The organism is Mesorhizobium temperatum, from assembly GCF_002284575.1.
GTDB classification, from domain to species: Bacteria; Pseudomonadota; Alphaproteobacteria; order Rhizobiales; family Rhizobiaceae; genus Mesorhizobium; species Mesorhizobium temperatum.
The window spans coordinates 168,543-226,213 of the sequence record NZ_NPKJ01000075.1 but is presented as its reverse complement, the minus strand read 5'-3'; the positions used below and the strand labels follow the sequence as shown (position 1 = coordinate 226,213).

Below are 57,671 nucleotides of genomic sequence, written 5' to 3'. Positions count from 1 at the left end.
GGGCCGGCGGCTGCGCGTCGAACTTCGTTGCTCGAACGGCAAGCCGTCACGTGTTCTGGAGGCAGCGCCCGGTGCCATGATTCTGCTTCGCGGCGACACAGCGGAAGCACGCAGCGCCCTGTTTGCCAGTGTCGCCGGAATCGAGGAAAGTAACGGTCTTGCGATTTTCCTTGACGACATTCCTCTCGACAAGGTCTCGCGACGCGACCGGCGCCGTGCAATCACCCTCTTATCTCCGGCGATCCCGCTGATGCGCGCAACCATAGCCGAGAACATCGCGATCGGCGCGCCCTCAGCGACCCTCCAGGAAGAAATAGTCGCCATTGCGTCGCTGTGCGGCCTGGCGGCCGATGGGGCTTCGGAATGTGGTCAGGGGCGACTGGAGCCGCCTCACAGCGTCAATCCCATGCTGGCTGCCCGGATCCGGGCAGCGCGAGCGCTGGTCCGAGCGGCAGCCGTGCTTCTGATCGATGATGTCGATGTTTGCAAGGATCGGGATTTGCTTGCCGCCGTTCTTGCGTGCGCGCGAGCCACGCATACGACGGTGATCGCATCGTGCGATGTGGCTACCGGGACTACCGAGTTCGATGACACCTGGCTTCTTGATGGTGAATGGTCATCGAGAGGCAATCCATGAGACCGGTCCCGACCATGACCGTCCGGTCAATTCGCGTCCCGTGCGAGGCCACTACCACGTACCCGCGTCCTTGATACACCGGATTCATCCCCTAGTTACCTCCCGTGGGCGCCTTAGTCGCGAGTTTGCCTGGGGGCGGCGGCGGTTGCGCCGTCCTGACTGCATGCCGCGGAAAGACGGTTCGACCGACGCACTTTATGGAGGTGGTCGTGCGTCAATCCCCTGGATCCAGCTGGGTATATTTCGCATTCGTGTGCTCGATCGCGGTAGCTTGCGCAGGAGCTGCCGCCGGCGGCGAGCGCGGCGGAGGCAATAGCGCTGGCAGCCATGGTGGCGGAGGCAATAGCGCTGGCAGCCATCACGGTGAAGGCCGCAAAGGCGGCGCGCACAAAGGACCTGACGGCTCCAGCAGTAGGTCACCGGTGGATGACGATGGGACCAGCACCGCTGCAACGGCGGCAGTGGCGGCAATTACGGCCGCCACTGCCGTCAGTGTCGCCCGGTCCGCAGGAGCCGGACGGTCGCTCGACCTCCCGGCCAACCTCCAGCCTCCCAGCGCCAGCAACAGTCCATCGACGGTCAGTCCAATCAAGGCGCTGCCGGGCGTCCCGGATGAAGTCGTTCGCGCCTGCCATGATGCAATCGAGTCGGCCGCCGCCCCGTTTGGCGCGACCAGTGTGCGCGTCAGCAGCGCAGGTTCCATACGTCGGTTGAGCCCGGATACGATCTCGGCTCCCGTTGAGGTCAGCATCGACTATGGACGGCAAGGCAACGTGGAGACGCGGCAGGCGCCGATCAAATGCGAATTGAACGCGACAGGCAGGGTGATCGGGCTGACATAGCGTATCGCGCAGAACTCCTCGCCGACGAGAGCAGGATGAATTCGAATGGGGTGATTCGATTCATCCTGGCCTACTCTCGCAATACACACGTGAGGCAATGATCTCAAAGACCCTGGGCCTTCAACAGGAGGACCGCGCAGTTGTTTGGAAGTCACTCCAACGTCGCTTGTCTTGGCCTGAGGGGATAGGGAAGTGTGAGAGAACGCACCCGGGCAATCCGCGACGGGTTGCGAACCTTGCTGCGTGCAGTCTTCTGGCTGACAGCCTTCAACCCGCCGGCAGCGGCTGCCGCGCGGCCAGCGCGCGGCTTCAACGGCGGCTCAATCTGGGCGCTGCGACGCTCAGCCCTGAGCCCGTCATTGTCCGCGCGCGCGGCGGCCAGGTCGCGGGCAAGAGAAACAGTGACTTCACGTTGCTTGTCCAAAGCCTCCTTCAGCCTGGCGACCCCTACCAAAAGTGCTCGGGCGGCGTCGCGTTCGAGGCGAGCTTTATCGAGGTCCTCATGGGTCGAGACTGCCGCAGCGCGTTCTCGTGCCAGAGCCTGCGCCGTCTCGGTTGCAGTCTGCTCCACTCGTTCTCTCGCTGTGACTGCTCTGTCGCGCTCGAGGCGAGTTTTTTTCAGCTCCTCTCGCGTCGAGACTGCTGCAGCGCGTTCTAACGCCAAAGCCTGCGCTGTCTCGGTTGCAGTCTGCTCGGCACGCTTTCTCGCTGAGACTGCTCTGGCTCGTTCCTGTTCAGCCGCGTCGCGCTCGAGGCGAGCTTTTTTCAGCTCCTCACGAATCGACGCTGCTGCAGCGCGTTCTCGAGCCAGCGCGCCCTCCGTCTCGGCTGCGGTCTGCTCCACTCGTTCTCTCGCTGTGACTGCATCGGTCCGTTCCTGCTCAGCCGCGTCGGCGCGCTCCAGGAGCGCGGCATTGGACAGTTTCACTTCGGCGAGGTCGCCACGAAGGTCCTCTGACTTCCGGCGTTCGTCGTCGAGCATTCCGGTCGCTTGCGCCAGCGAAGCCTTGGCCTTGGCGCGATCCTCGGCGGCCTCGGCCTCAAGCTGTTCAATTTGCGCCTGCGCTCGCGATAGATCGCGCGCCACCCATCCGGCTCGCTGACGCTCCAGATGAGCAGCGGGCACCTCCGTAAAGACATAGTTGGTGGCCTCGCGCAGCTTCGTGCGGGTATCTCCCGCAATGCGCCGCAATGCGTCAACTGTGCGGGCTGCCGCGAGCTCGTTGCGCAATTGCTCCTGGAGTACGCTATCGGCGGCTGCCATGCTTGTCCTCAGCGCGTCGATCTCCTTGCGCGACTCGCGCAGCGCTCGCTGCAGAGCGGCGCTCCTGGCGCGCTCGCCTTCCGCCGCCTGGTGCTCCTGGCCGGCCAATTCCCTCGCTGCGGCTGCCTGAGCAGCAGCTGCTCCGACTTGCGCCCGGGCAGCCGTGAGATCCGGGCTGAGCAATTCGACACTCGTGCGCTCGTCTCCCTGGGCTGGCCCACGCACATCTAATGCAGCACTCGCCGGAAGCTCGATGGGTCGCGAAAGGTCCGGATTGGCGTTGCCCTGGATCCGCGAAATGGCGGGGGCGCTTTCGACCCAGTTTTGTCTCGTCATCGCATAGCTAAGCGGCACGGCCAGACAGATTGCGGCGACGCCAAAGCGGGGCACAAGACCGATCGGCCTGCGAACGCGAGGAGGTGAGGCCGTCGCTGTGGTGGGGTCGGGATCCTCCGCGAGGGCGAGTTGTGTCGGCATACGGCTCAGAGCCCTCAATACTGGACTAGTTAGGGCGGCAACATTAGCCGCCACCTGCCTATGAACATAGCCAGCGATTTCCCTGATCGATGTCGCAAGTCGGCCGAATTGCGCTATGTTCGTCGCGGAAGCGAAAGCGTTGGTCTGGGTCACAGACGAGCTCTCGCAAGCTTCGGAGATTACGTCGAAATACTCGATTCGCACCCCGAACCGAAGGCAATTGGCATCCTGACGCCGAATATCCAGGTCTGCCGGGTCTGAGGGCACGGCAACCTGAGAAGAAGAAGCCGGCTCGGTTGCAAGGTCGACCGGGCTTTCCCAATCCCAAGAAACCTCCTCCTCGGGGAGGCCAGATCCACCTTCGCTCGCATCTGATTTAAGGCGACGCCGTTGCACCGCGATAAGGATACGCCGGAGCACAAGATAGAGGCCCACCGAGGCAAATGTTGCTATTCCGCCCAGGATGGCGAGATCTGCGTCGCTTGCGTAAATTTCGGCAAGAGGATTTGACATTGCCGTGCCTGTGCGGTCTTGGGTGTATTCTCAAGTTCGTGAAGCGGTGTTTGGCCCCTCGTCTTGGTGCTGGCTAAAGCCTTTGATCGCTTTGGAAGCTGTCACTTGCTTCGAGGTCCCTCCAGTGCTCGAATTGTTGTTGCATGGCGGAGCGTCGGTCGCGCGCTGATAGACATGCCGGCGCAGATGACTTTTGTTTGAATCGAAACTTGAAGACGCCGTGGCCGCCGATTATCGCCCGCCAAGGGCACACAGGCTCTGAAAGCCGACTTGCACCTCTGCATCTCAACGTCCCGAGAGTTTCTCCCACCGTGCGTACCATTCCGCCATTTCCGGTTCTGGACGGTCCGCCTGAGCTTTAAGCTAGTCACAAAGCTAGGTCACAGACCTCCACGGTCAACCGTCACCTCATACTAAACGTCAGAAGCACTTCGGCCATGCACAACGGCCATTGCTGCTCGGATCTCTGTCGAACGACCGCTCCTGGCGCACACGCGCCGTCGGAGAGCAGTTTAGGTCTCCTTCCCGCCCTGAGCGGGTTTACGGCCCCGGAACCAAGCGTCAGGCTTTCACCACCAGGTAGCTCAAACGAAAGATCGGAGGCAACACGCCTCCGATCTTTCGAGCAACAGACAATCGCCAGCTCCTATTCGCTTTTCCAGACACCCCATACGCGGGGGTTTGCCGCCGGCCATACCGAATAGCCCTTCACCTTCGGCGACACGGCGTCGACGGATGGCTCGTAATAGAGGCCAAGGATCGGCACATCCTTTGCCATGAGGGCATGGAGCTGCTTGAACAGCGCCTTGCGTTGCCCGGGGTCGGTCGTGGCCATCGACTTCGTGTAGAGGTCGAGGGCCTCCTTGCTGTCCCACTGCGCCGTCGGATCGGTCGCCTTGTCGCCGAGGATGACGCCATACATCAGCGACGGATCGAGACGCGCCGAATAGCCGAAGGACTGGATCTGGAATTTGCCGGCAAGGTAATTGTCGAGTTGTGCCGCCCAATCCAGCACTTCGAGCTGGGCGTTGAAGCCCGCGGCCGTCAGCATCGCCTGCAGCAGCACGGCGTTCTCATACATGCCCTGATAACGCGTGTTGGTCTGGATCTTGATCGGCTCGCCCTTGTAGCCGGCCTCGTCCAGCAGTGCCTTGGCCTTGACCGGGTCGTATTCCGGCCATTTGAGGAATTCGTCGTCGAAGAACGAGCTCGCCTGGGCGACGGCCGAGGGATCTCCCGTGGCGACACCGTTGGTGCGGGCGGCGGCGATCTGGTTGATGTCGGTGGCATGCGCCAGCGCCGCGCGCATCTTGGCGTTCGACAGCAGCGGATCCTTGGTTTGTAGCAGGATCGCCGTCCACGACAGGCCTTGCGTCGACAGCACCGTCATGCCCCGCGACTTGGCTTCCTCGACACGCGATGATTCAAGATCGGCAAGGACATCGAGCTCGCCGGCAAACAGCGCGGTCTCCGCCGCCGCCGTGTCGGGAATGACCATGAAGCGCACCTCGTCGACATAGGCCTCACGGCTGCCGGCAAAGCCACTCGGCGCCTCCTTCACCGGCTTGTAGTCGGCAAAGCGTTCGAGCTCCAAATACTGGCCCTTGACCCATTCCTTCAGCTTGAACGGGCCGCTGCCGATGGCGGAATCGGCGATCCATTTGCCGTCAGCGCCGACATTCTTCGGGCTAGCGACCCAGCCATTGCACTGGACACTGGCGAGCTGCGCCAGAAAGAGCGCATTCGGCGCGTTGAGCGTGAAGACCACGGTGCGTGGATCAGGCGTCGCCACTTGCTCGACCTTGAGGCCCTGGCTGCCGTCGAAGAACGGAAGGCAGAACCACTGGTTGGCCGCGTCCATGCGGCGATCCCAGTTCCATTTGACGTCGGATGAGGTCACGGCGTCGCCATTGTGGAAAGCCGCGCCGTCGCGCAGCGTGAAGGCATAAGTCTTGCCGTCGTCCGACACTTTCCAGGATTCGGCCAGTGCCGGCCCTACCGTGAGATCGGCGCGATAAGCCACTAGCGTCTCAAAGATATGGTGCAGCACCGTGTCGGTGTTCGCGTCTCGGCTGAGACCGTCGGTGGCGCGGATATCGGCGTTGATGCGGACCTTGAGCGTGCCGCCGGTTTTCGGCTGCTCCTGCGCCATCGTCGGCAATGCACACGCCATCACGGCGATTGCCGCCAGCACCTGGATCAATCGTCTTCCCATTATCAATCCTGTTCCCATTTTTATCTCCAGTTTGTTGACTGCAGTTTTTCAGGCGGGCGCGGCATTCAATGTCCGCGCAAAGAACTCCTTGACCTTGGCGATGAGCTCGCGATCGTTGTGAGCGATGCCAGGCACGACATCCAGCTGCACCTCGACGCCGTGTCTCTCCAGGCTGTGCTTCAACGATCTGATCCGGTCGTTGCGGGTCGCGCCGGCGAGATCGGCGCCGGGCATCCACCAATCATCCTCCGGCTTGATGGCGATCTCCCAGGTTTGGAGATCGTCACCACCGATCACCATCTGCACGGCGACCTTGCGCATGACGTCGAGGTCGACGTTCTTGCCAAACACGCTCTCGAAGTCGCGCACTCCGACCCAGAAATCGTGATCGAAGTCGAGCAGGGTCACGACGCCCGGCGCACCGATCGATGCAGCCAGCAGACGTTCGGGATGGAGGAACAGGAAACGATGGGTGAAATGGCCGCCGCCGGAGAAGCCGTACATCAGCACGCGGTCGCCGCGGATGCGGTAGCGCTCGCACATCTCCTCGACCATATCGAGCAGCACGGCATCGTAGTGGAGGTCGCCCTGGCGCAGCATCTTGTAGGAGGAAAGATCGCCCGGAAAACAGATATTCGCCGGGAAGAGCGGGGCGAGCACGATCACGCCGTTCTGTTCCGCGAAGTCGGCGAAGGCATCCCGGTAGGCGAGCATGCCGCGTTCGGTGCCATGCACGATCACCGCCAGCGGATAGGTCTTGTCGCCGTCCTCGTCATAGTCCTCGGGCACATAGGCACAATAGGGGAAGCGCTGGTCGAAGCGGGAGGCGTACACCGTCGTATGGCCGAAATCGTAATAGGACAGGCGCTTGCCATGTCCGCTGACGTTGCGCATCGAATTTTTCCAATTTTCAACTTCATTGTTTCATCATTTTGTGTGACTGAAAAGCATTTGTTTAGCCTTGATGTCAGGAAAGCACGCATTTTACATTGCAGAACGCCGAGGCTCCCGGAGCAGGCATGAGCAGGTGTCCGGCCCGCCGTGCGTCAGGTCCGGGTTTCCGGAAACTTGACGCTGCAAAAGATGCATCGCGCCTCGTTTTACGTCGCGCACGATAGCGGCGCGGGCGCGTGGCCCATCTGGGCTTCGATCGCGGCGACGATCGCATCGGCGCCGTCAGCTCAAGGTCGGCCGGGCGGCACGACAAACGACATCGTGATGCGGTGCAGGTTGACTCGATTGTCTGCTTGCCTAACTAGGATCTCGGGGCTCAGCGCAAATCACCACAGTCGGTATGACATCTTCCCGCATCCGAACGCTTGACCTTGTTGTTGTTCTCTTGGCCGGCAGTTCCATCGTGTCGTCCTGCGTCGCCCCTGACGACACGTCGAACCTCCCAAAGGAAGACGCCACAACGGCGGCAGCCCGCAAAGAGATGGTCGGTCTCAGCGAGGCGGACGTTCGAATGTGCGCCGGCTTTCCGACTGCTACCGCTGATGCGGGCGGAAGCCAGATCTGGACCTATCAGCGTACCGTTCAACGCGGCAACCTCAACGTCGTGATTCCAACTTTGGCCGTGGGTGCGATCCCGACGGTTGGAGGATCGCTCAATGTCGATCCCGGCGGCTATTGCAACACGCAAATCCGAATGGTCGATGGCCGTGTTGCCGAGGTTGCCTACGCCGGCGACAACAACACGCCGAACCACCGCGATGCGCTCTGCGTCAGCACGGTAGACGGCTGCGTGGCATATGCCCGCCAGCGCCATCAAGTCAGAACAGGAGCCATTTCCAGGTAATCGGACTGGCTGGCGCAACCCAGGCCTGCACCGTTCGTTCCCATTTCAGGCAGACGTTCTATATTCCGAACAGTCGCCAGAGACCGACCGCACTCCCCGCCGATCAGCCATGCGAAGGCCGGTCGCCCGGAACCATTCTTGTGATCGGGAGTACAAGGAGTCGGGAGTACAGGGATGGCAGACGATGATCATCACCCGCAGGACATTCGTGAAGGCTGCCGCCGCTTCCGGAGCGGCTCTGGTGTTGCCGGGAACCGCGCCCGGCGCGCCGCCTGCGCCGGTGATGCGGGCCGTGCCCTCCTCGGGAGAGATGCTTCCCGCAGTGGGGCTGGGCACCTGGATCACCTTCAATGTCGGCGACGATCCGGTGCTGCGCGACGAATGCGCCGAGGTGATCGCGGCCTTCTTTGCGGCAGGCGGCCGCATGATCGATTCCTCGCCCATGTACGGCTCTTCGCAGCCCGTGATCGGCTATGGCCTCGAGAAGCTCGGCCGGCCCGAAGCGCTGTTTTCCGCCGAGAAGGTCTGGACCTCCTCCGCCGCCGACGGACCCGCGCAGATCGAGCAGTCGCGCCGCTTCTGGGGTGTGCCGCGCTTCGACCTCGTTCAGGTCCATAACCTCGTCACCTGGGAGACCCATCTCGAAACCTTGTTCGCCATGAAGGCAGACGGGCGGATCCGCTATGTCGGCATCACGACGTCCGAAGGACGACGGCACGACCTGTTCGAACAAATCATGCGCGCGCATCCGCTCGACTTCGTGCAGTTCACCTATAACGTCGTCGACCGCGAGGCGGAGGAACGGCTCCTTCCGCTGGCGGCCGAGCGCGGGATGGCCGTCATCGTCAACCGGCCGTTTCGCCAAGGCGCGCTGACGCGCCAGCTCCAAGGCGAGACGCTGCCGGCTTGGGCGGCCGAGATCGGTGCCGGGACCTGGGCGCAGTTCATTTTGAAGTTCATTCTCTCGCATCCCTCCGTCACCGTCGCCATCCCCGCCACCACCCGCGTCGACCATGTGCGCGAGAACGTGATGGCGGCGACCGGTCCCCTCCCCGACGCATCCATGCGTGATCGGATGGCGGCCTACGTCCGGGACCTCTAAATGTCGGAATGGTGGACCTACCGGCTGGAAGATTTCCTGCTCTTCTCGCCACGCGTCTACTGGCGCCTGTTCGAATTGAATAATGCCGCCTCCTGGCCGCTGCATCTCCTGACGCTCGCCGCCGGCCTCGCCATCGTCCTGCTCGTGCTGGGGCGGCCGCCTGGCCATGGTCTCTGGGTTGCGTTCATTCTCGCCGCGCTCTTTGCCTTCGTCGGCTGGTCCTTCCTGTGGAGCCGCTATGCCGCGATCAACTGGGCGATCGCCTACGTCGCGCCGGCCTTCGGCCTGCAGGCGCTGCTGCTGGCGATCGGCGGTGCCGCGCGCGGCGGCCTCGCCTTCGACCGGCGGGACATCGCAGGGCGGCTCGGGCTGCCGATCGCGGTCGTTGGCCTCGTCGTTTATCCCCTCCTGCCGCTACTCTTCGGGCGGCCATGGTCGAGCGCCGAGGTCTTCGGCATCGCGCCGGACCCGACGGCGATCGTAGCGCTCGGCGTCCTGCTTGCGGCGAGCGGCGGGCTTGTGCCGCTGCTGTTTGCGATCCCGCTGCTGTGGCTGCTACTCAGCGGCCTGACGCTCCATGCCATGGGCGATCCGCAAGCCTGGCTGCCGCTTCTGGCAGCGGGCACCACTGTCGCTGCCCTGGCCCTGCGCCGCATTGCCCGATGACGCGAAGTGGCGTTTGGCATCTGCTCCGGCAAGAAACGCGAGCTCGCGATCACCGTTGGTGATTTCAACCGTGGGTAGATTCAACTTGCTTTGTGGCGGCATCTATGCTAGTGATTTGAGCATGGTGCTGATTTGCGCCGACGACCCGCCGCCGAGGCGGGTTTTGTGTTTCAGGCGCCATCCTTCACTAGGCTCTGTTCTTGGGTAACGGGCCGGGGATTGCCTCCGAGTGACCCGCTTGAGCGACATGCATTGATCAGGAATGATGAACTGGTCCCCTGGCTCGTAGGTGAATTCCTTGAACATCCGACAATTGGAGTACTTTCTGACGGTTGCGGCCCATAAGAGCGTAACCGTTGCCGCCGCAAAACTTGGCGTGTCACAACCGACGCTGACAAAGACGATCCGCTCTTTGGAGCTGGAACTCGGCGTTTCGTTGTTTGAACGAATGCCACGCGGCGTCGACCTTACCCCTTACGGCCAAAGCCTGTTGCGTCATGCCGAAGCGATCCGCGTCCAGTTCGGTGACGCCAAAAGCGAGATCGAGAGCCTGCGCGGCGGGAAATACGGCACCGTGCTGATCGGCGCCGGCCCCGCATGGCTGCGTCGGCACCTGCCGCGCGCCGTGGCCATCGCCACCGGCAAGAACCCTTCGATCAAAGTCAATGTCGAGGGTGGCTATGACGATGCGCTCCTGCGCTCATTGCGTCGCGGCGAACTGGACATGGTGATCGCCGAGCTTCCTCCCAAGGACGAAGTCCGCGACCTCAAGCTACGCCCGCTCACATCCGACCGTCTGTGCGTCTGCTGCCGGGCTGGTCACGAACTGCAAGGCCGGCCCAAGCTCTCGCTGCCGGACCTGCTCCGATTTCCATGGGCCATGCCGCCAGAAGCGACGCGCGCGCACCAAAGATTCCGGTCTGTCTTCATTTCCAAGGATCTCGCGCCGCCAAATGCCGTCGTCGAGACCAAATCGATGGCTTTCCTGCTGCAGATGGTGCGCTTTTCCGATGCGCTGACCTTCACGGTGACGACCACGCTGAAGACCCCCGAAGCGACCGGCGTCGTCATCCTCGATGTTCCCGAGGTGGCGGCCATGCGCAATGCCGGCATCATCACCCGCAAGGACTCATGGCTGTCCCCGGCAGCGCAAGCAATTATCGACGAACTGATCGAGATTTGCGCGCGCGAGCCGACCAACTAGAGCATCGGACCCACACGTGCACCATGCCAAAATGGCATGATTCTGGTCGATCTATTCATTTGTCGGAATGCTTCTTTTGTGGCCATCTTGCTGCCGACGGTGGAGGCCGTCCAAGGGAGGTACCGATGACAAAGTTCGCAATCAACCGGCGCACGGCGCTCGTGGGGATCGGCGCTGCCGCGACCGCAGGCATGATCCGGCCGCTTTGGGCGCAGACCGTCGTGCCGATCACGATTGTAATCAACCAGTCGCCGTGGTTCGAGAGTTTCCGCAAGACAGTCGAGCTCTATGAATCCGAGACCGGCAACACCGTCGAACTCGACGTGAACCCGTTTGCCGGTTCGCTCGAGAAACAACGCAACTCCGTGCGGACGGCACAGGGTCAGTACGACATTCTGATCATGAACTCGGGATGGTTCACCGAGATGTATGCCGGCGGGTTCGTCTCGCCCCTGACCGATATCGATCCAGGTTTTAAGCTCGATCCGGACGTGTATACGCTCGGCGACACCGTTTTCTACAACGCTGAAAAGAGGACGGTTACCCCGGACGGAAAACTGATGTCGGTTCCGGTGTCGCCACTCATTCCGTTGCTCTACTATCGCGGCGATCTCTATCAGGAAGCGGGGTTGTCAGCGCCGAAGACGTTCGCCGAACTCGAGGCCAATGCACGCAAGCTCCACAATCCGCCGGAGCGCTATGGCATCGTGCAGCGTGGCGCACGCGGGCCGCACACGGTTGCCTACGACTTCTATCCGTATCTCTACGGTCACGGCGGCGGCATCTTCAAGGACCAATCCGCCAGCGATTACTCCGTCACGCTGAACAGTGCCGAAGGCCGCGAGGCGCTGGAGTACTATGTTCGCCTTGCCAAGGAAGCCGGCCATCCGAAGACGGCGGCAAGCGACCAGGCGGAAGTCATCCAGGCCATGGTCACCGGCAACACCGCGCACATCATGATGGTCATCGCGGCCTGGTCGCAGATGGACGACCCGAACAAGTCCGCGGTCGTCGACAAGGTCGAGTTCGCGCCGACCCCGTCATTGCCGGGTCTTCCCACCGCGCCCGGACTGGGACACTGGCTAGCTGGCATCGCGCACAATGTGCCCGACGACCGCAAGCGCGCCGCATTGGAATTCCTCCGCTGGTTCCAGACGAAGGAGGCGCAGCTGGCCGCCGCGGAGGCCGGCGGCATTCCGACCCATGCCGCGGTCTATAAGGAGCCGATTGCCGAAGAGCGCCGCTACCGCTGGATGAAGCCGCTGGCAGACTCGCTGCCGCATGCGGTAAACATCTACCAGTTCCCGGAAGCCAGCGAAGTCATCGCGGTCCTGGAGCTTGGGCTCAACCGCGCCGTCGCGGGTGAAATCACCCCGGTGGATGCCCTGAACGGCATGGCCGACGATATCCACGCGGTGATGGAGAAGTACAAATACAAAACCGGCGAACTGGAGCCATTGCGCTAGAGCGTCGGACCCAAAAGCCTGCCCTCGGGCGTGACCCAGGGTACCGGTTTTGGGAAACTCCGATGATTTGAAAGTCCACCGCTCTCTAGGTTTCGCAGGGCCTTTGTCATGAGCACAACGTCGCTTCCCTCCCAAGCAGCCTTCGAGCCAGCATCGCGTGCCAGCGGCGCGGCGCTTGGAGATGACCGGCTCTGGCGATGGCTGACCTTCTCGCCCGCGCTGGGTCTCATGGTGCTCCTGACCGCGCTGCCGCTGGCCAATCTGTTTGTGAGCAGCTTTCAGGACATCCTGTGGTCGGGTGGACAAGCGGTCCGAAGCAATGCGGGCCTCGCGCACTATGCGGCGCTTCCCTCCGACGCCTTGTTCCGCGCCGGCCTGTCCAACACCTTCGTCTTCGCGCTCTCGGCCGTCTCCGGCCAGATGGTGCTCGGCCTGCTGCTGGCGCTCCTGTGCAGCAAGGTCACGCGTGGACGCGTGCTCTATCGCGCGATCTTCATCCTGCCCATCCTGATTCCCGGTATCGTCATCGGTGCCATCTGGAAGCTCATGCTCAACTTCGACTTCGGCCTGGTCAACCAGACGCTGGGGTTGATCGGCATAGCTCCGCACGATTGGCTGGGAGCCAGCGAGACGGCGCTGCTGTCGGTGGTGCTGGTCGACATCTGGCACTGGACGCCGTTCTGCTTCCTGTTGTTTCTGGCGGGCATCGAATCGCTTCCGCAAGACGTGTTCGAGGCGGCACGCATAGACGGAGCGACTGCCTGGCAGGAGTTCCGGTTCGTCACGCTGCCGCTGCTAGTCCCAACGCTCATCGTGACCTTCGCCTTTCGGCTGGTGCTCGCGTTCAAGGTGTTCGACGAAGTCTACCTACTGACCAGCGGTGGCCCGGGCACGTCGACCGAGGTGGTCAGCTTCACGCTCTACCAGCGCTTCTTCACGGAAGACCGCATCGGTTACGGCTCCGCCATGTCGGTCGCGGTGATCTTCATCGTTTCCCTTCTGCTGGTCGTGGCGCTCTCGGCCCGCAAGCGCTCGGATGCCGTCGCATGAGTTCCGTTGCCGTCCAGAGACTGCGTTCCGCCCTGGTGCACGCCGTGCTGATCGGCTTTGCGCTGCTCATCGCGGTTCCCGTGATCTGGACGGTCGCGGCCGGGTTCCGGACGCAGATCTCGCTGCTGATGGGAGACCTGTTCTTCACGCCCGTGTTCTTCAATTTCGGAGAAGTCCTGTTTTCGAAGACCTCGGACTTCCTGGTAAACTATCGCAACTCGCTGATCGTCGGCATCACCAGTACGGTCCTGTGCCTGGTTGTCGCGACACTTGCCGCCTGGTCGCTCCATCGGATGCGCTGGCCGCGCTGGATACCAAACATCTTCCTGGCATGGACGCTGATCTTCCACATGATCCCGCCGGTCGCTCTCGCCAGCGCCTGGTACACGATGGCGCGCACGGTCGGCCTCGATAACACCTTCACCGGGCTGATCCTGGCGCACACGACCCTCAATCTGCCGATGGCGATCTGGCTGATGAGCGTTTTTGTGAGGGACGTTCCCAAAGAGCTGGAAGAGGCGGCATTGCTCGACGGCGCATCGACGCCGGTCCTGTTGCGCCACGTCGTGCTGCCGATCATCGCACCGGGCCTCGCCGCGACGGCGATCCTGACATTCGTCTTTTCCTGGAACGAGTTCGCCGTCGCGTTGACGCTCACCATGAAACAGACGGCAACCGTACCGGTCGCCATCGCCAAGTTCGCGCAGGATTTCGAGATCCTCTACACCCAGATGGCCGCGAGTGCCGCGCTGTCGATCCTGCCTGCCCTCCTCCTTCTGCTCATCGCCCAGCGCTACATCGTGAAAGGGCTGACACAGGGCGCGGTCAAGTGAGCACCAGACAGTCCAGCCTGCATTCCCGGAGTCTACCATGAAAGCCAGTTTGCCATGAAAGCCGTGTTCGTCCTGTTCGACTCGCTCAATCGCCATGTCCTGGCGCCCTACCAGGGAACGCGGGTCCCGACTCCGAACTTCGACCGGCTGGCCGCGCGGACGGTAACCTACGACAATCACTATGTCGGCAGCCTTCCATGCATGCCGGCGCGACGCGACATGCTGACCGGGCGGCTCACCTTCCTGCATCGCAGCTGGGGACCGCTGGAGCCCTTCGACAACGCGTTTCCCGAGCTCCTGCACCGGAAGGGCATCTACAGCCATCTGATCACCGACCACTTCCACTACTGGGAAGATGGCGGCGCGACCTACCACAACCGCTATGATTCCTACGAGTTCGTCCGCGGACAGGAGGGCGATCCGTGGAAGGCGATGGTACAGCCTCATTGGGAACGTCTGCGCGAGATGTATCACGCCAGGCAGTTCACCACCGAACGCCGCAAATACTTCTCGCAGAACATCGTCAACCGCGAGTTCATCCGGGAGGAGAAGGATTTCCCCTCCGCCCAGTGCTTCGCGCATGGTTTCGATTTCCTCGACCGCAACCGCGACGCCGATAACTGGCTGCTGCAGATCGAGACCTTCGATCCGCACGAGCCGTTCCATGCGCCATCCCGTTTCAAGGAGCCCTTCGACACGGGATGGAAAGGGCCGATTCGCGACTGGCCCCGCTATGGGCGCGTCGACGAATTGCCGGATGAGTGCGAGGAATTGCGCGCCAACTACTACGCGGTCGTGGCGATGTGCGACCACCTGCTTGGGCAATTGTTGGACTACTTCGATAAGCACGACCTGTGGAAGGACACGGCGCTCGTCGTGACAACCGATCATGGGTTCCTGCTTGGCGAGCACGATTTCTGGGCGAAGAACCGCATGAACCTCTACGAAGAGGTCGCGCACATCCCGCTCTTCATCCACGATCCGCGAAACGCGTCGAGAGCCGGGCTGCGGACAGCCTCGCTGACGCAATCGATCGACCTTGCGCCGACCTTCCTCGACCTGTTCGGTGCCGAAGCGCCGCCGGAGAGCGAGGGCTATTCGCTGCTGTCAATGAAGAACAACGAACGCCGCCGGGACGGCGCCCTGTTCGGCTATTTCGGCGGCGCGGTGAACATCGCCGACGGACGCTACACGTACCATCGCTTCCCGGCCGATTTGGCCCGTCAGGAGATCTACCAATACACGCTGATGCCGACGCACATCTTCGCGCCGTTCTCGCCGGAGGAACTGTCGGATGCGCGGCTTGCGGAACCATTTCCGTTCACAAAGGGCGCCAAGCTGCTCAAGGTGCCGGTGCTCGAGCGGTCGCCGATGTATCTGAACTACGGACCGGGTGCCTTGCTGGAATCCGACACGCGGCTCTACGATCTCGCGACCGATCCCGGCCAGACCAAGCCGATAACGGACGCGCCACAGGAGGCGCGGCTGATCAACATGATGATCGATCTCATGAAAGCCAATGACGCGCCGCCGGAGGCCTTCGCGCGACTCGACTTGTCGTCAGCGGACGAGCGGGCTGCGGAACCGGTCCGATGAGCGAGTGGAGCGCCGCGACTTTGCGGCCGCTGGTCGGCGACTTGCGGCAGGTGGCCAGCGTCCGGCGCGTCGTCTTCGATGACGGCGCCGAGCGCGGCGTGCGGGCGCTCGCGTTCTCCACCGGTGGCGGCCTCGATTTTTCGGTGCTGGCCGATCGCTCAATGGATATCGGTCTTTTGTCCTGGCAAGGCATTCCGTTGAGCTGGCAAAGCCCGGCCGGCTTCGTGGCTCCCACATTGCTCGATGTCGACAGTGAAGACGGCCGGGGCTTCAACCGCGGTTTCAGCGGATTTCTCGTCACCTGTGGGCTCAGCCACATTCGCCTTCCCCGCAATGGCGAGCCGCAGCACGGACGGCTGCCTTTCTCGCCAGCCGCCATCAAGGCCTATGGCGAGTCATGGCAGGCGGCTACGCCGTTTCTCCATTGCGAAGGCGAGATCACACAGGCGCGCTATGGCGGCGAGGCGTTGCGGCTGCACCGGCGGATCGAAGCGCCGATCGGCGGCGCGGCCATCCTCATTCGCGATACCGTCGAGAATGTCGGCACAACCGACACGAAGCAGCCAATGCTCTACCACTTCAATCTCGGCTACCCCGCGATCATGACGGGAAGCACGGTCGAGTTGGACGGGCGGCGGCTCATCGGTCCGATCGAGCTTCCCGATGCGGAGAACGGCCTGGTCACTGCGCGGACCTGGCCGGCCTCCGGCCCCACGGCCATGTGCGTCCTTCGCTCGCCTGGCGGGCTTGCGGTGCGGTTTGAGTTCGACACCGACGCGCTGGGTCATCTCCAGCTCTGGCATGATCTCAGGCCGGGCGTCGGCGTCCTATCGATCGAACCCTGCACGAGCGGGCGCCCTACCGATGGCTCGTCGCCCGCGGAAGCGGTTCTCAGGCCGGGCGAGCGACGGTCCTACCGCGTCCTTGTTTCCATTGAAGGGAATGCGGCGGCGACGCTGCCGCGCCCGTCCCAAGCGGATACCGATTGAGCAATGTCGCTGCGCATCGGCATACTGAGCTTCGCGCACTATCACGCCAACTTCTGGTCCGAAGCCTTTGCGGCAGACCCGCGCGTTTTGCTGGTCGGCGTCTGGGACGACGACGCGTCGCGCCGACAGACCGCTGCGACCTGCTTTGCGATGCAGCAGTTCGACGATATCGACAGGCTTCTGGCGTCGGTCGATGCCGTCGCCATATGCTCCGAGACGGCCCGGCACCGGCCCCTCATTGAGGCAGCGGCGCGGCGCGGGCACGCGGTTCTATGCGAGAAGCCCCTGGCCGCAAGCATGGACGACGCGGCTGCAATCGAGATTGCCGTTCGCGATCGCGGCATCAAGTTCATGCAAAGCTTCCCAAAACGCCTCGACCCGGCAAGCATCAGGGTCCGAGACCTCATCCAATCGGGCGAGCTCGGCGAAATCCGGCTCGTGCGCGTGAGGCACGGCCACAACCACGGGCGAGACGCTGTTTTCACGAATGGCTGGTGGACCAGGCCGGAAGTCAGTGGCGGCGGCACCCTGATCGACGAGGGCGTACACGCGGTCGATTTTCTGCGCTGGCTGTTCGGCAATCCACAAACGGTCCAGGCGAACATCTCTTTTTTTGACGGTCTTGCCGTCGAGGATGCCGCGATTGCCATGCTGCGATGGGAAAATGGGCTGTTGGCCGAAGTGGCAACGAGTTGGTCGTTCGCCGCGGGGCACGACTCGGTGGAAGTCTACGGATCGGAGGCGACCGTCCTCCTCGCCGGAGTCGACCTCGCGTCTCGCAACCTGTGTGGCCCAAGCTACCTCAGGCTTGCGCGAAACGGCGCGGTTGGCTGGGAAACCCTCGACGTCGTCCCGCGGTTCGTCGCCGGAGGTTTCCATCACGCAGTGGCGTCCGCATTCGTGGACTACATGCTGGGCGTAAGCGACGCCCCAAGTTCGGTACTGGATGGGAAAGCCGCGCTCGCCATCGTCGTCGCAGCGTATGAATCCGCACGAAACGGTGCGTCAGTCACCATCCGCTATTGAGATGGTTGCGGAGGACACGCAACATAGCCAATCGTCGGCGCTCTCAACGCGCCGCCCAGACCAGGCCGCGACGAAATATCGTTCGCATCTGCGGCACCGCGAACTCTTTGGCGACATGGCCGAGCGCCGAATAGAACACCCTTCCCTTGCCGTGCCGGCGCTTCCAGACGACCGGCATGACCACGCCTTCTATCCAGGAGGCGTGCTCGCCGGAGAAGGTGGTGGTCGCCAGCACCTCGTTCGATGGGTCCACGTGCATGTAGTACTGCTCGGAGCGGTACGAGAAATCATCGATGCCGTTCATGATCGGATCGTCGCGCCTGGTGATGTCAACCCGGTAGTCGATAATGTTGCCCGGGTGGGCCACCCACTGACCGCCGCACATGAACTGGTATTCCGTGGCCTCACGAAAGGCGTCGCACATGCCACCGTGATAGCCGCCAAGGCCGACACCGCCCTCGACCGCCTTTGTCAGGTTGAGCTCCTCGTTCTTCGCAAGCTTGGCCATCGTGTAGATCGGGACGATCAGGCTCAAATCGGCGATCGCGGGGTCGGCGAATATCTCGGTCGTGGTTTCGACGCGCACGCCAAGCCCTTCTTCTTCGAGCATCGCCTTGACGACGCGCGCACCTTCTTCCGGTTCGTGTCCATCCCAGCCGCCCCATACGATCAACGCTTGCCGCATATTCTTCTCCGTCAGTTGGTTGTATCGCCAAAACGAGCCTTCGGCGGCAGTGCGGCCGGCCGAACCGGTCAAGCAACCGGGCGCTTTGCCAGCAGCAGGCCACATCCAAGCATGATCATAGCGCCGCCCGAGCCTTCACGAAGACAGCGAATGAGATTCGGACGGGACGCCGCGCCATCGCGAAGTCTTCCGGCTGCAAACGCCACGACAATATCGGCAAGCGTGTTAAGAGCAACCGAGATGGCGCCGAGGATCACGAACTGCAGGGCAACGTGATCCGACGATGTATCGACAAACTGGGGAATGAAGGCGAGGAAGAATGCGGCCGTCTTCGGGTTCATCGCTTCCACAAGAACGCCATCCCTGAAGGCCCGCATTGCGCCGACGGGCGGCTCTGAATGACCCAGCGACTTGTAGTCGAGCCTGGCATGGCGAATGGTTCGGTATCCCATCCAGACCAGATAGAGCGCGCCGACCACCTTGAGTGCCGTGAACAATTCGGCGCTTGCCAGCACGATCGCCGAGACGCCAAGGCTGCCGGCTACGACATGAAACAGCCCGCCGAGACCATTCCCAAGGCTCGAAGCGATTCCTTCCGAGCGGCCGCCGGAAAGGGTTCGGGCGGCGACATAGAAAATCCCCGGACCCGGAGTAATCGCCAGAAGGAATGCCGTGAACAGGTAGACGGTGAAGGCGTTGGAATTCAGCATGGAAATGTCCCGGATGAAGACTGTCTATCGAAGTTGCATACAAACTGTGGAACCAGCGGAGAAAACCGCGTCGAGATGGTCGAGAGCGGCGACGACGCGCTGCCGTGCCTGGTCCTTCAGTGGGAGGACGGGGCGTGGCGGATCGACGTCGCAGAGGTTCAGAAGCTTGGCGATGGCATACATCACCCTGAAGCTGCCGAATTCCTTGAACAGCGCCCAAAGCGGTCCGAAGGCGGCGTCAAATCGCTCGACGGTCGCGACGTCCCCGGCTTGCGCCGCTCGCGTCAGGGCCAGAGCCTGTGACGGCAGAAGTCCTGCGATGACGGAATACCAAGTGTCGCTCCCGGCGAGCAGCGCAGGCGCCCCGCCCCAGTCGCCGCTGTAGCCAATCTTGAATGCCGACCCGGTCGCAGACCGGAGGGAGGCGAGTTCGGAAGCGAAGTCACCACCGGACGGCAAAGGCATCTTCACGGCTTCAATGTTCGCCACCTTCGACAAGCGGGAAATGAGGTCCAGGCTGAAAGTGAACTTGGTTGTGCCGGGATTGTTGTAGATGCAAAGCGGGAGCTGCCCCGCGTCGGCGACTGCGGCGAAGTGTTCGAAGACCTCGTCGTCAAAGAGCGGCGTATAGGAAACCGGAGCGAGAAGCAGGCCGTCGGCGCCCGCAGCCTTCGCGTCACGGGCAAGGTCCACCGCATCGCTGGTCCGGATCGCTCCGACGCCGACCATAACCGGGATTTTGCCGCCGACCGTGTCCATTGCCGTTTCGACCGCGCGTCGACGCTCTTCTCGCGTGAGGAAAGCGTAGGCGCCGGTACTGCCGAGCAGTCCGATGGAGTCCGCTCTCGCCTCCTCGATGTGCTTCAGAAGGCGCGCGAGGGCGGCGGTGTCGAGCCTGCCGGAAGCGTCCGCCGGGGTGATCGGGAATGCCGAAAGGCCTTGGAAGATAGACATGGAGGAACCTTTCAAATGCGGATCAGGAGAAGCTTCAGCCCGGCAAATCCGAAGAATACGGCCAGCGTGCCTTCGATCCAGCGCCGCGCCCGCCGATACAGGCGAATCATGGGAGCGGTCGAAAAGACGATCGCGTAGCCGCAGAAGATGGTGACGCTCAGGACCGCGCAGCCTGCGAGGATCACGAGAGCCGTATGCGGCGACGACCCAGAGCCGAGCCCCAGCGTCATCAGTGCGATCCATGCCAGGATCGATTTCGGATTGGTGAGATGCATTAGCAGTCCGCGCTTGTAGAGAGTGGCCGCCGTCGCCTTCCGTTCGCAAGTCGGGCGAAGCTGATCCTGGTCTGAAGAAAGCGCAGCCTTGCCCGCTTTGAAGGCGAGATAGAGAAGATATAGGCCTCCAAGCACCTGCAGGACCACGAGTGCCTGCGCGTATCGACTGAGGATCGCCGAGACACCTGTCGCCGCCATCAGGCCCCAAAAGATCGAGCCGCTGACTACGCCAGACGCGATTGCCAGCGCGGCCCTGCGGCCGTCGTTCATGGCGACGGCCATGATGCGCATATTGCTCGGGCCGGGACTACCGGCAGCGATGACGTAGGCGGTAAAGACGATGATGAATTGGTGGACGTCGGCCAGCATTTTACTTCTTCGGGAGGTGCAAACTGGCATCTTCAATACCCGTCCAACTGGCCCTGACATAGAACCACTTTTAGATAAAAGGTTCTGGTCCAGTTGACCTCAGGCCTTTGCCTGACTGAGTTTTCCCGGTAATGTCTGGATCAACGAAACGTCTTCATTTGGGTAATCACGATGGTCCAGTTGCCACCCCGCAAGCAGAATTCGTCATCGGGACTGGGCGCGCGCGGGATATATGAGGACCTACGGGAACAGATCGTGGCGGAGGTATACGGCCGCGGAGACGTCCTTCCGTCGGCTCGTGCACTGGCGGTCGAGCTTGGCGTCTCACGAACGACTGTGACGTCCGCTTACGAACAGCTCGCCGCCGAGGGGTTCGTGGTCATTCGACATGGCGCTCGGCCACGGGTGGCCATCAAGATCGTGCACAGCGAGCCGGGAGAAGTCCTTCATACAGCCGGTGAGCCACACAGCCTCTCCGCGTTCGGAGAAAGGCTTCGATCCCGAGCCATTCCGATGCGGGCTCAGTCGGAGAAGCTCGTCGCCGACTTCCGCTACGGCGACATGTCGGCCTTTGACTTCCCGACCCTTGCCTGGCGGAAGGCCATGAACGATGCTGCGCTGGGACGGCCGCCCAAGTTATCCTATGGCGACCCCTGTGGCTTGATCCGCCTGCGTACCGCCCTGCAGGGTTATCTATGGCGAGCGCGGAGCATCAGGTGCGAGGTGGGCGAAATCGTCATCGTCAACGGTTCTCAGCAGGGACTGGATCTCTGCGCCCGCCTCCTTCTCGATGAGGGCGACGGGTTCGCCATCGAAGAGCCGTGCTACCCGATGGCACGGAGCGTCTTCGAGATGACAGGAGCCATCGCCGCCCCTGTGGAGGTTGACGCCGAGGGCATCAGAGCGGACTTGTTGGCGGATGTTGGCGCACGGCTGGCTTACGTCACGCCTTCACATCAGTTTCCTTTGGGAAGCGTAATGTCCATGGGTCGACGCCAGCAATTGCTAAGATGGGCGCAAGAGAAGAGGGCCTACATCGTCGAGGACGACTACGACAGCGAATATCGATTCGACATGAACCCGATACCACCGCTTCGCGCGCTCGGAGGCGCGTCGAACGTCATCTATATCGGTACGGTTTCGAAGACACTGTCGCCGTTGCTCCGGATCGGCTACGTCGTCATTCCGCGAGAGTTGCAGGAGGTTTTTGCCCACGCCAAGCGCCTGACGGACAGGCATGCCCCCATCCTCGAACAGGAGGCGCTTGCGACTCTGGTGGAATCCGGCGTCTACGAAAGCCACGTGCGCAAGGCCCGGCGTCAAAATGCCCGCCGACGTGCAGCGCTCCTCGACGCTCTGCACGCTGAATTTGGGGATGTCGTTCGGGTCGAAGGCGCGCAGGCCGGTCTACACGTCGTCGTCTGGTTCGGCGACATGCCGCCCTCTATGGCGACATCGTTCATCGATAAAGCCGCCTCGCTCGGAGTCGGCATCTACCCCATATCACCTCATTATTTCGATCAGACATTGGATCGGAGGTGCCTCGGCCTGGTGATGGGATACGCAAGTCTTACCGAGAGCCAAATCCACAGAGGACTAAAGCTCCTTCGACGCGCTTACGAGGATGCAATAAGCTGCGGCGACGGAAGGCCAGCGCAAAAGCCATGCTTGATTGCCGATAGGCTCGGCACCCCAAAGGTTGTGACCTCCCTCTAGAACCACCGCCGTTCAGGCTCGGAACTCTTTGCAATCACAATTCCCAAGAGAACACCGAGCACGCCGCCAAGCATCATCGCCGAAGAAATTGTGCCTGGGTTCTGCTGGACAGTTTCAGTCACGGTGTGCGCCTGGCTACGCAATTGCCGGGCTGCGCGCGAGGCCCGTTCGGCGGCGCTGTCGTACCAGCCCTGTGTCTCCTCGGCGCGGTCGGAAAGGGTCCGATTTATTTTGGTGATTTCGCGGCGAAGCTCAGCGATCTGCTTCTTCATCGTCTCCTGGGCTTCGTTTGCCCCCTTTGAGGCGCCTGCCATACTGGTGGTTTCGGCCATTGGATTTCTCCCTTTGATATCAGACAGGGAAACGGTCGCGGACGCGCAGGGTTCCTTGCCTTGGAAAACCGCACGATGATTGCGTTATCAAGCATTCCCTTGCACCCGCGTGTGGCGGGCAATGATGCTCTCCTCGTCGGTCGCGACGACGCGTATTTCGACCTTGCTGTCCGGTCGGCTTATGATCTCGGCATGAGAGGCATTGGATGGCTCGTCAATCGCCACGCCAAGCCAATGAAGCCTTTCGCATATTGCCATGCGGACCGGCGCCGAGCGCTCGCCAATGCCGGCGGTGAACACGAGGCATTCGAGGCCGCCCAACGTGTTGGCGAGCGCGGCAGTCTCCCTTGCTGCCCTGAAAGCAAAAAGGTCTACCGCTTCGCGGGCGTGGGGGTCGTCGCTTGCTTCCAGCGTGCGCATGTCGCCCGAGATGCCGGATATTCCGAGCAGCCCGGATTCCTCATAGAGCATGTGCTGCAGAGCTTCCCCCGTGATCCCTCGTTCCAGGACGAAGTACAAAAGCACGCCCGGATCGATGGCACCGCAACGCGTGCCCATGACCAGGCCGTCGAGGGCGGAAAAGCCCATCGTCGTATCGACGCTTCTCCCGTCGCGCATGGCGCACAGGCTCGCTCCATTGCCGAGATGGGCGACGATCGTGCGCTTCGCTGCAAGAGCGGGCGATATCTCCTTGAGCCGCCCGGCGATATATTCGTAGGAAAGACCGTGAAACCCGTAGCGGCGGATCCCTTCCGCATCGTATTTGCGCGGCAGTGCGAAGCGGCTCACGATCAGATCGATCGTCTGATGGAAGGCTGTGTCGAAGCATCCGACCTGCGGCAGATCCGGCCGCAGCGCGGCAAGTGTCCGGATCGGCGCGAGACTGCGAGGCTGGTGCAGCGGAGCAAGCGGCGTCAGCCTGTCCAAGCCCTCGATCACGGCAGGCGTCAGACGGACGGGTTCGACGAACTCGCACCCGCCATGCACGATGCGATGGCCGGCGGCGATTAGTTTCCTGCCGCCAAGTTCGCTCTCGATCCAATCGAGCAACGCGTCGATGCCCGCGTTGCGCGCGTCTCCGGCAAGCGGCCGATCACACTGCACTGTTCCATCGGCCGCCTTCGCGCTGAGCCTCGGCGCATCGCCCAGATCCAGCTTGCCACGCGAGACAAGTTGCAGTTCCGCGGAGGGTTCAAGGTCGTATAGTCCGAACTTGATGCTGGAGGAGCCGGCGTTCAGTGCAAGAATTGCGTGTCGCATCAATCGCCAGCCTTCGTCGCGCTGTTCTCGGGCCAGTTCCACTCCTGAACCTCGGGCATGTCTTCGCCGTACTCGCGGACATAGGCCCTATGTTCCACAAGCTTCGCTTGAAGTTCGGCAGCAAGGCCTTTCGCACGTTCGGCGAGCCCGGGTACGTGTTTGATCGCGGCGAGCGCCAGGTGAAAACGGTCAAGTTCATTGAGTACGACCATGTCGAACGGCGTCGTGGTGGTGCCTTCCTCGCGAAAACCATGCACATGCATGTTGTCATGGTTGGCGCGTCGGTAGGTCAGGCGGTGGATGAGGTAGGGATAGCCGTGATAGGCGAAGATGACTGGCTTGGTTTTCGTGAACAGTGCGTCGAAATCCTCATCGGCGAGACCATGCGGATGCTTTGAATTCGACTGCAGCGTCATCAGGTCGACCACGTTGACGACGCGAACCTTCAGGTCCGGAAGCGCCGAACGCAAAATGTCGGTGGCAGCGAGCGTCTCCAGTGTCGGCACGTCGCCGGCGCAGCCCATGACCACATCCGGATCCTCGCCCTTCGCAACCGTCCCGGCCCATTCCCAGATCCCCGCCCCCGCCCTGCAGTGCGCTTCTGCGTCTTCGACGGACAGCCATTGCGGCGCTGGCTGCTTGCCGGCGGTGATCACGTTGATGCGGTTGTAGGTTTTCAGGCAATGCTCGGTGATCCAGAGCAGCGTGTTGGCATCCGGCGGGAAATAGAGCCTGACCGTATCGGCCTTCTTGTTGGCGACGAAATCGGCAAAGCCCGGATCCTGGTGGCTGAAGCCGTTGTGATCCTGCCGCCAGACATGGGAGGTCAGCAGGTAATTGAGTGAGGCGATCGGCTTGCGCCAGGCAAGCTCGCGGGATGTCTTCAGCCATTTCGCATGCTGGTTGACCATGGAATCGACGATGTGGATGAACGCCTCGTAGCACGAGAGCAGGCCATGGCGGCCGGTCAGCAGGTAGCCCTCCAGCCAACCCTGGCAAAGATGCTCGCTGAGCACTTCCATGACGCGGCCGTCACGGGAGAGGTGGACGTCATAGGGCTCGATCCGCTGCATCCAGACCCGGTTCGTGACCTCGAAGACGTCGTCAAGGCGGTTGGAGGATGTCTCATCCGGCCCCATCAGCCGGAAATTCCTGGCATCCGCATTCAGGCGCATGACGTCGCGGAGATAGCTTCCGAGAATCCGCGTCGCCTCGGCCTTGGCGCCACCCGGACGCGGCACATCGAGCGCCAGGCTTCTCCAATCGGGAAGCACGAGGTCGCGCTTCAGCAATCCGCCATTGGCATAGGGGGTTGAGCCCATGCGCTTGGGCCCGGTTGGCGCAAGCGCCGCCAGCTCTGGAAGCAGACGCCCGCTGTTGTCGAACAGCTTTTCCGGTTCGTAGCTCCGCATCCAGTCTTCGAGGATCTTGCGGTGCGCCTCATTGCCGCGAGCGTTCGACACCGGCACTTGATGCGAACGCCAGAAATCCTCGACCTTCTTGCCATCGACCTCTTTCGGTCCGGTCCACCCCTTCGGGCTGCGCAGCACGATCATCGGCCACAGCGGACGCTCTCCCTGCCAGCCCGAAGCACGGGCTCGCTTCTGGATGGAGCGGATTCTGTCGAGCGCGGTGTCCAGCTTCGTGGTCATCATCCGATGCATGGGAACTGGCTCGTGACCTTCGACGAAAAATGGTTCGTAGCCATAGCCGGCGAACAGGCTTCGCAATTCCACGTCATCCATGCGGGCAAGGATCGTCGGGTTGGCGATCTTGTAGCCGTTGAGATGCAGGATCGGCAGCACGGCGCCGTCGGATGCCGGGTTGAGGAACTTGTTGGAGTGCCATGCCGCCGCGAGCGGACCGGTTTCCGCTTCGCCGTCGCCGACGACGCAGGCGACCACCAGATCGGGATTGTCGAAAACCGCGCCGAAAGCATGGACCAGCGCATATCCCAGTTCTCCGCCTTCATGGATCGAGCCGGGCGTTTCGGGCGCCACATGGCTGGGGACTCCGCCAGGGAAGGAGAATTGCCGGAACAGTTTTCTCAGGCCGTCTTCGCCCCGGCCGATTTCAGGATAGATCTCGCTGTAGGTGCCCTCGAGCCACGTGTTTGCGACCATCGCCGGGCCGCCATGACCTGGGCCGCAGATAAACAGAACGTCGAGACCGCGTTCACGGATCACACGGTTCAGGTGGACGTAGATGAAGTTGAGGCCAGGTGTCGTGCCCCAATGGCCGAGCAGCCGCGGCTTGACGTGTTCGGCTTTCAGGGGCTCGCGCAGCAGCGGATTGTCGAGCAGATAGATCTGGCCAACCGAAATGTAATTCGCGGCGCGCCAATAGCGGTCCATGAGATTGACCTGATCAAGACTTGTTGTCCGCGCAGTGGTCCGAGCCTCGTCGTTCATCGAAACGTCTCCAGAATGCGTTCGCCCCGTCGATATCTGGAGTGGCATCGTCCTGGAGAAAGGATTTGCACGGAAATATGTTTGGCCGGAGCCGCCGCTGCGCCGCCAATTGCTCTTTTGCAGGAACCTGGAAGCTCGCCAACGGTTAAGGAGACTAGCCGCAGGAAATGAGATCAAGCGCCGCCGAGGCCGAGCGCATACCGATCGAGGGATTGTCGCCGAGAAGCCGTTGGGCACCATTGGGGCGCAATCGGGGCGGAGGAACGTCAGCTGGCAGGAGGAGCAAAAGATGCTCGACCTTTCCGATGCACGCGACCGAATGGTCGAGGTCCATCTCAGCCGCCGTGGCATCCATGACCGCGAGGTGCTGGAAGCGATGCGTGAGGTTCCGCGCGAGGCCTTCGTCGCTCCCGGCTTTGAAGAATTCGCCTACGAGGATGGGCCGCTGCCGATTGCGGAGGGTCAGACGATATCGCAGCCCTATATCGTCGCCTTGATGATCGAGATGGCAGAGATCGGACCGGGCGACCATGTCCTGGAGGTTGGCACCGGCTCAGGGTACGCGGCTGCCGTGATGAGCCGGATCGTCGAACGCGTTTACACGATCGAACGCCACGCCGGGTTGGCGGAAACGGCGAAACAGCGGTTCGAAGAGCTTGGCTATGACAATATCGAAGTCCGCACCGGCGATGGCACCAAAGGCTGGCCCGACGCAGCGCCCTTCGACGCCATTCTGGTCGCAGCCGGCGGACCCGGTGCGCCGCTTGCCCTTCAGGAACAGCTCGACGTCGGCGGCAGGCTCGTCATCCCGGTCGGCGACGAACCGCATGATCAGCGCCTTCTCAAGGTCACCCGAACCGGCGCTGCAACTTACAGCGAGGAGGATTTCGGCGGCGTGCGGTTTGTCCCGCTCATCGGCGAGCAGGGCTGGCCCGAGAGCGGCAACCGTATCGCGAACGATCGTCCGTCCGGACGCGCACGCACGCGCAGTCTGCCGGAGTTGATCGCGGCAGCGGCCGAACCGTTGCCGGGCTTCGACGATCCGGCGTTCGGCGAATTGTTCGATCGGTTTGGCGACCGGCGCGTCGTCCTGCTCGGTGAAGCGAGCCACGGCACGTCAGAGTTCTACCTGGCCCGCGCAGCGATCACCCGCAGGCTCATCGAGAAGCACGGCTTCACCATCGTCGCTGTCGAGGCTGACTGGCCTGACGCAGCGGCGATCGATCGCTATGTCCGCCACCGGCCGCCACGGGTCAACGCCGATCCGCCGTTCCAGCGGTTTCCCACCTGGATGTGGCGCAACACCGACGTTGCCGCATTCGTCGACTGGATGCGACATCACAATGAGCGCATCAGGCTATCGTCCCGACTGGCGGGGTTCTATGGCCTCGACATCTACAATATGAGCGGATCGATCGCCGCGGTTCTGCAATATCTCGATCGGGTCGATCCGCAGGCAGCAAAGATCGCGCGTGAACGCTATGGCTGCCTGACGCCTTGGCAACATGAACCATCCACCTACGGCCGTGTCGCGCTCACATCGGGTTTCGAGAAATGCGAGGAGGCCGTGCTTGAACAATGCCGCGAGCTGCTTGCCAAGCAGCTCGACTATGCCCAGCAGGACGGCGTCGATTTCATGGATGCCACCCAGAATGCCCGGCTGATCGCCTCCGCAGAACGCTATTATCGGATCATGTACTATGGCGGCGCGCAGTCCTGGAACCTGCGCGACACCCATATGTTCGAGACGCTCGAGCATCTGCTGGAGGCCCGCGGGCCGAACGCCAAGGCGGTCGTGTGGGCGCATAATTCCCATATTGGCGACGCCCGCTATACCGAAATGGGAATTGTCAGGGACGAAGTGAATATCGGCCAGCTCTGCCGCCAGCGTTTCGGCGACGAGGCAGCCTTGATCGGGCTCAGTACGCATTCCGGGACAGTCGCCGCAGCCTCCGACTGGGATGGCGAGATGGAAATCAAGCGGGTGCGGCCTTCCCATAGCGATAGCTACGAGCGGCTTTGCCATGACTGTGGCGTCTCGCGTTTCCTGCTCGACATCAAACGCGACGACACGTTGCGCGAGCGGCTTCTGGAGCGTCGGCTGGAGCGCTTCATCGGCGTGATCTATCGGCCGGAAACCGAACTGCGCAGCCATTACGCGGATGCCTCTCTTTCCCAGCAGTTTGACGCGTTCGTCTGGTTTGACGACACCGCCGCGGTGACGCCGCTTGGGCCGGAGCATGTGGGAACGGGCGTTCCCGACACCTATCCGTTCGGGCTTTAGCCGCCTCTCGGACAAGGCCGCGTCAAGGTGAGTTTCGGCGGAACATTCATCGCGCCCTGCTGTTTCTAGAACAGGACCCTTTTCGAAGGAGTTGTGCCATGAGCGGAACCAAACATCCAAAGTGGAAAAAGCCGAGCGATGCCGATCTGAGGAACAATCCCGGTATCGGGACCTCGAAGGGCACGATCAAGGAAGGCGACGAACTCGTACTCGAAGGCGAAAACACGATCGAGGGCGACGTCGAGAACGACACGAACGCCCTTGGCGGGATCAATCCAAGGCAAAAGATGCGGACGAACAAGTAGCGTCGCTGCGCATCCCGCGCGCTATTCACTCCCAGCAAAAAATGTCGCGGCGACAGCAATCGAGCTCAGGCTCAGCATCGCCAGGCCTGCCCTGGCGACGTGCGAGGCTTCCCAAACATCGCGCAAGTCTTTCCAGTCGCCGCTTTGCTTCCGACGGAGCATTGAAAAAAACGTCGCGGCTGGTTTCGACACAGCGACATCCTGCACCCAGAAATTGTTGACGGGATGCGTCACCAACCAATAGGTCGCATGTTCCGCCACCAGAAAGACAAGGGCCGCCAAGGTCCACCAGAATCGAGCGCCTGGATAAGGCGTGAGGTAAAGCAGAATGGCGAGTGCAATGATGCCGCCGATCTCGGCAAACCCGCCGATCGTGAAGCCGGGATAGTAGATCGCCTGCACAGATTTGTAGGTGGCCTCCTTGAGGCGCAACTTGCCGGGCAACTCCAACGCGTGCGCGAGCGAGAGCGCCATTGTGATTGCGACCAGAAGAAGGGTGACAATCGTGAACGCGCGCATGCTGTTCCTCCTTGAACCGTCCTGGCAATACGCGGCGTACATAGCGTGCTCGCCGACACGGTAAAGCGACGAAGGTGGAGCCGCCGCTCCATTTTTCAACGCCGCTGGCATTGAGCCCCACCGCTAAGGCAGGGAACCATCGTTCGGCGCGATGGTTGTCACCCTGGATGATCCTCCTCCGAGGAAACGGAAGGAGACACATCCCGCTGCGAACGACCCACGTCTACGCCGGGGTCGACAGCGAAAACGAGCTACTCATTGGCGCCTGAGCTGTTGAATTGGAAACACATTGGCGCCGAGGAGATGTGAAGCAAGCTTCGGGGAGTGTCCATGACCGATCCTGATCCTGATCCGAACAATCCCGTGCCGATACCGGATAATCCCAATCCTGAGCCTGCCCGGCCGCCTGCTCCGCCGGAAACTCCGCCGGATGAACCTCCGGGCGTTCCTCCGCCTTCTCCTGATCCCGTTCCCAGCCCGCAAAGGCAGCCCGTCGAAATTCCTCCCGAGACACCATCCGAAATTCCCACGGAACCGACCTTCCCGGGTCCGACGGCCAGAGCATTGGACCCAAAAGCGGAAATCGGCTAGGAGGTCGTCGCCGGCTATCCCGGTTTTGGTCATTCGCCGATTTGGCTGGTCGAACGTTCGTTGAGCGTCCTACCCGTTTGCGCATCGATCGCCGCCAGGCTGACCTCATAGCCCCACAGGCGACGGATATGGCGCAGTGTGGCGTCGCGACTGGCCTCCTCCAGCACGATGCCGTCCTTCACCTTGTGCTCCAGTCGCAACTGTCGGTCGCCGAGCAGATCGACATCCACCACCTGGATATCCGGGCGGCTCGCGCCGATGTCGTAGCTGTAGGCGAGCCCGGCGCGTATTTTTTCGTAGCCACGCTCATTGTGTATCGACGCGACTTCGTAATGCGGTTCGCTGGCCGCATCGGCGAGGATAAAGAACCGCCACTTCCGCATCAGAGCGGGGCTCAGATACTGGCGGATGAAAGATTCGTCGCGATGGTTCGCCCATGCGTCGAGCAGGGTTTCGCGCCAATTGCCGTTGCCGGCGATATCGGGGAACCAGTCACGATCCTCGGCGGTCGGCTCAGTCGATATGCGCTGGATGTCCTGCATCATGTCGAGGCCCAGGGCATAGGGATTGATGCCGGAAAAACGCGGGTCGTCGAAGCCCGGCTGAAAGATCACGTTCGAATGGTTGCGCAGGATTTCCAGCATCGCGCCTTCGGTGATCAGACCGCGATCGAACAGCATGTTCATGAGTGTGTAGTGCACAAACGTGGCGCAACCTTCGTTCATCACCTGCGTTTGCCGCTGCGGATAAAAGTATTGCGCGACGACGCGGACGATCCTGATGATTTCACGTTGCCAAGGCTCCAGGACCAGGCTGTTTTTTTCCAGGAAGTAGAGCAGGTTTTCCTCCGGCAGGTTGAGCGTTTTCTTCCGCTCCGCCATGCCGAGGTCCGTTTCGCTGGCCTTGGTCCCGTCCTTCGATCGCGGGAGCGTGCGCCACAGGTCATTGTAGGAACGCTCTTCGTACTCCAGGCGCTCGCGAACGCCTTCACGCTGCCGCTCCGACGACAGCTTCGGCGGCCGATGGTATCTGAACACGCCCTGTTCCATCAGCGCGTGGGCCGAGTCGAGGATCGCCTCCACCGCGGCCACACCGTGCCGCTCCTCGCAACGGGCAATGTAACCCTTGGCGAAATCGAGATAGCTCAGGATCGCGCTGGCGTCCGTCCACTGCCGGAACAGATGATTGTTCTTGAAGAAATGATTATGGCCAAGCGCTGCATGAGCTGTCACCAGGGCCTGCAGGGCCATGGTGTTTTCCTCCATCAGGTAGACGATGCAAGGATTGGAATTGATGACCAGTTCATAGGCGAGCCCCCGCCCGCCTTTGCGATAGAGCAATTCCTGGTAGAGGAAATGCTTGCCGAAAGACCAGTGGCGATACATCAGCGGCATGCCGACCGAGGAATAGGCGTCGAGCATCTGCTGGGACGAGATGATCTCCATCTGCACCGGATAGACGTCGAGGTGAAGCTCTTCGATCGCGATCGCCTCGATTGCTTCGTAGGCGCGCGACAGTGTCTTGAAATCCCAGTCGGACCCTGAAAAGAGCAAACCGGATTTGCTGGTTTGGCTGGATTTGCTGGCCTGGTTCGCCATCAGTTCCCCCCTCAGGCACTTTTCTGGAAGGCCGGCTGCCTGGCAAAGAGCTGGCGAAAGACCGGATAGATGTCGGCTGCGTTGGCGATACGGCTCATCTGGAAATTCGGCCATCTCTGGTTGACAGCGCTGTAGGCGCGCCAGAGCGAGGTTCCATTGTCGGTGCTGCCGAAAATATGGCTCTCGCGTTCGTCAATGATCTCGACATAGGCGAAATACTGGCACAGGCGCATGATCTGGCCGTCCATGAGACCGATGCAGCGCTCGGAATCGGTTACGAAATTGTCGCCGTCCGATGCCTGGGCGGCATAGATGTTCCACTCGTTGGAGGGATAGCGTTGCGCGATGATGCGATGCATCTCCTCGAGTGCCGTGGAAACGACCGTACCGCCGCTTTGGGTATTGTAGAAGAAGGTCTCCTCGTCCACCTCCTGCGCCTCGTGCGTATGGCGGATGAAGACGATTTCGGTGCGGTCGTAGCGCCGTTTCAGGAAGAGGTGCAACAGCACGAAGAAGCGCTTGGCCAGATCCTTCTCGCGTTCGCCCATCGAGCCGGATACGTCCATGAGACAGAACATGACCGCATTGGCATTCGGCACAGGCTGGGCGTCGAAACGGTTGAAGCGGATGTCGACGGGGTCGACATAGGCGATCCGCTTGCGGCGGCGCTCAAGTCGCTCAAGCTCTTCCCGCAACGCTGTAATGCGCTGGTGTGCCGCCGCGCTCTGGGGCTCTGCCTCCAGGATTGCGAGTTCCTTCTCAATCGCATCAAGTTCCTCGCGCCTAGGACGCCTGAGCGCAATCCGGCGACCATGGCTGTGTCGCATCGTGCGCCCGACATTGATATTGGTCGGGGAACCGGTCGCGGCGAATCCGGCCCGGCGCGGCTTAAAGGCAAGTATCTCCTTGAGGTTGAGCTTGACCATGTCGGGAAGTTCGAGATCCTCGAAAAAGAGGTCGAGCACCTCTTCGCGCGAGAGCACGAAACGAAAATCGTCTTCCGAGACCGTTTTCCCCGGAGACGAGCCGCCGCCGCCCTGGCCGGGCTTGGGAACCCGGTCGCCTGGAGCGAAATGCTTGTTGCCCGGCAGGATGTGCTGCCGCCTGCCGCTGTCCTTCGCATCGCTGAAGCTCGGCTCGGCTGTGCCCTTCGCCGGCATGGAGACGGCATGCTCGGCATCCACGTCGGCGATCCTGCCGATACGGATCCGTTCCCGGATGCTTCGCTTCAGCTCTTCGCGCGCACGCTTCAGGAAGCGCTGGCGGTTGCCGAGGCTCTTGTCCTTCGGGTTCAGTCGGCGGTCGACAAAGATCGGCATGGAACCATCCCGGCTGGACTCAGCCCGCCTTGTTCACCCGCATGTACCAGTCCACCAGCCGGCGGACCTGACGTTCGGTGTAACCGCGTCCGACCATCCGATGCACGAACTCGGTATGCCGCTTCTCCGTTACGCTGTCCTGCTTGGAGCCGAAGCTGATCACCGGGAGCAGATCCTCGACTTGGCCGAACATCCGCTTCTCGATGACTTCGCGCAGCTTTTCATAGCTTGTCCATGACGGGTTGCGGCCATGGTTCCTCGCCCGGGCGCGCAACGTGAACTTCACGACCTCGTTGCGGAAGTCCTTGGGATTGGCAATGCCGGCCGGCTTTTCGACTTGCGACAGTTCGTTGTCCAGCACCTCGCGATTGAGGATCTGGCCGGTATCGGGATCTTTGTAGTCCTGATCCTCGATCCAGGCATCGGCGTAGGCGATGTAGCGGTCGAACAGATTCTGGCCGTATTCGCTGTAGGATTCCAGATAGGCCTTCTGAATCTCGTGTCCGATGAACTCGGCATAACGCGTCGCCAGCTCCGACTTTATGAAGTCGAGATAGGCGGCTTCCGTTTCCTTCGGGAACTGCTCGCGCTTGATAGCCTCCTCCAGAATGTACATCAGATGCACAGGATCCGCGGCCACTTCCTTGGTGTCGTAGTTGAATGTCTGCGACAGGATCTTAAAAGCAAAGCGTGTGCTGACGCCGGTCATGCCCTCGTCGACCCCGGCGGCATCGCGGTATTCCTGAACCGACTTCGCCTTGGGATCTATGTCCTTGAGGTTCTCGCCGTCATAAACGCGCATCTTCGTGTAAAGCGGCGAATTGTCGTGCTCGGCCAGACGGGTCGAGACGGTGAACCGGCTGAGAATGTCCAGCACCTCCGGTGCACAGGGACTGGAAGCCAACTCGCTTTCGCGCAGCAGCTTTTCGTAGATCTGCCTTTCCTCGGTGACCTGCAGGCAGTACGGCACCTTGACCACCAGGATACGGTCGAGGAACGCCTCGTTGTTCTTGTTGTTCTTGAACTGCAGCCATTCCGACTCGTTGGAATGGGCTACGACGATGCCCTGATAAGGGAAAGATCCGAAGTTTTCCGTACCGTTGTAGCTGCCTTCCTGGGTAGCGGTCAGCAACGGATGGAGGACCTTGATCGGCGCCTTGAACATCTCGACGAACTCAAGCAACCCTTGCGTGGTCCGGTTTAGGCCGCCGCTGTAGGAATAGGCGTCCGGATCGGATTGGCTGAAATGCTCGAGTTGCCTTATGTCGACCTTGCCGACCAGGGCCGAAACGTCCTGGTTGTTCTCATCGCCTGGCTCGGTCTTGGCGATGCCGATCTGGCGTAGCCGCGAAGGCATCAGCTTGACGACGCTGAACTTGGAGATGTCGCCGGACAGTTCATCGAGGCGCTTGGCCGCCCACGGCGAGATCAGGCCGTTCAGCCGGCGCCGTGCGATGCCGTATTTGTCCTCTAACAGGTCGCCCATGCGATCAGGATTGAAAAGCCCGAGCGGCGATTCGAAAACCGGGCTGATCTGGTCGCCCACCTTCAGCGTATAGATCGGACGCTGCTCCATCAGCTTCTTCAGCCGTTCGGCGAGCGAGGACTTGCCGCCGCCGACGGGGCCGAGCAGATAGAGAATCTGCTTGCGTTCCTCGAGCCCTTGCGAGGCATAGCGGAAATAGCCGGCTATGCGCTCGATCGTGTCCTCCATGCCATAAAACTCGAAGAAGGTGGGATAAACCTTGATTGTCCTGTTCGCGAAAATGCGGCCGAGCCGCTCATCCATGCTGGTGTCGACTAGGGTGGGCTCGCCGATCGCCTCGACCATCCGTTCGGGCGCCGAGGCATACATCGATTTATCCTCGCGGCAGGCAAGGAGATATTGCTGGATGCTTATCTCCTCCTGCGCCGCATTCGTGTAAATCTCCGAAAACAGATCGAAGACGTCGGACTGGTTCTCGCCCATGATATTCCTCGCCCCGGCCGGTCTGGTTGCTGTCGCCTCTTCATTCAACTGTCGGAAAGCCTTTGTGGTTCCCTATCATCACGTAGTGCGTCTGAGACCTAATGTTAGGGGTCCAGACAGATATCGTGAACGCCTGGAAGTCAGCCAGCGAATGGCTCGCACAATGGAACGTTTCCGAGGGATGTCCATTCTTCCATCAGCGCTTGCCGAGTGCAACAGCCCGTCGCGAACAAGCTGTTATTCTGGAGGAATGAACCATGCCGCCTGCGCTCAGCAGGTCATTCGGCGAAGAGAGCTACACTGCGCTGTCCACCCCTGCACCAGAAGGGAGAAACGGTTTCGCTCCTTCTCGGTAACGAGGGAAAGGAGATGTCCCATGTTCGAGAACAGTATGTGGTTGATCGTCGTTGCTGGCGGCCCGCTACTGCTGGCAATCGTGATCGCTTACGCACTCCTCACGTGGCGCCGTCGTGGGCCTGCGGAGCGCAGAGAAAGCGATCGGGCCACTGAGCGACTGTATCGCGAGGAAAAGGACCGGCCGGGCGGAGGCAGCTGAGAACCGTATCGGCAGCCCCGACTTTTGTCTTGCTGCTGCTAAACTCCAACACTTTCGGGCCAAAGCGCCTGGATCTGCTTCGGCAACGCGTCCCGCACCTTGGCCGACTGGCCGAGGTCGACATGCCTGGCGAGAACTTTGAACACGGTTCTCGTCGCATCCTCGGGATTCACGGGTCGGGTGGATTTCATCTCCTCGGCCACGCGCTGCAGGAAATCCTCCAATGAACGGCTGGTGGTCGGCAGATCACGCGGCCGATACCGATCATAGTAGGTTCCGCGCACGAGAAGCGGCAGCCCCGCTCCCAAGTTGGCAGCCAGTTCGATCTGCAGCCAATCCCGCAAGGTGCGTAAAACGGCTCCCAGCATATGCCAGGCAACGCGCCTATCGGGCCCGTGGTCGGCCATGATCTCGTCCAGCCAGATGTTTGTCGTCTGCAGGGTCTTGTCAAAAACTTCCAAGCCGGTTGCGCTCATCGTCGCCTCCTTTGGCATGGGCAACCCCAACACTCGCCCCTAACACTTGCCATGACGGGCAAACGGGGATCGAGCGCAATTGTTTCGTCACTCGTTGAAAAATTGCCCCAAAGGGCAGCGGCGGATGCGGCTTTAGTTCGAGGGCTCAGTTGCCCGGAACCTTCCGCCCCTCTCGCCGGTTTACGGCGGAGGGGTTGGAAATGGGTCAACACTTCAGCCTGTCCGCTGCGTCATTGTTGCTCGCGAGCGGCTATCCCGGCGCCCGGTCGGTGCTTGAGCCCGCGGGAGAGGAAGCGCAGCAGATAGCCGTACTGTTCTGGGTAATGCTAAGCGGCGGCGCCGTCATCTGGCTGGGCGTGGTCGGCCTGCTTCTTCATTCAGCCCTATTCAATCGCCGCAGGCTGGCCGAAAAATCTGCCAGCAGCATCATCCTTTGGGGCGGCGTGGTCTTCCCTTCGGTCACGCTTTGTGCCCTGCTCGCCTATGCACTGTGGCTGATGCCTGGCCTTCGGCCCTTCGCCCAGGCGAGCTCCGCCGCCCTGCGGATTGAAGTCACCGGCAGGCAGTTCTGGTGGGAAGTTGTCTACCGCCCATCTCAGCGGCCGCCGGTCGCTTCCGCCAACGAGATCAGGCTGCCGGTCGGCGAGCGGGTCGAATTGAGCCTGAAAAGTGCCGATGTGATCCATTCCTTCTGGATCCCACCGCTCGGCGGCAAGATGGACATGATCCCCGGCCGCACCAACAGGCTTTCGCTCATGGCCACGAAACCCGGTATCTTCCGCGGGCCCTGTACGGAATATTGCGGCACGTCTCACGCGCTGATGGCGTTCTCGGCCGTGGCGATGGAGCCCGAAGCATTCCGGTCCTGGCTCGCCGCCCAGGCAATTCCCGCGGAAGGGGCCGGCGCGAGCGGCGGCGCGCTGTTCCTGCGCCATGGCTGCGGGTCCTGCCATTTCGTCGCGGGTACCGATGCGCGCGGCCTGATCGGCCCGGATCTTTCGCATCTCGGTTCCCGCGTTACCGTCGGAGCCGGCATCCTGCCCAACACCGAAGACGCCGTCGCCCGCTTCATCGCCCGGCCCGACCTGATCAAGCCCGGCTCCAGGATGCCGGCCTTCGACATGTTGCCGCCGGACGACATTCGCGCCATAGCCGCCTGGCTGAGAGGCCTGCAATGAGCGCTGCGATCAAGGAGCGTTCGCGAGAGGAATACAAGGCGCAGGAAGAGCGGCTGCGCGACGTCTGGGCCAATCCGGCCGGCTGGCGCTACTGGACCTCGGTGAACAATTTTCAGATCGGCCTCTGGTACGGCTCGGCGGCCTTCGCCTTCATGCTGTTCGCCGGCGCGCTCGCGCTGCTCATGCGGCTGCAGCTCGCCGTGCCCGACAACGACTTCCTGTCGGCCGACTTCTTCAACCAGGCGTTCACCCTGCATGGCACGGTGATGATGTTCCTGTTCGCGGTGCCGATCTTCGAGGCGGTCGCGATCTTCCTGCTGCCGCCGATGCTGGGCGCGCGAGAGATGCCGTTCCCGCGCCTCGGGGCGTTCAGTTTTTGGAGCTTTCTCCTCGGCGGTGTCTTCGTCTGCGGCTCGATCTTCTTCAATGCGGCGCCGTCGGCAGGCTGGTTCATGTATCCGCCGCTCGCCACCGACAAGCAGTTCTCCGGCATCGGCGCCGATATCTGGCTGCTCGGCCTTTCCTTCATCGAAGTCGCCTCGATCGCGGCCGCCGTCGAACTCATCGTCGGCATCATGAAATGCCGCGCGCCGGGCATGCGCATCAACCTGATGCCGCTCTTCGCCTGGTACCTGCTGATCGTTGCCGGAATGATCCTGTTCGCCTTCCCGCCGCTGATCGCCGGCGACCTCCTGTTCGAGATGGAACGGATGTTCGATTGGCCGTTCTTCGACGCAGCGCGCGGCGGCGACCCGCTGCTGTGGCAGCATCTGTTCTGGATCTTCGGCCATCCGGAAGTCTACATCATCTTCCTGCCGGCGATCGCGCTGATGGCGATGATCGTGCCGACTTTTTCCCAGCGTCCGATCGTCGGTTATTCCTGGATCGTGCTCGCGGCAGTGGGAACGGGATTCCTTTCTTTCGGCCTGTGGGTACACCACATGTTTGCGACAGGTCTGCCGCAGATCTCGCTGGCCTTCTTCTCGGCGGCCTCCGAGGCGGTGGCGATCCCGACGGGCGTGCAGATCTTCGTCTTCATCGCCACCATGCTCGCCGGCCGGGTGATTTTCTCGACCCCGATGCTGTTCGGCACCGGAGGGCTGGCCATCTTCGTCATCGGCGGGCTGACGGGCGTCATGGTGGCGCTCGCACCCTTCGACTGGCAGGCGCACGACACGTATTTTGTCGTCGCGCACCTCCATTATGTGCTGATCGGAGGCATGCTTTTTCCGGTCGTGGCCGGGCTCTATTACTACTATCCGCTGATCGACGCGAAGAAGCTCTCCGACCGTCTCGGGCGGCTCGCCTTCTGGCTGATGTTCTGCGGCTTCAACATCGCCTTCTTTCCGATGCATCTGAGCGGGCTGCGCGGCATGCCCCGGCGCGTCTTCACCTATCCGGCCGAAATCGGCTTGGACTGGCTGAACCTGATCTCGACGGCCGGAGCCTTCATCTTCGCCGCCGGCGTGCTGGTGGTCGTCTTCGACGTGCTCAGGCCGAAGCACAGGGAGCCGCGCGGCGAATTCAACCCATGGAACGCCGGCACGCTGGAATGGATCTCCGAGCCGGAGGAGAACTGGGGCGTCCGCTCGATACCCATCGTGCGCAGCCGCTACCCCCTCTGGGACCAGAAGGACCTTGCGCGCAAGGTCAATGGCGGCCGCTATTACCTGCCCGACGCGGAAGAGGGATGGCGCGAAGGTCTGGTCACCTCCGTGCTCGACGCCGAACCCATCCAGGTGCTGCGCGTCGGCGGCACGTCCCATGTCACGATCGTCTCGGCCCTCTCGCTCGGGGCCGCCTTCATCGCGCTTACCTTCCACTGGTGGATCGCGACGGCGCTGGCCGCAATCACCTGCTTTTGCGCCGTCATCTACTGGCTCTGGACGGGCACCGGAGAAATCCCAGAGAAGCCGGAAAAGGATGTCGGTCTGGGGCTCAGCCTGCCGCTTTATGCCTCCGGCCCCGATTCGGTCGGCTGGTGGGCGATGTTCATCACCATGGTGGGCGACGGCACGGCCTTCGCCAGCCTCGTCTTCGGCTATTTCTTCTACTGGACGATCCATATCGACTTCACCGCGGGGATTGCCGGGCCTGACGCAGCCTGGTCGCTGGCGGCTGCCATCCTGTTCGCTGCAGCGTGGGGATTGATGGTGGCGGCCCGCATGTTCAACAGGCGCGGCGCCACGGCCGCTATGCGCGGCTTGCTGGTGCTGTCCCTGCTGACGACCGTTGGCGCGTCCGCCGCAGGCTTGGCCGCGCCGTGGTCTCCCGGCATGGACCCGACGCGCCACGTCTATCCCGCCATCGTGTGGATCCTCGTGATCTGGGTGCTCGCCCATGCGGCGCTCGGCACGGTCATGCAGGCCTACTGCCTAGCACGCTCGCTGGCCGGCCGACTGACGCCGAAGCATGACATGGATCTAAGCAATGTGGTGCTCTACTGGCATTTCCTGCTAATTACCGCCGTCATCACCTTCGTCACCATTGGCCTCTTTCCGGCAGCGATGTGAGGCGAAGATGCGGCTGATCCCGAAAGAGATCGAAACGCTCTGGACGCTGTTTACCGCGCCCGTGGTGTGGGTTGCGCATTTCCTCGTTTGCTACATAGGCGCGGCGATCTATTGCGCTAAGCCCGAGCTTGTCGGGCTGAGTTTCAGCGCTGTGCGCGCGGGCATCGCCGCCGCCACTGTGATCGCCCTTTCACTCATCGCGCTGTCCGCATGGCTCGCTTGGCGGCAATGGGGCTTCGGCACCGACGATCCGCCGCATGATGATCCGACGAGGCGGGACCGGACCCTGTTCCAGGGTTTTGCGACGCTGCTGCTCTCGGGTCTCAGCTTCATCGCCGTGATCTTCACCGCGATGCCCGCGTTGTTCCTGACGGAGTGTATCCGGTGAGACGCGCCTGCCTGATCCTCGGCCTCTTCGTCCTCGCCCTGGTCTGGCTCGGACCACTGCACGACGCCTGGCGCGATTCGTTCTCGGCGCACATGATGGCGCATATGGGAGTGGTGGCGATCGCTGCGCCGCTGATGGCGATTGGGATCCCGCTCGGCCCGACACCAGATGCAAGCCGGGCGTTCACCCTCGCCCTTCCCGCCTCCCTCGTCGAACTCATCGTCGTCTGGTCCTGGCACGCGCCGGCCTTGCGGACGCTGGCGCAAAGCTCGCTGTTTGCCACCGCCATCGAGCAGGCCACGTTCCTCGCCGCCGGGCTGTTCTTGTGGCTGGCCTGCCTGCCGCGCCGCGACTCGGGTACCGCAAGCAATGCCGCCGGCGCTTTCGCCCTGCTTCTCACGTCCATGCATATGACCTTGCTCGGCGCGCTGCTGGCGCTGACCCCGAGGCCGCTTTATGGGACGGGCGAGGTAAGCTGCTTCGGCGTCGCCCTTTCCGCCCAGCAGGATCAGGAGCTTGGCGGCGTAATCATGCTTCTGCTCGGCGCCGCGGTCTACCTGGCTGGCGGCGTGACGCTTTTCGCGCGCATGCTCGCCACCCCGCCGCGGAAGGCGGTCTGATGCATATCAGCTGGAAGAAGCTCGCCATCGCGCTTGCCATTCTGCCCTTTGTCGTGGTGCTGGCGGCCTGGATCGGCTTTTTCAATGTCGGTGCCTCAAGCGGCCACTGGAAGATCACGGAATGGTTTCTCCATTTCGCCATGCGATCGGCTGTGCGCACCTATGCCCTGGCGGTCGACGTTCCAGAAGCTCTGCCGCGCCATGCGATCCAGCCGGCCGCCGGACATTTCGCGCGCGGCTGCGCCATCTGTCACGGTGCGCCGGGCGAACCGCGATCTCCTGTCGTCATGAGGATGCTGCCGCAGCCGCCTGACCTTGCCGGGACCGTCGGCGAATGGTCCGACGCGGAGCTTTTCCGCATCGTCAAGCACGGCGTGCGCTTTACCGGCATGCCGGCTTGGCCGACGCAGGAACGCGACGACGAGGTCTGGGCGATGGTCGCCTTCCTACGCGAACTGCCGTCGATGGACGAAGCCATCTATCGTGATCTCGCCTATGGAGAAAGGCTTGCGCCTCCTGCAGGCGCTGCCGGAGCCCTAAGGCAGGCGCTCGCGGATTGCGCCCGCTGCCACGGTGCGGACGGGCTCGGGCGCGGTCCCGCGATACCCGTTCTCGCCGGGCAGAGCGAGGCCTATCTCCTTGAAAGCCTGCGTGCCTATGCCGAGGGAGCCCGGGCAAGCGGGTTGATGACCATGCCCGCAACTGAGGCAAAGCCTCAGTTCTGGCCGGACCTGGCCAAGCATTTCGCCGCCCTGCCGACGATGCACCCCGGCGTCGGGGGCGATCCCGCACTTGTGCGGCGCGGCAGGGAAATCGCCGAGAAAGGGGTGAAGGACGCCGGCGTGCCTGCCTGTCTCGGCTGTCACGGGAGACACGACCGCAGCCCGCTCTATCCCTCCATTGCCGGCCAGCCGGAGCGCTATATCGAGGCGCAGCTTGGGCTGTTCAGGGCGGGAAAGCGTGGCGGAACGCGCTTCGGCCATCTCATGGCCAATGCCGCGAAGGGCCTGACAGACGACGACGTCCGTGCGCTTGCGGCCTACTTCTCCCTATCGGCCGCTCCATCCGCAACCGGAACGCGATAAGCGCGTTTGCGTTCATTCGACTTCCGAGGTGCTGGTGAAAAACTTGCTTACCGCCCTTCTCGTGCTGATCATTCTTCTTGTCGTCGCCGGCGGGGCCGTCTTCTTCCTGTCCCGCGAAGAGGCGACAGTTCCGATCGCGGAGACCTATGGCCCCAACCCGACCCTGCCGGAGCCCAATCCGACCTGGCTGCCGACCGTCCATGTCGCCAAGGCCACGCCGTGGCCGCAGGGCACGAAGCCGACGGCGGCCCAGGGATTTGCGGTCAACGAGTTTGCCGGCGGGCTCGACCATCCGCGCTGGCTGTACGTGCAGCCAAACGGCGACGTGCTGGTGGCCGAGAGCAATGCGCCGCCCAAGCCGGACGAGGGCTTCAGCATACGCCGCTTCTTCGTAGATTTCTTCCAGAGTCAGGCCGGCGCGGGAACGCATAGCGCCAATCGCATTTCGCTGCTGCGCGATCAGGATGGCGACGGGGTGGCTGAAACCAAAACCGCCTTTCTCACAGGGCTGTTCTCGCCATTCGGCATGACCCTGCTCAACGGCAAGCTCTATGTCGCCAACGCCAATGCAATTGTGGCCTTTCCCTACCAGGAGGGCGCGACCGAGATCACCGCACCGGCGGAGAAGATCGTCGACCTGCCTGCGGGGAGGAACCACCACTGGACCAAGGACGTGACCGCCTCGCAGGACGGGACAAAGCTCTATGCGACGGTCGGATCCAATTCCAATGTCGGCGAGAACGGCTTGGAGGAAGAGGAGAACCGCGCCGCCGTGCTGGAAATCGATCTCGCCTCGAAAGAGACGCGTCTCTTCGCCTCCGGGCTGCGCAATCCGAACGGCCTGTCCTGGAATCCGGAAAGCGGCGAGCTCTGGGTCGCCGTCAATGAGCGTGACGAGATCGGCAGCGATCTCGTGCCGGACTACATGACTTCGGTGCGGGATGGCGGCTTCTACGGCTGGCCCTACAGCTATTTTGGCCAGCATGTCGACGATCGCGTCGAGCCGCAGCGGCCCGACCTCGTCGCCGAGGCGATCAAGCCGGACTATGCGCTCGGGGCGCACACGGCTTCATTGGGCCTGACCTTCAACACGGGCGACCTGTTCGGTCCTCAATACAGGAATGGCGCCTTCGTCGGGCAGCATGGCTCGTGGAACCGCAAGCCGCACAGCGGCTACAAGGTGATTTTCGTACCGTTTACCGGCGGCAGGCCCTCCGGTCCGCCTCAAGACATCCTCACCGGCTTCCTCAGCGAGGACAACAAGGCTTTTGGCCGTCCTGTGGGGGTAGCGATAGACCGGAGCGGCGCCCTGCTGGTGGCGGATGACGTCGGCAACAAGGTCTGGCGGGTTGCTCCATCTCAGACACAATCGACACTTTGAGCGGTTGGTGCTGCCGGCGACCCGATGAGGGAAGCGATAGGACACCGCTTGCCATTGCCTGTCGGGCACGGTGTTCCGGCGCCGATCAAGCCGAAATCAAGATGTCGGCACCGGTCCGCGCCCGCGTACGTGCCGGACCCTCTGACGCATACGATCGGCAAGAGAAGCGATCGAGCCTTGCGCCGTACGCGCCCCAATAACGGATTGCAGGACGACACCCTGCGTTGCGAATTTGTGCTTGAACGACTCTGCGCCGCACAGGAAATCGACCGTGCCCAAGCCGTGATCGATCGACCACTGTATGTAGTCCATCATCAGGATCATGCCGGGCGACGCTTGGCTGAAATCCGGATCGAAAGTGGTCACGAACGCCATCATGGTGTGGTGCTGGACGAAGTTGATGGAGACCGAGACCATCGCGCCATCGCATTCAAGTACGAAAATGCGCAGCACGCCGGCGCGCGCCAGCGCGTCGACGAGTGCGGCGAGCACTGGCGCTCCCTCTTCAAAAAGTTGGGATTCACGCTTGCGCTCCACCAGCCATCTGCGCTTCAGCGCAGAGAGCCGGTCCAGTACCGGCTGCAGTGGCTCGTCTGGCGCAAGCAGGCGAAATTTTATTTTCCCCGCTTCTTCCAACGTCTTGACGCCGCGCCGATAGTTCTGCCGCGTCTTTTTCGATTGCTCCGCGAACCACGCGGCTCCGCTCTGCCACTGTCCGGCCACGCGATAACTGACTTCCTCTCTGTGATTGGGGCGAAGCCTGATCCCGCCGGAAGTATCCGGAGTGAAAATTTTGCGGACCGCCGCACCCGGCAAGAGATGATTGAGAAAGGCAATATCGAAGCCACCGGCGTCACAGATCTGGGCCCATACGTCCTGCAGGGCCGATAACGAGCATTCCGGAGCAACGAGGATATCCCCGTAATCGGTATAGCTGCTGGCCGCCCATTCGAGAAACCGCAGGCCTTTGCGCTTGCCGATCGTCAGGGGAACGACGGCAACCAGCCTGTCACCGTTCCAGACCAGGCCGATCCGCAGCGCGCGCTGGTCACGGTCCGCTACGGTACTCCACCATGCCGAAATCCAGGCATGACTCTGAAAGATCAGCCCATCGGTGCGATGCCAAAGATGCATCCAATCGGCTTCGATCGCAGCCAGGCGATCCGCCGAACGGACAACTTCCAGGCGCTCTGCGCTCGAAGCGTCAATCGAAACAATGGTGTTCATGAAGGGGAACGATCCTGTGGCTGAGCGATGACATCGGGACGCCTCTGGAACAGTCGGACGACATGCCCTCCCATCTTCTTGAGCGGCAGGATGTAAAGCCCAAAGAGCGACTGATAGTCGCGCACATCGCGATCTATCAGGCCAAATTTGAGGTCCTCATCCGGATCCGGGACAAACTGCGTCCCGAAGAGGCGATCCCAGAACGAAAACAGCAGGCCAAAATTCTTGTCGTAGTGGCGAGGGTCGATGCTGTGGTGCACCTGGTGCCAATGCGGACACAAGATGATGTTGTTCAGCGGGCCGAAGGAAATCTTGAAATGGGTATGGCGAACAAAGTCCATCATCAGGATGTTGCGGATGACATAGACGTTGATGCCGAAGATAGCGATCTCTACTGGATCGAGCGCGATCAGGCTCCAGATGCCGAAGCAGATCCCCGGGATGACGCCATCCCAGATACGGTTCATCAGGTCGTCCAGCGGATGAACTCGATCCTTGGTGATTCCCACCATCACCTCGGCCGAATGATGCACTTTGTGCAATTCCCACAGGAACGGGAAGTGGTGCTGGGCGACATGGTAGAGATAGTACGAAATATCGTAGGCGATCAGCATGGTTGCGGTGAAGATGACGATCGTCACCGGTCCGGCCGGGCCGTCGATGAGCGGCGCCTGGATATCAAAGAGCCAGCCGATTGCCTGGTGTGTCCCATAGCCCACGGCGGCAACGAAGGTGACGCCGGCAGGGATGAGCAGGAAAGGCATTATCGCCCGTTTGGTGACCCAAAATAGAACATCCGCTCGCGCCGACGGGTGCAGGATGACTTCCGCCGGGAAAGCGAAATCGAAAAAGTCCCTGAGGGATTTATGCTCGACGGTTCGCCAGTAAGCGATCACCGCGCTGCCCAGTGCCGTGAGAAAAAGCAGGCCGAGCGTCAGCAGATTGACGTTCGCAAGCTTTTCCACAATCACTCTGGCGAATTCAGAAAACATCGGTGCAGTGGCTCCTGGGCCGTGAGATGGCGATCCGGCGAATTGCGAAGCAAAAAACTTGCCAAATCCACTGCATGTTGCCGCAACCAGGTGGCTATTGCGGCTGCAACGAGCAAAGCACGCCGGATTTGTGCCAGACTAGCAGATCAACCGTAACAAAACGCTAAATGTCCGAGCGTAATTAATCTCGAATACGGCCGGAACACCGGATAGGCCGCTCTGCAGCGGCGCCGGGCGCTGTCTTTACGACGGGGGGATTGCCGCGAGGTGGATCTTAATTCCGTCTTCGCCCACTTCGCCGTGCCAGGCGATGCGTTCGGCTGGCTGCCTGGCGCCAAAACGCGGTGAAACCCAGCCGCCTTGCCCCGGTGCGTCGCCGCCGGCGCGGATCTCGACCGCAGCGTCCGGAAAGCGAATGGCTATCAGCGGTTCATCGCCGCGCAGCACCATGATCGTGCTTCCGTCCCGGTTGGTGCCGAGGCCGGCTGCGAGTTGAAAGACGACCTCGGCCACGCGCCTGCCGCCGAGCAGTTGGTCGGTCACGACGATCCCGTCGGCCTGGTACATCACGGTGCGCTGATGCACGACACCGAAGCGGCTTCTATACCCGTCATGCTGGGCGCGCAGCTTCCAGTGCGTTCCCGGCTCGCTCTCCACCAATGCCGCAGCCGCCTTGTGCGACCAGTTGAACATCCCGGCGATGATGCTTTGGCTTTTGCCCTCGATATTCAGCGTGTTATGCGCCGGTGTTGAGCGGAACCAGTCGCGCCAGACGCCCCCCGAACCGTAGAGCCAGGTGCCGGGGTCGACCAGCACCGGCTCGCCATCGACGCACAAGGTGAGCGACAGCGCGTCGGCATGGCCGTGAGCCGCTATCGAGAGATAGCCGAGCGGGCCGTGGTCGAATGTCAGATCGATGCTGCGGCCGTTCATCTCACCGCGCCAGACGGAGAGCCCGCCTTGCGTGAACGTTTGCAGCCCATGCGACGCCGGTGCCGGTTCCGACGGCGTGCCAAAGAAAAGCGCACGAAAATCGTCTGGCGCCGCCGCGTTGCCCGGCATCCGTAGAAAGCCAAGGATGGCAGCGGCGACGGATCGGACATAGTCCGGGTCGTCCCCGAGCGTCAGCACGCGACCTTCATCGTTGTCGCCAAAGCCGGCGGCTGGTGAGAGCCAGGCGACGAAATTGGCAAATGCGGCCAGACGCGCTTCGACGGGCGAGGGAAACGGCGTTCCGGCTTGGCGTGCCGCAGCGGCGCACAGCAAGATGAGTTCGGCGGTGAAGGCCGCATATGTCGGGGTCTGCTCGGCACCGGCGCCATCGGCGAGAATCTGCTTGCGCGCCTCAGCCAGGAGGGCGCCGCGTGCAGCGTCGGGTGCGGTCCCCAACGCCAGGCCGATCAGATACTCGCCAGCCAGTTCTGCGACGAGATGGTTGTTGGCGGACGAAAATTGCGAAGGGAACCGCGGCAGCCAATAGGCGCTTGCCGCTAGTATTTCACCCACTTGCTGCCGTGTCGCCGCGCCCAGTCGGTCGCCGACGAGGTCCATGGTGACAATCAGGCTGATGGCTCGCAGCGCTACTTCGATGCCGGAGGCCCAGCCAACCCCTCGAAACGGCGGATTGGCTAAATGCCAGCTGTCGATCGCCGCCTCTATGGCCATCCGGGACTGGTCGTCGCCGGCGAGAAGCAGGTGGGCGGCCAGTGGCGGCAGCTGCTGCAGCCGGTTGATCTCCCAAACGTATTTTACATCGCCGCGGCCGCCGTCATTACGAAAATCGATATCGAAAGTATGGGTCTCGGGGCCCGGCCAAAGCCTGCCGGTCACCGGATCAAGGCGCCAAAGCTCGGGAGGAAACAGCCGATCGCAGTCGCGCCGTGGCCATGTCCGCCCAAGTGCGGAAAACTGGCCCCCAAGCGTGTTTTGCACCGCCGCCGCTATGGCTTGCCGTTGAGCCGGTGTCGCAGCCAGCGCAGCATCGCGCAATCCACGCAGCACCGGGTGCAACTGGGGCGAAGCATAGCGCTCCCAGCCATCGTCGCGGCGGCGCGAAGCGATCCTTCGACGCTGCTCGCCCAGCCGGTGCAACACCTCAGCCGGCTCCATGCTGCGCAACCGGTTGATGTACCAGCCGATTCTCATACGCGCTCCGCTAAGGTTTCGATTCTTATATACCATGCTGTCGAAAAGCCTTGCGACGGCAATCCTCCTTTTCCGATCCTGCGGTTAATATCTCCGACCGTGATACGGAGAGTGATGATGAGAAGGATGGCGTGTGTTGCGGCGTGGGTGCTCGGCATGGCGATAGCCGCCAACGCTGCGCCGATCCCGCTCCAGCGCGGCGTTGGCGTGCATGAATGGCTGAACTGGTCGTCGGTAGACGACGATGGATCCTACCGTTGGCCGCCCTATCGCAGCGAGGAGGAGTGGCGCGCTGGACATAGGCCGCTCGCCGATTGGCCCGGCGGCGACGCGTTTGCGCGCATTCGATCGATGGGCTTCGACTTCGTCCGGCTGAGCGTCGACCCCGGCCCTCTGCTTGCCAGCGAGGGCGTCAAACGGCGGCAGGCGCTGGACATACTTGCCGCCGCGGTCGAGCGGGTCACGTCGGCCGGCCTTAAGGTGGTCTTCGACCTGCACGGCGTCACCCAGGTTCCGGCCTACAGCATGGAGATGATCTATGACGGTGCCGACAGCGAGGGCGTTGCCAGCTATCGCGAAATGGTGGTGGCGGTCGCCACCATGCTGGTCAAGGTTGGCACCGACAAGGTAGCCCTCGAGCCTTACAACGAGCCGGCATACTACCCTTGTGATTCGAGCGGGAGCGATGACTGGCAGCGGATCATGGCAGACACGGTCCGCGATATTCGCGCAGTCAGCAGCGAACTCACCATCGTCGCAACAGGCGCCTGTGGCGGCAGCATTGCCGGACTGGTCAATCTCACCCCGGGGTTCGACGATCCGAACCTCTACTACAGCTTCCACATGTATGAGCCGCACAGTTTCACGCACCAGCGGCCCGACGGGACAGGTGCCTTCGCCTCGGGCCTGCCCTGGCCGGCCGACAGCAGCACGCCCGAAAAGGTGACCGAAACCCTTAAGGCGCAGATGGACGCGGCCGGCTTGAGCCCGGTCGAACAGGTGATGAACATGGTCGCGGCGCGTGAAGCAATCGCCCGATATTTCGAGCACAATTGGGGCCCGAGCCAACTCGAGGCGAGCTTCCGTCAGGCGGTCGACTGGGCCGAGGCGCATGGCATTCCAAGCCGGCGGCTCTTCATGGGCGAATTCGGCGCCATCCTCATGTCTGCGGACGGCCGAATGGGCGCGTTCGACGCTGACCGTCTGCGCTATCTCACGGCGGTGCGCCAGCAGGCGGAACGCTTCGCGATACCATGGTCTGTCTGGGAATTCTCCAATCCCTATGGAATGACCGTCATCCGGCCCGAAGGGCCTGCGATCCCAGACCAGGAGATGTTGCGGGCACTGGGCCTGCCGTAGCCATTGCGCCTCTTGGCGGATGAGCAGCCGGGCGGCAACGCCAATCCTGCCCCGCCACGAGTTAGTGATCAGTCACGCAACGGCAAGATCTGCCGTCTCCGGCCGCAACCGTCGGTGGCACCTCATTCAGACCGGCAGAGCCTGATCGAACCAGTCAAGCCCAGCGTGAAATCACCTTGGCGGCTTTCTCCGCGCGATCCGGTTCGTCGGCAACCAAGTGTTTAATACATTCGTCGTAAACAGCGACGCGAATACGCGCGCCCAGGGAAGAGATAATGTGTGGAATTGCCGGCTGGATCGGGCCGAGGGTCGAGAATCCACAAGATCGGGCCGCCAGAATGTCCAACGCATTGCGGCATCGTGGTCCCGATGCCGAAGGTACCGAGTTCTTGGACTTGAACACCGGCGAGAACCAATTGGCAATGGTGCATCGCCGCCTGGCGATTATTGACCTAAATGCCGATTCAAATCAGCCGATGCATATCGACGACGGCCGGCTCAGAATTATTTTCAACGGCGAAATTTACAACTATATCGAGTTGCGCCAGGAACTGATCGGCCTCGGTCATCGTTTTCGAACGCGCTCCGATACTGAGGTGCTGCTCAGAGCTTATGATCAGTGGCACTTGTCCATGTTTGACCGATTGAGCGGCATGTTCGCTTTTGCGCTCTGGGATGCTCAGAGGCACGAATTGATCCTCGGCCGGGATCCCTTCGGCAAAAAGCCCCTTTACCTCATGCAAAGCGAAAAATTGCTGTCCTTCGCCTCGGAGATCAATGCGTTGCTGTCATCGCAACCGAATGCGCAGCAGCTCAATCTGGACGCTGTGCACGAGTATCTGCGCTGGCGTTACGTGCCTGGACCACGCACGCTTTTTAAACAGATCCGCAAACTCAACCCCGGAAGCTATGCCGTTTGGTCGCAAGGGACAGTGACGGAAACGCGCTATTATACGCCTCCAGATCAAACGGATCTGACCGAGGATATCGACGACGAAACCGCCAAGCGACGATTCCTGGAACTGCTCGACCATTCCGTCGAGATCAGAATGCGCAGCGATGCACCCTTTGGCGCCTTTCTCTCCGGAGGGCTCGATTCGTCAGCAATCGTCGCCCTGATGACCAAGCACAGCGACAAGCCCATTCGTACATTTTCGGTCGGTTTCAGCGAACCGGCTTATAGCGAACTCCCATTCGCCCGACGCGTCGCCGATCATTTCAAGACTGATCATTGCGAACTTGTCATTGAAGCGGACGACCTGATTGACCACCTGCCCAAGTTGATTCGCCATCTGGGGGCGCCCGTTTCACAAAGTTCGGATATTCCAATTTACCTGATGTCGGAGCGAGCCTCGCAGGACGTCAAGATGGTGCTCACAGGGGAAGGGGCAGACGAGATTCTCGGCGGGTATCCCAAACATCGCGCAGAGTCGCTGGCTGGAATCTACCGGTCGCTCGTTCCAGCCTTGCTCCACGACAACCTACTCGCCCCTTTGATACGTGCCATGCCTGGCGCATCGGCCAAGTTCGATACATTTGCCCGAAGCGCGGGCGAAAGGGACTTTGCCACCCGGATGATCTCCTGGTTTGGAGCCATGACAGCGCGGCAACACGGTCGCCTCACCGGTGCGCCGGCCAATTGCCACAATCAGCGTAACAACCTCCCGTTCTCCTCAAGCGCGAAGGCATCCCATCTTCGCCGGGCGCTGTTTTTCGATCAGACATCGTGGTTGCCCGACAATCTCTTGGAACGAGGCGACCGCATGATGATGGCCGGTTCAATCGAAGGAAGAATGCCGTTCCTCGATCGCGATCTGGTTGCGTTCGTCAGCAAATTGCCCGATCGCTACAAGGTGGGTTGGCGGAAGGGTAAGCTGATCTTGCGCAACAGCATGGCCAACATGCTTCCTGAGGAAATTCTCAACCGCCGCAAGATCGGGTTCAAGGTGCCCGTCGCCGAATGGTTTCGCGGGTCTATGAGGAACTACGTGCACGACCATCTTTGCTCCTCTCATTCCGTCATTCGCAGCTATTTGAGCGCGAAATACCTTGATCAAATCGTCTCGGAGCACACCAAGGGCGCCGCAGACCACGAAAAGCTGATATGGGCGCTGTTGAATTTGGAGATATTCCATCGCGAGTTCGAACTTGGGGCGCCGCAGTGACGCCAATGGGATCGGTGTCGCGCTCGACCCGAAGCTGCGTGCCTTAGGCTCACCTGCGCACTCAAGCGACGGCGCGCAATCTCAGCGTCCGCGTTTACCGGACAGCGTCAGCGCTTGACCGATTGAGCCTTTAACGCGACCGACCTCCAGACGTCGCAGATCGCGCCGACGAACGGTGCGAGCTCAAGCCGTTCCCGATGCACGGCCATCGCGGCAGCACCAAGCCTGGCTCTCAATGCCGGATTCTCGACCAGCCGTGTCAGCGCCTCGGTCAACGCCGCAACATCGCCGGGCGGCACCAGCAACCCGGATTGCTCGTTGGTGATGATGTCCTCCACCGCGCCGACAGGCGTCGTCACTACCGCGAGGCCTGCGGCCATGCCTTCGATGACCGAGACGGGCAGGTTTTCGGCAAAGGAGGGCAGCACCAGAATGTCCGCCGAAGCGATCAGCGAAGCGACGTCGTCGGGCCCGACCCAGCCAGGAAGGGTAACGCGCTCGGCAAGGCCCAGCTCGGCCGTTCTCATCCGTGCCGCCTCGACGTCGCCATCGCCGGCGATCGTGGCGCGCCAACTCTTGATCGGCTCCATGCGGTGCAGCGCATCCAGCAATTGCGGCACGCCCTTGCGGTCGCCGATGCGGCCAAGGAACAGGATATGGACATGGTCGCCGCCACCGACGTGCGCCATGGAGGGAACCGCCGTGGCGTTGGGAACGATGACAATATTTCCGGCCGCCCCCGGTGCCCGGCTGGCGACGAAGTCGCGCCAAAGCCCGCCCAAGACGATCACCCGACCGGCACGCTCGAACAGAGTTTCGATGCGGCGGCTCATGAAACTGCGATCGTCTTTCCAGAACGTCTCATACTCTGCCCCGTGCAAATGCAGGACATAAGGTATCGACAGCAGCCGTGCGCAGGCGGCAATCACCATCTTGCGATAGGTGCTGCCGGAGACTGAGATATTGATGTGGATGACATCGGCGCGCTTCGCCAGACGCGCTGCAAGCATCCGCAAGCAAAAGTCAAACATGTAGAAGATCGAAAACCCGACATGCCCTGGGCCGCGGCTGGCAAGGAAGTGTACGTCGATGTCGGCGATCTCCTGCCGCTCGAACTCCTGCTTCATCGCCCCCATAATGCGGTCGATGCCTCCCTGCCCCGAAACGCCCGAAGGCGTCGCGACAAGCACATGGACTTTTCGATTGTGAACCAGACGCTGCAACATGAGCCCATTTCGGAACGACAAGGCAAATTCAAATAAGGTCTACGACGAATCCGTTATTTCAAACTGAATCTGTTCACCCTTTGCCGTCATCGCGCTGGATTTTCCGCCGGTCGACGGTTAATCGAAGGTGGATTTCCCGGGGACAACCTCTTGCTGCTGCGTTCCACGCTCATCTATGCCCCGGCGATCCTGCTGACGCGGATTTCCGCGCTGCTCCTGCTGGTCATCGTGACCCGGTTGATCGATCAGACCGAGTATGGCCTGCTGACCCTGGTGGTGACCGTCGGCGAAATGACCGACATTGCCGTCACCAACTGGCTGCGCATCGCTTTGCTCAGGCTTGGCGGCAAAGGCGACGTCAGCCGCGGCAGCCTGATGCTGGCCGGGCGGGTGTTGCTTGCCAGCACCGCACTGGCGCTGATTATATCCGTGGCTGCCTCCGCAGTGATCGTGCCGGAGCGCTGGGTCGAGTTCGCGATCGCCGTCTGCAGCTACCTGATCGCCGGCTCCATCGGCCGCTTCGCGCTGACGGTGCTGCAGATGCAGCAGCGTCATTCGGTCTATTCGATGCTCGAGTTCCTGCGCGCCGTGCTGCAACTCGCGCTGCCGATCGGCGCCATCGTCATGTTTCAAGACTCCTTTCTGACGGTATCGCTCGGCTCGAGCCTCGGCGTTTTAATCGCCGGTATCGTGGCGGGCCTAATGGCATCCCGACGCGTCATTGCCGGTCCGCCACGCTTCACCCAAAAGGAGTTCTTCGTCCTCGGTGTGCCCCTGGTCATCATGGCGCTGGTAGGCTTCGGCCTGCACAGCGCCGAGCGTGTGTTCCTCAAGATCTATTACGATGCCGGCGCAGTGGCGATCTTCGCCGCAGCCTATGCGCTGGCCCGCCAGCCCATCGATATGGTCGCCAACTCCATCAACATGGGCGCCTTTCCCGAGGTGGTCAGCCGGTTCGACGACGACGGGCCTGCGGCATCGGGCCGGCTGCTGTCGCAATTGATGGCCCTGATGATGCGCCTCTGCCTGCCGGTCGCAGCGATGCTGGTCGCACTCAGCAGCGATATCACTCAGCTCCTGCTGCCCGCCGAATATCACGGCCGTTTCGGCCTGCTCTTTCCGATCATCGCCTTCAGCGTGCTGTGTGCCAACCTGGCGAGCTTCGTCTATGGCACCGTGGTGCATGCGCACAAGCGTCCGTGGCTGCTGATCATCGCCAATTCCTTCGGCTCGGTGGCGACAATCGCACTGTCCGTGCTGTTGATCCCTCCGATGGCGGAGGTCGGCGCTGCGTTGGCGCTGGCGGGCGGATCGCTGGCAGGCCTTTTAGCCTGCATCATCATCAGCGAACGGCTCACGCCGGTGCCGGTGCCATGGCGCGACATCGGCGTTTCGGTCGTCATCTCGCTCAGCACGGGGCTGGCCGCCAGCCTTGCCAGCGCTCTATTCGGCGATATGTCGGCCATCTTCTCGCTCGTCGCCGGCGGCACCGCTGGCGCAGTGGTTTTCTTCGGGCTGACCTGGCTGTTCTACCCTGCCGCCGCGATACAATTCGTAGCAAAGCTGAGGGCGCGGCTGCGGCTCGCATAGACCCGCGATGGCATTTTGAATTTGCCGTGCCGTAGTCCTGGAAAGCGGTTCCGACTTCGGACCGATGCTGTAGCCCCAGGCCGGGCGCCCTGTTAATCGCTCCTTATAGATCGACCTTTCGGCGCCCCCGACGGCCCCATAGCTCCCGGCACAGCAGCGCTGCGTAGGCGGTGTTGGTGTCATAGTAGCGACGCCACAAGCGTCGCGGCTCCTGTGCCACGCGAAACAACCACTCCAGACCGGCCGCTTGAATCAGTTTCGGCGCCCGGGCAACCTTGCCGCCATAGACATCGAAACTGCCGCCCACGCCCATGACGAAACTCGGGGTGAGTTCGTCACGATAGCGCTTGAGAAAGCGCTCCTTGCGCGGCGTCGGCATCGCCACCAACAGGCAGTCGGCGCCCGAGGCGTTGATCGCCTCGACGATGCCGGCCTCGTCTTCCGGCTTGAAATAGCCATTGCGCATGCCAGCGACGACGAGACCCGGATGATCCCTGGCAAGTCGCATTTTAACGGCATCGAGCACGGATTGTTCGGCGCCCAGGAGGAAGGGCCTGAAGCCACGATTCGCGCAGAGGCTCAGCAGATTGATCATGATGTCGACGCCGGCCACCCGCTCAGGCAGTGCGACGCCGCAAAGACGCGCGCCCCAAAGCACGCCGATGCCGTCGACGTTAATCACATCCGCCGTCGCAACATCTTCCCGCAGCTCGGTATTGTTGCGCATGTTCACAAGCTTGGCGACATTCACGACCACATGATGCAGCGGCCGCCGCAGGGTCATCGCCTCATCGGCGACGGCCAGCGTCTCGGCCATGGTCAGTGCATGGATCGGCGCGCCAAGGAATTCCCGGCGCCGTGACGCCAACAGGCGATGCTGCGCCCATGCTGGGTCGTGCGCGTTCATGCGGCCTCCTCTGCACTTGCAGGAAGCGCCAGGTGTTCGATCGCTGATTTCTTGCCTTCGATGCGGGCGTCGGGCTTGCGTGCCTTGCGCCAGGTCCACAAACCCCTTGTGTCGATGAGCTTCTTGTCCTTGAGCGCTTCGGGATCGACCAGATTAAACTGCCGATGGTCGACCAGCAGAACGACGATATCGCACTGGTCGATGGCGGAAAGCGCATCGGTGAAGACGATGCCTTTGCCCTCGAGCTCATGCGGCAGCCTGTATGCGTTGGGTTCAGCCGCAATGATCTTCAGGTTAGGAATATTGGACAAAAGCTTCACCACCTCGACAGCCGGGCTCTCGCGCATATCGTCGATATTGGGTTTGAAGCTGAGGCCAAGGCAAGCGATCGTCTGCTTGCGGGAAGGATCGAGCAAGGCTTGTATATCCCTGACCACCGACAACGGACGCTCGGAATTGATCCGGCGTGCCGAAGCCATCAGCCGCGTGCTGTTAGGCGCGGCGTCGATAATAAAATACGGATCGACCGCAATGCAGTGGCCGCCTACGCCCGGGCTCGGCTGCAGGATGTTCACGCGGGGATGCCGGTTAGCCAGATCGATCACCTCCCAGACGTTGAGCGACAGATCCTGGCACACTGCCGCAAGCTCATTGGCAAAGGCGATATTGACGTCGCGGAACGCGTTCTCGGTCAGCTTCACCAGTTCCGCGCTTTCGGCCTGGGTCGTGAACAGGTCGCCGGCAACAAAGGTTGAATAGAGTGCCGCGGTGCGTTCAGACGACTTGCGCGACAGTCCGCCGATCGAGCGATCGTTGTTGATCAGTTCGGTAAGGACCTTTCCCGGCAACACGCGCTCGGGCGAATAGGCGACCAGCACATCGGCCTGTTCGCCATGCACGACAGGAAATTTGAGATCGGGCCGCAACTCGGCAAGCAGTCCCGTCATGATGCGCGTCGTGCCGACCGGCGATGTCGATTCCAGCACCACAAGGTCTCCCCGCTTCAGCACCGAGGCGATGCTTCGTGCCGCCGCGAGCACGTAGCTCACGTCAGGCTTGTGGTCCTCGGTCATCGGGGTCGGCACTGCGATGATAAAGGCGTCCGCCGGCTGCGGCGTACTGAAAGCCCTAAGCTTGCCGTTGGCTACAACCTTCTGGATCAAACCATCGAGGTCCGGCTCGACGATGTGGATTTCGCCGCGATTGACCTTCTCGACCACAGCTTCGTTGACGTCGACGCCAATGACGTCGAGCCCGCGACTGGCGAAGATGGCACAGGTCGGCAGGCCGATATAGCCCATGCCGATAACGGAAACGGTCTTGATCTCAGCCATGATGCAGCAGTTCCTCAACGATCCGGTTACCGGCCCGGCCATCGCCATACGGGTTGTGTCGTTCCGCCATGCCGCGATAGGCGGCCTGATCGTCGAGCAGGCTGTTGGCATTCAACAGGATTTTTTGGATATCGGTGCCGACGAGACGGGCGGTACCCGCCGCGATCCCCTCGGGCCGCTCGGTATTCTCGCGCATCACCAGCACCGGCTTGCCGAGCGAAGGCGCTTCTTCCTGCACGCCGCCGCTATCGGTCAGCACCAGATAGCTCTGCTTCTGCAGGAACAGGAACGGCAGATAGTCCTGCGGGTCGACGAGATGGATGTTCGGCACGCCGCCCAGTTCTGCGTTGACCACCGAGCGCACATTGGGGTTGGGATGGACCGGATAGACGATCTGCACGTCCTCGCGCATTGCCAGCCCCTTCAGCGCCGTACAGATACGATGGATGCCGCCGTCGAAATTCTCACGACGATGCCCGGTGACGAGGATCATTTTCTTGGCGGGATCGAGGAACGGGAAGCGGGCGGCGAGTTTTGCGCTCATCAGCTTGTCGGCGTCGATCGCGCCGGAAAAATGCAACAGCGTGTCTATCACCGTGTTGCCGGTCACGAAGATGGTGCTCGCAGCCTTTCCTTCGGCGATGAGATTGTCGCGCGCCTGGATGGTCGGCGCGAAATGCCAGGTCGCGATGTCGCCGGCAATCTTGCGGTTCAGTTCCTCCGGAAAGGGAGAGTTGATGTCGTGGCTGCGTAATCCTGCCTCGATATGGGCGACCGGGATGCGCTTGTAGAAGGCAGCGAGAGCCGCAGTCATCGCCGTGGTCGTGTCGCCTTGCACGAGGACGATATCGGGCTTCGCCTTCTCCAGCACTTCGGCCATGCCCAGCAGCACGCGCGAGGTCACGTCGAACAATGTCTGACCGGGTTGCATGATGTTGAGGTCGTGATGCACCGGCAGGCCGGTCAGTTCAATGACCTGGTCGACCATCTCGCGATGCTGGCCGGTGATGCATGTCTCGGTAATAAAACCCGGATGGGCAAGCGCGGCACGCACCACCGGAAAGCATTTGAGCGCCTCCGGCCTCGTGCCGAACACGATCAGCAATTTTTGCCTGGATGGCAGTTTCGGATGTGAAAGGACGTTCATTGCTGATCCTGGTCGCCAGAAGGCGTCGCGACCTGCTGATTATTCGCCACAAGAGCTCTAATAGCGGCAGAAGCCGCCTTCGTGACCTTAAATCTTAATATATGATTAACAGCCAAGCCCACGATCTCCTGAGGTAACTCTTATGAAAGACTAGACCGATAGGTATCCTGGCAGAGTAGTCTTGAAAAAGAATATATTCGATTGACTAATATTTTAATCATCGGCCACATCGCCGGATCTCGGCGCTGGGAAAATGAGCTTCTGGTGCGGTTGAACGCAGCTGGTCACGTGGTTTCGAGCAGCCGCGCGGCAACGCCTGCGCCGCTCGCACGCGGCCTGGATATTGTGCTGGCGATCGAGAGCCGGCGCTTCGGTCCCTCATTGGCAAGCCGCTCCGAGTCGTTGCC

Annotated in this window: 47 protein-coding genes (2 of these 47 cut by a window edge); 25 read left to right on the top strand and 22 right to left on the bottom strand. The window is 61.8% G+C overall.

Features of this window, described 5'->3' with window-relative positions:
• A protein-coding gene (locus tag CIT26_RS32870) for an ABC transporter transmembrane domain-containing protein (protein WP_143747972.1) crosses the window boundary here: on the top strand, positions 1–637 show its end. Its footprint begins 971 nt before the window's first position; the window shows 637 of its 1,608 coding nt (coding positions 972–1,608); the start codon falls outside the window, past its left edge; its stop codon occupies positions 635–637.
• A gap of 993 nt (positions 638–1,630) precedes the next feature.
• On the opposite strand, the gene CIT26_RS32860 is transcribed toward CIT26_RS32870, so the two are convergent.
• The 3 genes from CIT26_RS32860 to CIT26_RS32850 all read right to left on the bottom strand — a co-directional run bounded on the left by CIT26_RS32860 (position 1,631) and on the right by CIT26_RS32850 (position 6,842).
• Positions 1,631–3,079, bottom strand: a complete 1,449-nt coding sequence (locus CIT26_RS32860; RefSeq protein ID WP_245319645.1) for a coiled-coil domain-containing protein — start codon at positions 3,077–3,079, stop codon at positions 1,631–1,633.
• A gap of 1,300 nt (positions 3,080–4,379) precedes the next feature.
• Positions 4,380–5,948 (bottom strand): ABC transporter substrate-binding protein, encoded by a 1,569-nt coding sequence (locus CIT26_RS32855; RefSeq protein ID WP_095496430.1) that lies wholly within the window; start codon positions 5,946–5,948, stop codon positions 4,380–4,382.
• A 48-nt stretch (positions 5,949–5,996) separates the two neighbouring features.
• Positions 5,997–6,842 (bottom strand): hydrolase, encoded by an 846-nt coding sequence (locus CIT26_RS32850; protein WP_095496429.1) that lies wholly within the window; start codon positions 6,840–6,842, stop codon positions 5,997–5,999.
• Between the two features lie 571 nt (positions 6,843–7,413).
• On the opposite strand from CIT26_RS32850, the gene CIT26_RS32845 reads away from it, so the two are divergent.
• From CIT26_RS32845 to CIT26_RS32800, 10 genes are all read left to right on the top strand, one after another.
• A complete protein-coding gene (locus CIT26_RS32845) occupies positions 7,414–7,746 on the top strand; it encodes a hypothetical protein (protein WP_245319644.1) in 333 nt (110 codons plus the stop codon).
• 184 nt (positions 7,747–7,930) lie between these two features.
• Complete coding sequence (locus tag CIT26_RS32840) at positions 7,931–8,848, top strand: aldo/keto reductase (protein WP_095496427.1); 918 nt, start codon at positions 7,931–7,933, stop codon at positions 8,846–8,848.
• On the top strand, positions 8,849–9,514 hold the full coding sequence (locus CIT26_RS32835) for a DUF6064 family protein (protein ID WP_095496426.1): 666 nt from the start codon (positions 8,849–8,851) through the stop codon (positions 9,512–9,514).
• A 298-nt stretch (positions 9,515–9,812) separates the two neighbouring features.
• Positions 9,813–10,718 (top strand): LysR family transcriptional regulator, encoded by a 906-nt coding sequence (locus CIT26_RS32830; protein ID WP_167391619.1) that lies wholly within the window; start codon positions 9,813–9,815, stop codon positions 10,716–10,718.
• A 125-nt stretch (positions 10,719–10,843) separates the two neighbouring features.
• Entirely contained in the window at positions 10,844–12,184 is a 1,341-nt protein-coding gene (locus tag CIT26_RS32825) for an extracellular solute-binding protein (RefSeq protein WP_167391618.1), read from the top strand.
• Positions 12,185–12,292: 108 nt separating this feature from the next.
• On the top strand, positions 12,293–13,234 hold the full coding sequence (locus CIT26_RS32820; protein WP_095496423.1) for a carbohydrate ABC transporter permease: 942 nt from the start codon (positions 12,293–12,295) through the stop codon (positions 13,232–13,234).
• On the top strand, positions 13,231–14,067 hold the full coding sequence (locus tag CIT26_RS32815; protein ID WP_095496422.1) for a carbohydrate ABC transporter permease: 837 nt from the start codon (positions 13,231–13,233) through the stop codon (positions 14,065–14,067). The genes CIT26_RS32820 and CIT26_RS32815 overlap by 4 nt, the downstream gene beginning before the upstream one ends.
• Positions 14,068–14,121: 54 nt before the next feature.
• Entirely contained in the window at positions 14,122–15,663 is a 1,542-nt protein-coding gene (locus CIT26_RS32810; RefSeq protein ID WP_095496421.1) for a sulfatase, read from the top strand.
• The gene (locus CIT26_RS32805; RefSeq protein WP_095496420.1) at positions 15,660–16,652 is read left to right on the top strand and encodes a DUF4432 family protein; all 993 of its coding nucleotides are present in this window, start codon (positions 15,660–15,662) and stop codon (positions 16,650–16,652) included. Before CIT26_RS32810 ends, CIT26_RS32805 begins: the two co-directional genes overlap by 4 nt.
• Before the next feature lie 3 nt (positions 16,653–16,655).
• Positions 16,656–17,678, top strand: coding sequence for a Gfo/Idh/MocA family protein (locus CIT26_RS32800; RefSeq protein ID WP_095496419.1), 1,023 nt, complete (start codon positions 16,656–16,658; stop codon positions 17,676–17,678).
• 43 nt (positions 17,679–17,721) lie between these two features.
• Here the strand turns inward: CIT26_RS32800 and CIT26_RS32795 are convergent, their stop codons facing one another.
• The 4 genes from CIT26_RS32795 to CIT26_RS32780 form a co-directional block, all read right to left on the bottom strand.
• Positions 17,722–18,363, bottom strand: a complete 642-nt coding sequence (locus CIT26_RS32795; RefSeq protein WP_095496550.1) for a ThuA domain-containing protein — start codon at positions 18,361–18,363, stop codon at positions 17,722–17,724.
• A 68-nt stretch (positions 18,364–18,431) separates the two neighbouring features.
• Positions 18,432–19,073, bottom strand: coding sequence for a LysE family translocator (locus CIT26_RS32790; protein WP_095496418.1), 642 nt, complete (start codon positions 19,071–19,073; stop codon positions 18,432–18,434).
• A 24-nt stretch (positions 19,074–19,097) separates the two neighbouring features.
• Entirely contained in the window at positions 19,098–20,027 is a 930-nt protein-coding gene (locus CIT26_RS32785; RefSeq protein WP_095496417.1) for a dihydrodipicolinate synthase family protein, read from the bottom strand.
• 11 nt (positions 20,028–20,038) lie between these two features.
• Positions 20,039–20,671 carry a LysE family translocator gene (locus tag CIT26_RS32780; protein WP_095496416.1) on the bottom strand — a complete coding sequence of 211 codons (633 nt, stop codon included), beginning with the start codon at positions 20,669–20,671 and terminating at the stop codon, positions 20,039–20,041.
• A gap of 171 nt (positions 20,672–20,842) precedes the next feature.
• Between CIT26_RS32780 and pdxR the strand changes: the two genes are divergently transcribed.
• Entirely contained in the window at positions 20,843–22,387 is a 1,545-nt protein-coding gene (gene pdxR, locus CIT26_RS32775) for a MocR-like pyridoxine biosynthesis transcription factor PdxR (RefSeq protein WP_095496415.1), read from the top strand.
• Here pdxR and CIT26_RS32770 read toward each other — a convergent pair.
• The 3 genes from CIT26_RS32770 to CIT26_RS32760 all read right to left on the bottom strand — a co-directional run bounded on the left by CIT26_RS32770 (position 22,384) and on the right by CIT26_RS32760 (position 26,390).
• A complete protein-coding gene (locus CIT26_RS32770; RefSeq protein ID WP_095496414.1) occupies positions 22,384–22,719 on the bottom strand; it encodes a hypothetical protein in 336 nt (111 codons plus the stop codon). The two genes, pdxR and CIT26_RS32770, sit on opposite strands and share 4 nt — an antisense overlap.
• 87 nt (positions 22,720–22,806) lie before the next feature.
• Positions 22,807–23,979, bottom strand: coding sequence for an acetate/propionate family kinase (locus CIT26_RS32765; RefSeq protein WP_167391617.1), 1,173 nt, complete (start codon positions 23,977–23,979; stop codon positions 22,807–22,809).
• Complete coding sequence (locus tag CIT26_RS32760) at positions 23,979–26,390, bottom strand: phosphoketolase family protein (protein ID WP_095496413.1); 2,412 nt, start codon at positions 26,388–26,390, stop codon at positions 23,979–23,981. Before CIT26_RS32760 ends, CIT26_RS32765 begins: the two co-directional genes overlap by 1 nt.
• 289 nt (positions 26,391–26,679) lie before the next feature.
• On the opposite strand from CIT26_RS32760, the gene CIT26_RS32755 reads away from it, so the two are divergent.
• Complete coding sequence (locus tag CIT26_RS32755) at positions 26,680–28,674, top strand: protein-L-isoaspartate(D-aspartate) O-methyltransferase (RefSeq protein ID WP_095496412.1); 1,995 nt, start codon at positions 26,680–26,682, stop codon at positions 28,672–28,674.
• Between the two features lie 98 nt (positions 28,675–28,772).
• The gene (locus CIT26_RS32750; RefSeq protein WP_027151394.1) at positions 28,773–28,979 is read left to right on the top strand and encodes a hypothetical protein; all 207 of its coding nucleotides are present in this window, start codon (positions 28,773–28,775) and stop codon (positions 28,977–28,979) included.
• A 21-nt stretch (positions 28,980–29,000) separates the two neighbouring features.
• On the opposite strand, the gene CIT26_RS32745 is transcribed toward CIT26_RS32750, so the two are convergent.
• From CIT26_RS32745 to CIT26_RS32730, 4 genes are all read right to left on the bottom strand, one after another.
• The gene (locus CIT26_RS32745; RefSeq protein WP_095496411.1) at positions 29,001–29,498 is read right to left on the bottom strand and encodes a DUF1772 domain-containing protein; all 498 of its coding nucleotides are present in this window, start codon (positions 29,496–29,498) and stop codon (positions 29,001–29,003) included.
• 620 nt (positions 29,499–30,118) lie between these two features.
• Positions 30,119–31,687: a SpoVR family protein gene (locus tag CIT26_RS32740; RefSeq protein ID WP_095496410.1), complete on the bottom strand. Its 1,569-nt coding sequence runs from the start codon at positions 31,685–31,687 to the stop codon at positions 30,119–30,121.
• A gap of 11 nt (positions 31,688–31,698) precedes the next feature.
• Entirely contained in the window at positions 31,699–33,006 is a 1,308-nt protein-coding gene (locus CIT26_RS32735) for a YeaH/YhbH family protein (RefSeq protein WP_095496409.1), read from the bottom strand.
• A gap of 19 nt (positions 33,007–33,025) precedes the next feature.
• Positions 33,026–34,975, bottom strand: coding sequence for a PrkA family serine protein kinase (locus CIT26_RS32730; protein WP_095496408.1), 1,950 nt, complete (start codon positions 34,973–34,975; stop codon positions 33,026–33,028).
• A gap of 376 nt (positions 34,976–35,351) precedes the next feature.
• Between CIT26_RS32730 and CIT26_RS32725 the strand changes: the two genes are divergently transcribed.
• Positions 35,352–35,531, top strand: coding sequence for a hypothetical protein (locus CIT26_RS32725; RefSeq protein WP_095496407.1), 180 nt, complete (start codon positions 35,352–35,354; stop codon positions 35,529–35,531).
• A gap of 38 nt (positions 35,532–35,569) precedes the next feature.
• On the opposite strand, the gene CIT26_RS32720 is transcribed toward CIT26_RS32725, so the two are convergent.
• Positions 35,570–36,007: a DUF2267 domain-containing protein gene (locus CIT26_RS32720; protein WP_095496548.1), complete on the bottom strand. Its 438-nt coding sequence runs from the start codon at positions 36,005–36,007 to the stop codon at positions 35,570–35,572.
• Positions 36,008–36,207: 200 nt separating this feature from the next.
• Here CIT26_RS32720 and coxB point away from each other — a divergent pair, with 200 nt between their 5' ends.
• The 6 genes from coxB to CIT26_RS32690 all read left to right on the top strand — a co-directional run bounded on the left by coxB (position 36,208) and on the right by CIT26_RS32690 (position 43,172).
• Complete coding sequence (gene coxB / locus CIT26_RS32715) at positions 36,208–37,185, top strand: cytochrome c oxidase subunit II (RefSeq protein WP_095496406.1); 978 nt, start codon at positions 36,208–36,210, stop codon at positions 37,183–37,185.
• Positions 37,182–39,698 (top strand): cytochrome c oxidase subunit I, encoded by a 2,517-nt coding sequence (ctaD, locus tag CIT26_RS32710; RefSeq protein ID WP_095496405.1) that lies wholly within the window; start codon positions 37,182–37,184, stop codon positions 39,696–39,698. Before coxB ends, ctaD begins: the two co-directional genes overlap by 4 nt.
• 7 nt (positions 39,699–39,705) lie before the next feature.
• Positions 39,706–40,086: a hypothetical protein gene (locus CIT26_RS32705; protein ID WP_095496404.1), complete on the top strand. Its 381-nt coding sequence runs from the start codon at positions 39,706–39,708 to the stop codon at positions 40,084–40,086.
• The gene (locus CIT26_RS32700) at positions 40,083–40,706 is read left to right on the top strand and encodes a cytochrome c oxidase assembly protein (RefSeq protein WP_167391616.1); all 624 of its coding nucleotides are present in this window, start codon (positions 40,083–40,085) and stop codon (positions 40,704–40,706) included. Before CIT26_RS32705 ends, CIT26_RS32700 begins: the two co-directional genes overlap by 4 nt.
• Entirely contained in the window at positions 40,706–41,791 is a 1,086-nt protein-coding gene (locus CIT26_RS32695; protein WP_095496402.1) for a c-type cytochrome, read from the top strand. The genes CIT26_RS32700 and CIT26_RS32695 overlap by 1 nt, the downstream gene beginning before the upstream one ends.
• A gap of 106 nt (positions 41,792–41,897) precedes the next feature.
• Positions 41,898–43,172, top strand: a complete 1,275-nt coding sequence (locus CIT26_RS32690; protein ID WP_245319657.1) for a PQQ-dependent sugar dehydrogenase — start codon at positions 41,898–41,900, stop codon at positions 43,170–43,172.
• A gap of 96 nt (positions 43,173–43,268) precedes the next feature.
• On the opposite strand, the gene CIT26_RS32685 is transcribed toward CIT26_RS32690, so the two are convergent.
• The 3 genes from CIT26_RS32685 to CIT26_RS32675 form a co-directional block, all read right to left on the bottom strand.
• The gene (locus tag CIT26_RS32685) at positions 43,269–44,399 is read right to left on the bottom strand and encodes a GNAT family N-acetyltransferase (RefSeq protein ID WP_095496401.1); all 1,131 of its coding nucleotides are present in this window, start codon (positions 44,397–44,399) and stop codon (positions 43,269–43,271) included.
• Entirely contained in the window at positions 44,396–45,391 is a 996-nt protein-coding gene (locus CIT26_RS32680; RefSeq protein ID WP_095496400.1) for a sterol desaturase family protein, read from the bottom strand. Before CIT26_RS32680 ends, CIT26_RS32685 begins: the two co-directional genes overlap by 4 nt.
• Before the next feature lie 243 nt (positions 45,392–45,634).
• Positions 45,635–47,536, bottom strand: a complete 1,902-nt coding sequence (locus CIT26_RS32675; protein WP_095496399.1) for a heparinase II/III family protein — start codon at positions 47,534–47,536, stop codon at positions 45,635–45,637.
• Between the two features lie 117 nt (positions 47,537–47,653).
• Here CIT26_RS32675 and CIT26_RS32670 point away from each other — a divergent pair, with 117 nt between their 5' ends.
• Positions 47,654–48,895 carry a glycoside hydrolase family 5 protein gene (locus CIT26_RS32670; protein ID WP_095496398.1) on the top strand — a complete coding sequence of 414 codons (1,242 nt, stop codon included), beginning with the start codon at positions 47,654–47,656 and terminating at the stop codon, positions 48,893–48,895.
• Between the two features lie 275 nt (positions 48,896–49,170).
• Entirely contained in the window at positions 49,171–51,060 is a 1,890-nt protein-coding gene (gene asnB, locus CIT26_RS32665; RefSeq protein ID WP_095496397.1) for an asparagine synthase (glutamine-hydrolyzing), read from the top strand.
• Between the two features lie 107 nt (positions 51,061–51,167).
• On the opposite strand, the gene CIT26_RS32660 is transcribed toward asnB, so the two are convergent.
• Complete coding sequence (locus CIT26_RS32660) at positions 51,168–52,286, bottom strand: glycosyltransferase family 4 protein (protein ID WP_095496396.1); 1,119 nt, start codon at positions 52,284–52,286, stop codon at positions 51,168–51,170.
• Between the two features lie 150 nt (positions 52,287–52,436).
• On the opposite strand from CIT26_RS32660, the gene CIT26_RS32655 reads away from it, so the two are divergent.
• The gene (locus CIT26_RS32655) at positions 52,437–53,876 is read left to right on the top strand and encodes a lipopolysaccharide biosynthesis protein (RefSeq protein WP_095496395.1); all 1,440 of its coding nucleotides are present in this window, start codon (positions 52,437–52,439) and stop codon (positions 53,874–53,876) included.
• Between the two features lie 103 nt (positions 53,877–53,979).
• On the opposite strand, the gene CIT26_RS32650 is transcribed toward CIT26_RS32655, so the two are convergent.
• The 3 genes from CIT26_RS32650 to wecB form a co-directional block, all read right to left on the bottom strand.
• The gene (locus CIT26_RS32650) at positions 53,980–54,693 is read right to left on the bottom strand and encodes a WecB/TagA/CpsF family glycosyltransferase (RefSeq protein ID WP_245319643.1); all 714 of its coding nucleotides are present in this window, start codon (positions 54,691–54,693) and stop codon (positions 53,980–53,982) included.
• Between the two features lie 86 nt (positions 54,694–54,779).
• Positions 54,780–56,117 carry a UDP-N-acetyl-D-mannosamine dehydrogenase gene (gene wecC, locus CIT26_RS32645; RefSeq protein WP_095496393.1) on the bottom strand — a complete coding sequence of 446 codons (1,338 nt, stop codon included), beginning with the start codon at positions 56,115–56,117 and terminating at the stop codon, positions 54,780–54,782.
• The gene (wecB, locus tag CIT26_RS32640; RefSeq protein ID WP_095496392.1) at positions 56,110–57,264 is read right to left on the bottom strand and encodes a non-hydrolyzing UDP-N-acetylglucosamine 2-epimerase; all 1,155 of its coding nucleotides are present in this window, start codon (positions 57,262–57,264) and stop codon (positions 56,110–56,112) included. The genes wecC and wecB overlap by 8 nt, the downstream gene beginning before the upstream one ends.
• A gap of 201 nt (positions 57,265–57,465) precedes the next feature.
• Here wecB and CIT26_RS32635 point away from each other — a divergent pair, with 201 nt between their 5' ends.
• On the top strand, positions 57,466–57,671 hold the start of the coding sequence (locus CIT26_RS32635; RefSeq protein ID WP_245319642.1) for a glucosamine inositolphosphorylceramide transferase family protein. The gene runs 1,237 nt beyond the window's last position; the window shows 206 of its 1,443 coding nt (coding positions 1–206); the start codon lies at positions 57,466–57,468; its stop codon lies beyond the right edge, outside the window.

What these genes read in the sequence shown, in the direction of transcription:
- CIT26_RS32755 (WP_095496412.1), top strand. Translation starts at nt 26,680, where the DNA reads ATGCTCGACCTTTCCGATGCACGCGACCGAATGGTCGAGGTCCATCTC.
- CIT26_RS32810 (WP_095496421.1), top strand. Translation starts at nt 14,122, where the DNA reads ATGAAAGCCGTGTTCGTCCTGTTCGACTCGCTCAATCGCCATGTCCTG.
- CIT26_RS32795 (WP_095496550.1), bottom strand. Translation starts at nt 18,363, where the DNA reads ATGCGGCAAGCGTTGATCGTATGGGGCGGCTGGGATGGACACGAACCG.
- CIT26_RS32670 (WP_095496398.1), top strand. Translation starts at nt 47,654, where the DNA reads ATGAGAAGGATGGCGTGTGTTGCGGCGTGGGTGCTCGGCATGGCGATA.
- CIT26_RS32790 (WP_095496418.1), bottom strand. Translation starts at nt 19,073, where the DNA reads ATGCTGAATTCCAACGCCTTCACCGTCTACCTGTTCACGGCATTCCTT.
- CIT26_RS32680 (WP_095496400.1), bottom strand. Translation starts at nt 45,391, where the DNA reads ATGTTTTCTGAATTCGCCAGAGTGATTGTGGAAAAGCTTGCGAACGTC.
- CIT26_RS32780 (WP_095496416.1), bottom strand. Translation starts at nt 20,671, where the DNA reads ATGCTGGCCGACGTCCACCAATTCATCATCGTCTTTACCGCCTACGTC.
- CIT26_RS32685 (WP_095496401.1), bottom strand. Translation starts at nt 44,399, where the DNA reads ATGAACACCATTGTTTCGATTGACGCTTCGAGCGCAGAGCGCCTGGAA.
- CIT26_RS32840 (WP_095496427.1), top strand. Translation starts at nt 7,931, where the DNA reads ATGATCATCACCCGCAGGACATTCGTGAAGGCTGCCGCCGCTTCCGGA.
- CIT26_RS32745 (WP_095496411.1), bottom strand. Translation starts at nt 29,498, where the DNA reads ATGCGCGCGTTCACGATTGTCACCCTTCTTCTGGTCGCAATCACAATG.
- CIT26_RS32705 (WP_095496404.1), top strand. Translation starts at nt 39,706, where the DNA reads ATGCGGCTGATCCCGAAAGAGATCGAAACGCTCTGGACGCTGTTTACC.
- CIT26_RS32720 (WP_095496548.1), bottom strand. Translation starts at nt 36,007, where the DNA reads ATGAGCGCAACCGGCTTGGAAGTTTTTGACAAGACCCTGCAGACGACA.
- wecC (WP_095496393.1), bottom strand. Translation starts at nt 56,117, where the DNA reads ATGGCTGAGATCAAGACCGTTTCCGTTATCGGCATGGGCTATATCGGC.
- CIT26_RS32765 (WP_167391617.1), bottom strand. Translation starts at nt 23,979, where the DNA reads ATGCGACACGCAATTCTTGCACTGAACGCCGGCTCCTCCAGCATCAAG.
- CIT26_RS32820 (WP_095496423.1), top strand. Translation starts at nt 12,293, where the DNA reads ATGAGCACAACGTCGCTTCCCTCCCAAGCAGCCTTCGAGCCAGCATCG.
- ctaD (WP_095496405.1), top strand. Translation starts at nt 37,182, where the DNA reads ATGAGCGCTGCGATCAAGGAGCGTTCGCGAGAGGAATACAAGGCGCAG.
- pdxR (WP_095496415.1), top strand. Translation starts at nt 20,843, where the DNA reads ATGGTCCAGTTGCCACCCCGCAAGCAGAATTCGTCATCGGGACTGGGC.
- wecB (WP_095496392.1), bottom strand. Translation starts at nt 57,264, where the DNA reads ATGAACGTCCTTTCACATCCGAAACTGCCATCCAGGCAAAAATTGCTG.
- CIT26_RS32770 (WP_095496414.1), bottom strand. Translation starts at nt 22,719, where the DNA reads ATGGCCGAAACCACCAGTATGGCAGGCGCCTCAAAGGGGGCAAACGAA.
- CIT26_RS32740 (WP_095496410.1), bottom strand. Translation starts at nt 31,687, where the DNA reads ATGGCGAACCAGGCCAGCAAATCCAGCCAAACCAGCAAATCCGGTTTG.
- CIT26_RS32650 (WP_245319643.1), bottom strand. Translation starts at nt 54,693, where the DNA reads ATGGCCGAGACGCTGGCCGTCGCCGATGAGGCGATGACCCTGCGGCGG.
- CIT26_RS32815 (WP_095496422.1), top strand. Translation starts at nt 13,231, where the DNA reads ATGAGTTCCGTTGCCGTCCAGAGACTGCGTTCCGCCCTGGTGCACGCC.
- CIT26_RS32725 (WP_095496407.1), top strand. Translation starts at nt 35,352, where the DNA reads ATGTTCGAGAACAGTATGTGGTTGATCGTCGTTGCTGGCGGCCCGCTA.
- CIT26_RS32760 (WP_095496413.1), bottom strand. Translation starts at nt 26,390, where the DNA reads ATGAACGACGAGGCTCGGACCACTGCGCGGACAACAAGTCTTGATCAG.
- CIT26_RS32735 (WP_095496409.1), bottom strand. Translation starts at nt 33,006, where the DNA reads ATGCCGATCTTTGTCGACCGCCGACTGAACCCGAAGGACAAGAGCCTC.
- CIT26_RS32730 (WP_095496408.1), bottom strand. Translation starts at nt 34,975, where the DNA reads ATGGGCGAGAACCAGTCCGACGTCTTCGATCTGTTTTCGGAGATTTAC.
- CIT26_RS32835 (WP_095496426.1), top strand. Translation starts at nt 8,849, where the DNA reads ATGTCGGAATGGTGGACCTACCGGCTGGAAGATTTCCTGCTCTTCTCG.
- CIT26_RS32695 (WP_095496402.1), top strand. Translation starts at nt 40,706, where the DNA reads ATGCATATCAGCTGGAAGAAGCTCGCCATCGCGCTTGCCATTCTGCCC.
- CIT26_RS32805 (WP_095496420.1), top strand. Translation starts at nt 15,660, where the DNA reads ATGAGCGAGTGGAGCGCCGCGACTTTGCGGCCGCTGGTCGGCGACTTG.
- CIT26_RS32855 (WP_095496430.1), bottom strand. Translation starts at nt 5,948, where the DNA reads ATGGGAAGACGATTGATCCAGGTGCTGGCGGCAATCGCCGTGATGGCG.
- CIT26_RS32825 (WP_167391618.1), top strand. Translation starts at nt 10,844, where the DNA reads ATGACAAAGTTCGCAATCAACCGGCGCACGGCGCTCGTGGGGATCGGC.
- CIT26_RS32750 (WP_027151394.1), top strand. Translation starts at nt 28,773, where the DNA reads ATGAGCGGAACCAAACATCCAAAGTGGAAAAAGCCGAGCGATGCCGAT.
- CIT26_RS32660 (WP_095496396.1), bottom strand. Translation starts at nt 52,286, where the DNA reads ATGTTGCAGCGTCTGGTTCACAATCGAAAAGTCCATGTGCTTGTCGCG.
- CIT26_RS32860 (WP_245319645.1), bottom strand. Translation starts at nt 3,079, where the DNA reads ATGACGAGACAAAACTGGGTCGAAAGCGCCCCCGCCATTTCGCGGATC.
- asnB (WP_095496397.1), top strand. Translation starts at nt 49,171, where the DNA reads ATGTGTGGAATTGCCGGCTGGATCGGGCCGAGGGTCGAGAATCCACAA.
- CIT26_RS32675 (WP_095496399.1), bottom strand. Translation starts at nt 47,536, where the DNA reads ATGAGAATCGGCTGGTACATCAACCGGTTGCGCAGCATGGAGCCGGCT.
- CIT26_RS32845 (WP_245319644.1), top strand. Translation starts at nt 7,414, where the DNA reads ATGTGCGCCGGCTTTCCGACTGCTACCGCTGATGCGGGCGGAAGCCAG.
- coxB (WP_095496406.1), top strand. Translation starts at nt 36,208, where the DNA reads ATGGGTCAACACTTCAGCCTGTCCGCTGCGTCATTGTTGCTCGCGAGC.
- CIT26_RS32800 (WP_095496419.1), top strand. Translation starts at nt 16,656, where the DNA reads ATGTCGCTGCGCATCGGCATACTGAGCTTCGCGCACTATCACGCCAAC.
- CIT26_RS32785 (WP_095496417.1), bottom strand. Translation starts at nt 20,027, where the DNA reads ATGTCTATCTTCCAAGGCCTTTCGGCATTCCCGATCACCCCGGCGGAC.
- CIT26_RS32850 (WP_095496429.1), bottom strand. Translation starts at nt 6,842, where the DNA reads ATGCGCAACGTCAGCGGACATGGCAAGCGCCTGTCCTATTACGATTTC.